The 57671-nt window shown below is 40.2% G+C and carries 43 protein-coding genes, 3 tRNA genes, 14 pseudogenes and 3 riboswitches (2 of these 63 running past the window's edge); of the genes and pseudogenes, 24 read left to right on the top strand and 36 right to left on the bottom strand.

All coding sequences use genetic code 11. The annotated features are described in order from the left end of the window. Nucleotides 1-195: pseudogene (locus G4D76_RS08390) on the top strand (ABC transporter ATP-binding protein); it begins 898 nt to the left of the window's first position. A 39-nt stretch (nt 196-234) separates the two neighbouring features. Here the strand turns inward: G4D76_RS08390 and G4D76_RS08380 are convergent. From G4D76_RS08380 to G4D76_RS08370, 3 genes are all read right to left on the bottom strand, one after another. After that, the gene (locus G4D76_RS08380) at nt 235-657 is read right to left on the bottom strand and encodes a universal stress protein (RefSeq protein ID WP_213809640.1); all 423 of its coding nucleotides are present in this window, start codon (nt 655-657) and stop codon (nt 235-237) included. A gap of 118 nt (nt 658-775) precedes the next feature. After that, nucleotides 776-970, bottom strand: coding sequence for a TetR-like C-terminal domain-containing protein (locus G4D76_RS08375; RefSeq protein ID WP_213809639.1), 195 nt, complete (start codon nt 968-970; stop codon nt 776-778). Then, entirely contained in the window at nt 967-1365 is a 399-nt protein-coding gene (locus tag G4D76_RS08370; RefSeq protein ID WP_213809638.1) for a TetR/AcrR family transcriptional regulator, read from the bottom strand. Before G4D76_RS08370 ends, G4D76_RS08375 begins: the two co-directional genes overlap by 4 nt. A 182-nt stretch (nt 1366-1547) precedes the next feature. Here G4D76_RS08370 and G4D76_RS08365 point away from each other — a divergent pair, with 182 nt between their 5' ends. The 11 genes and pseudogenes from G4D76_RS08365 (at nt 1548) to G4D76_RS08315 (ending at nt 12640) form a co-directional block, all read left to right on the top strand. Next, complete coding sequence (locus G4D76_RS08365) at nt 1548-3164, top strand: YhgE/Pip domain-containing protein (RefSeq protein ID WP_213809637.1); 1617 nt, start codon at nt 1548-1550, stop codon at nt 3162-3164. A gap of 237 nt (nt 3165-3401) precedes the next feature. Beyond that, complete coding sequence (locus G4D76_RS08360) at nt 3402-5006, top strand: BCCT family transporter (protein WP_371814673.1); 1605 nt, start codon at nt 3402-3404, stop codon at nt 5004-5006. Between the two features lie 154 nt (nt 5007-5160). Further along, complete coding sequence (locus G4D76_RS08355) at nt 5161-6564, top strand: LytS/YhcK type 5TM receptor domain-containing protein (protein ID WP_250129860.1); 1404 nt, start codon at nt 5161-5163, stop codon at nt 6562-6564. After that, a complete protein-coding gene (locus G4D76_RS14985) occupies nt 6516-6767 on the top strand; it encodes a sensor histidine kinase (protein ID WP_250129859.1) in 252 nt (83 codons plus the stop codon). Before G4D76_RS08355 ends, G4D76_RS14985 begins: the two co-directional genes overlap by 49 nt. A 24-nt stretch (nt 6768-6791) precedes the next feature. Continuing rightward, the gene (locus G4D76_RS08350; protein ID WP_026859316.1) at nt 6792-7511 is read left to right on the top strand and encodes a LytR/AlgR family response regulator transcription factor; all 720 of its coding nucleotides are present in this window, start codon (nt 6792-6794) and stop codon (nt 7509-7511) included. A gap of 132 nt (nt 7512-7643) precedes the next feature. Next, nucleotides 7644-9104, top strand: a pseudogene (locus tag G4D76_RS08345) (carbon starvation protein A). Between the two features lie 112 nt (nt 9105-9216). Then, a complete protein-coding gene (locus G4D76_RS08340) occupies nt 9217-9663 on the top strand; it encodes a hypothetical protein (protein ID WP_213809636.1) in 447 nt (148 codons plus the stop codon). A gap of 238 nt (nt 9664-9901) precedes the next feature. Next, a complete protein-coding gene (locus tag G4D76_RS08335; protein WP_213809635.1) occupies nt 9902-10075 on the top strand; it encodes a hypothetical protein in 174 nt (57 codons plus the stop codon). Between the two features lie 355 nt (nt 10076-10430). Then, a complete protein-coding gene (locus G4D76_RS08330; RefSeq protein WP_213809634.1) occupies nt 10431-11126 on the top strand; it encodes an aggregation-promoting factor C-terminal-like domain-containing protein in 696 nt (231 codons plus the stop codon). A gap of 158 nt (nt 11127-11284) precedes the next feature. Continuing rightward, nucleotides 11285-12239: pseudogene (locus G4D76_RS15975) on the top strand (2-hydroxyacid dehydrogenase). Nucleotides 12240-12289: 50 nt separating this feature from the next. After that, nucleotides 12290-12393: riboswitch (SAM riboswitch) on the top strand. A gap of 70 nt (nt 12394-12463) precedes the next feature. Next, nucleotides 12464-12640 carry a hypothetical protein gene (locus G4D76_RS08315; protein ID WP_213809632.1) on the top strand — a complete coding sequence of 59 codons (177 nt, stop codon included), beginning with the start codon at nt 12464-12466 and terminating at the stop codon, nt 12638-12640. Between the two features lie 109 nt (nt 12641-12749). On the opposite strand, the gene G4D76_RS08310 is transcribed toward G4D76_RS08315, so the two are convergent. After that, nucleotides 12750-13397, bottom strand: a complete 648-nt coding sequence (locus G4D76_RS08310) for an HD domain-containing protein (RefSeq protein ID WP_213809631.1) — start codon at nt 13395-13397, stop codon at nt 12750-12752. A 131-nt stretch (nt 13398-13528) separates the two neighbouring features. Here G4D76_RS08310 and G4D76_RS08305 point away from each other — a divergent pair. Further along, nucleotides 13529-13612 (top strand) — tRNA-Leu (locus G4D76_RS08305). 140 nt (nt 13613-13752) lie between these two features. On the opposite strand, the gene G4D76_RS08300 is transcribed toward G4D76_RS08305, so the two are convergent. Next, a complete protein-coding gene (locus G4D76_RS08300) occupies nt 13753-14337 on the bottom strand; it encodes a TetR-like C-terminal domain-containing protein (RefSeq protein WP_213809630.1) in 585 nt (194 codons plus the stop codon). A gap of 136 nt (nt 14338-14473) precedes the next feature. On the opposite strand from G4D76_RS08300, the pseudogene G4D76_RS08295 reads away from it, so the two are divergent. The 3 genes and pseudogenes from G4D76_RS08295 to G4D76_RS14975 all read left to right on the top strand — a co-directional run bounded on the left by G4D76_RS08295 (nt 14474) and on the right by G4D76_RS14975 (nt 16609). Then, nucleotides 14474-15226: pseudogene (locus G4D76_RS08295) on the top strand (glucose 1-dehydrogenase). A gap of 172 nt (nt 15227-15398) precedes the next feature. Next, entirely contained in the window at nt 15399-16274 is an 876-nt protein-coding gene (locus G4D76_RS08290) for an NADH:flavin oxidoreductase/NADH oxidase family protein (RefSeq protein WP_250129858.1), read from the top strand. A 26-nt stretch (nt 16275-16300) separates the two neighbouring features. Beyond that, on the top strand, nt 16301-16609 hold the full coding sequence (locus tag G4D76_RS14975) for a hypothetical protein (RefSeq protein WP_250129857.1): 309 nt from the start codon (nt 16301-16303) through the stop codon (nt 16607-16609). A 164-nt stretch (nt 16610-16773) separates the two neighbouring features. On the opposite strand, the gene G4D76_RS08285 is transcribed toward G4D76_RS14975, so the two are convergent. Together G4D76_RS08285 and G4D76_RS08280 are read right to left on the bottom strand one after the other, a co-directional pair. Next, complete coding sequence (locus G4D76_RS08285; protein ID WP_250129856.1) at nt 16774-17679, bottom strand: LLM class flavin-dependent oxidoreductase; 906 nt, start codon at nt 17677-17679, stop codon at nt 16774-16776. A 311-nt stretch (nt 17680-17990) separates the two neighbouring features. Then, nucleotides 17991-18215: a hypothetical protein gene (locus G4D76_RS08280; protein WP_026859302.1), complete on the bottom strand. Its 225-nt coding sequence runs from the start codon at nt 18213-18215 to the stop codon at nt 17991-17993. Between the two features lie 297 nt (nt 18216-18512). Between G4D76_RS08280 and G4D76_RS08275 the strand changes: the two genes are divergently transcribed. Beyond that, complete coding sequence (locus G4D76_RS08275) at nt 18513-19193, top strand: TVP38/TMEM64 family protein (protein ID WP_026859301.1); 681 nt, start codon at nt 18513-18515, stop codon at nt 19191-19193. An 87-nt stretch (nt 19194-19280) separates the two neighbouring features. Here G4D76_RS08275 and G4D76_RS08270 read toward each other — a convergent pair whose 3' ends face one another. From G4D76_RS08270 to G4D76_RS08250, 5 genes are all read right to left on the bottom strand, one after another. Beyond that, nucleotides 19281-21155, bottom strand: coding sequence for a heavy metal translocating P-type ATPase (locus tag G4D76_RS08270; RefSeq protein WP_213809629.1), 1875 nt, complete (start codon nt 21153-21155; stop codon nt 19281-19283). 940 nt (nt 21156-22095) lie between these two features. Continuing rightward, the gene (locus G4D76_RS08265) at nt 22096-23100 is read right to left on the bottom strand and encodes a HesA/MoeB/ThiF family protein (RefSeq protein ID WP_213809628.1); all 1005 of its coding nucleotides are present in this window, start codon (nt 23098-23100) and stop codon (nt 22096-22098) included. Then, the gene (locus G4D76_RS08260; RefSeq protein ID WP_026859298.1) at nt 23100-23867 is read right to left on the bottom strand and encodes a thiazole synthase; all 768 of its coding nucleotides are present in this window, start codon (nt 23865-23867) and stop codon (nt 23100-23102) included. Before G4D76_RS08260 ends, G4D76_RS08265 begins: the two co-directional genes overlap by 1 nt. A 1-nt stretch (nt 23868) precedes the next feature. Then, on the bottom strand, nt 23869-24069 hold the full coding sequence (gene thiS / locus G4D76_RS08255; RefSeq protein ID WP_026859297.1) for a sulfur carrier protein ThiS: 201 nt from the start codon (nt 24067-24069) through the stop codon (nt 23869-23871). Nucleotides 24070-24164: 95 nt separating this feature from the next. Beyond that, nucleotides 24165-24755 carry a thiamine phosphate synthase gene (locus G4D76_RS08250; protein ID WP_026859296.1) on the bottom strand — a complete coding sequence of 197 codons (591 nt, stop codon included), beginning with the start codon at nt 24753-24755 and terminating at the stop codon, nt 24165-24167. 72 nt (nt 24756-24827) lie between these two features. After that, nucleotides 24828-24937: riboswitch (TPP riboswitch) on the bottom strand. Between the two features lie 232 nt (nt 24938-25169). After that, nucleotides 25170-25272, top strand: a riboswitch (TPP riboswitch). Between the two features lie 105 nt (nt 25273-25377). Between G4D76_RS08250 and G4D76_RS08245 the strand changes: the two genes are divergently transcribed. From G4D76_RS08245 to G4D76_RS08235, 3 genes and pseudogenes are all read left to right on the top strand, one after another. Next, nucleotides 25378-26127, top strand: coding sequence for a 3-oxoacyl-ACP reductase (locus G4D76_RS08245; RefSeq protein WP_026859295.1), 750 nt, complete (start codon nt 25378-25380; stop codon nt 26125-26127). 12 nt (nt 26128-26139) lie between these two features. Further along, a pseudogene (locus tag G4D76_RS08240) lies at nt 26140-27448 on the top strand (NtaA/DmoA family FMN-dependent monooxygenase). A 139-nt stretch (nt 27449-27587) separates the two neighbouring features. Next, entirely contained in the window at nt 27588-27857 is a 270-nt protein-coding gene (locus G4D76_RS08235; RefSeq protein ID WP_213809627.1) for a hypothetical protein, read from the top strand. Between the two features lie 290 nt (nt 27858-28147). Here G4D76_RS08235 and G4D76_RS16845 read toward each other — a convergent pair whose 3' ends face one another. Continuing rightward, nucleotides 28148-28390, bottom strand: a complete 243-nt coding sequence (locus G4D76_RS16845) for an NAD(P)-dependent oxidoreductase (protein WP_371814672.1) — start codon at nt 28388-28390, stop codon at nt 28148-28150. 173 nt (nt 28391-28563) lie between these two features. Here G4D76_RS16845 and G4D76_RS14970 point away from each other — a divergent pair, with 173 nt between their 5' ends. Both G4D76_RS14970 and G4D76_RS08225 read left to right on the top strand, forming a co-directional pair. After that, nucleotides 28564-28800 (top strand): hypothetical protein, encoded by a 237-nt coding sequence (locus tag G4D76_RS14970; protein WP_250129854.1) that lies wholly within the window; start codon nt 28564-28566, stop codon nt 28798-28800. 93 nt (nt 28801-28893) lie between these two features. Beyond that, complete coding sequence (locus G4D76_RS08225) at nt 28894-30366, top strand: M3 family oligoendopeptidase (protein WP_371814671.1); 1473 nt, start codon at nt 28894-28896, stop codon at nt 30364-30366. Nucleotides 30367-30511: 145 nt separating this feature from the next. Here the strand turns inward: G4D76_RS08225 and rlmH are convergent, their stop codons facing one another. The 20 genes and pseudogenes from rlmH to hutP all read right to left on the bottom strand — a co-directional run bounded on the left by rlmH (nt 30512) and on the right by hutP (nt 51414). Then, on the bottom strand, nt 30512-30991 hold the full coding sequence (rlmH, locus tag G4D76_RS08220; protein ID WP_213809626.1) for a 23S rRNA (pseudouridine(1915)-N(3))-methyltransferase RlmH: 480 nt from the start codon (nt 30989-30991) through the stop codon (nt 30512-30514). A gap of 315 nt (nt 30992-31306) precedes the next feature. Beyond that, on the bottom strand, nt 31307-32095 hold the full coding sequence (locus tag G4D76_RS08215; protein WP_250129852.1) for an MBL fold metallo-hydrolase: 789 nt from the start codon (nt 32093-32095) through the stop codon (nt 31307-31309). Between the two features lie 5 nt (nt 32096-32100). Beyond that, on the bottom strand, nt 32101-32838 hold the full coding sequence (gene yycI / locus G4D76_RS08210; RefSeq protein WP_026859560.1) for a two-component system regulatory protein YycI: 738 nt from the start codon (nt 32836-32838) through the stop codon (nt 32101-32103). Then, nucleotides 32838-33392 carry a two-component system activity regulator YycH gene (yycH, locus tag G4D76_RS15965; RefSeq protein WP_256440442.1) on the bottom strand — a complete coding sequence of 185 codons (555 nt, stop codon included), beginning with the start codon at nt 33390-33392 and terminating at the stop codon, nt 32838-32840. Before yycH (G4D76_RS15965) ends, yycI begins: the two co-directional genes overlap by 1 nt. Before the next feature lie 32 nt (nt 33393-33424). Continuing rightward, the gene (yycH, locus tag G4D76_RS15960) at nt 33425-34153 is read right to left on the bottom strand and encodes a two-component system activity regulator YycH (protein ID WP_256440441.1); all 729 of its coding nucleotides are present in this window, start codon (nt 34151-34153) and stop codon (nt 33425-33427) included. Continuing rightward, nucleotides 34146-35996: a cell wall metabolism sensor histidine kinase WalK gene (walK, locus tag G4D76_RS08200; protein WP_026859562.1), complete on the bottom strand. Its 1851-nt coding sequence runs from the start codon at nt 35994-35996 to the stop codon at nt 34146-34148. Before walK ends, yycH (G4D76_RS15960) begins: the two co-directional genes overlap by 8 nt. Further along, nucleotides 35997-36696: pseudogene (gene yycF, locus G4D76_RS08195) on the bottom strand (response regulator YycF). Nucleotides 36697-36816: 120 nt separating this feature from the next. Continuing rightward, nucleotides 36817-36889 (bottom strand) — tRNA-Asp (locus G4D76_RS08190). 34 nt (nt 36890-36923) lie between these two features. Further along, nucleotides 36924-36995, bottom strand: a tRNA-Glu gene (locus G4D76_RS08185). Nucleotides 36996-37207: 212 nt separating this feature from the next. Continuing rightward, nucleotides 37208-38498, bottom strand: a pseudogene (locus G4D76_RS08180) (adenylosuccinate synthase). A gap of 117 nt (nt 38499-38615) precedes the next feature. Next, a pseudogene (gene dnaB / locus G4D76_RS08175) lies at nt 38616-40002 on the bottom strand (replicative DNA helicase). 24 nt (nt 40003-40026) lie between these two features. Beyond that, the gene (gene rplI, locus G4D76_RS08170) at nt 40027-40473 is read right to left on the bottom strand and encodes a 50S ribosomal protein L9 (RefSeq protein ID WP_026859393.1); all 447 of its coding nucleotides are present in this window, start codon (nt 40471-40473) and stop codon (nt 40027-40029) included. Then, a pseudogene (locus G4D76_RS08165) lies at nt 40470-42442 on the bottom strand (DHH family phosphoesterase). The gene rplI and the pseudogene G4D76_RS08165 overlap by 4 nt, the downstream one beginning before the upstream one ends. Before the next feature lie 2 nt (nt 42443-42444). Continuing rightward, a pseudogene (locus tag G4D76_RS08155) lies at nt 42445-43300 on the bottom strand (DUF2232 domain-containing protein). A 137-nt stretch (nt 43301-43437) separates the two neighbouring features. Then, complete coding sequence (serS, locus tag G4D76_RS08150) at nt 43438-44715, bottom strand: serine--tRNA ligase (protein WP_213809623.1); 1278 nt, start codon at nt 44713-44715, stop codon at nt 43438-43440. Between the two features lie 306 nt (nt 44716-45021). Next, nucleotides 45022-46253 (bottom strand): annotated as a pseudogene (gene hutI, locus G4D76_RS08145) (imidazolonepropionase). Beyond that, nucleotides 46253-47907, bottom strand: a pseudogene (gene hutU, locus G4D76_RS08140) (urocanate hydratase). The pseudogenes hutI and hutU overlap by 1 nt, the downstream one beginning before the upstream one ends. A 4-nt stretch (nt 47908-47911) precedes the next feature. After that, nucleotides 47912-49231, bottom strand: coding sequence for a YjiH family protein (locus tag G4D76_RS08135; protein ID WP_371814451.1), 1320 nt, complete (start codon nt 49229-49231; stop codon nt 47912-47914). 156 nt (nt 49232-49387) lie between these two features. Next, nucleotides 49388-50875 (bottom strand): annotated as a pseudogene (gene hutH, locus G4D76_RS08130) (histidine ammonia-lyase). Nucleotides 50876-50970: 95 nt separating this feature from the next. Then, nucleotides 50971-51414: a histidine utilization transcription antiterminator HutP gene (gene hutP / locus G4D76_RS08125; RefSeq protein ID WP_281170645.1), complete on the bottom strand. Its 444-nt coding sequence runs from the start codon at nt 51412-51414 to the stop codon at nt 50971-50973. 195 nt (nt 51415-51609) lie between these two features. On the opposite strand from hutP, the gene G4D76_RS08120 reads away from it, so the two are divergent. Together G4D76_RS08120 and G4D76_RS08115 are read left to right on the top strand one after the other, a co-directional pair. Beyond that, nucleotides 51610-52002 carry a DUF2975 domain-containing protein gene (locus G4D76_RS08120; protein ID WP_371814670.1) on the top strand — a complete coding sequence of 131 codons (393 nt, stop codon included), beginning with the start codon at nt 51610-51612 and terminating at the stop codon, nt 52000-52002. 36 nt (nt 52003-52038) lie between these two features. Then, the gene (locus G4D76_RS08115; RefSeq protein ID WP_213809621.1) at nt 52039-52245 is read left to right on the top strand and encodes a helix-turn-helix domain-containing protein; all 207 of its coding nucleotides are present in this window, start codon (nt 52039-52041) and stop codon (nt 52243-52245) included. A gap of 129 nt (nt 52246-52374) precedes the next feature. Here the strand turns inward: G4D76_RS08115 and gyrA are convergent, their stop codons facing one another. The 3 genes and pseudogenes from gyrA to recF form a co-directional block, all read right to left on the bottom strand. Continuing rightward, entirely contained in the window at nt 52375-54951 is a 2577-nt protein-coding gene (gene gyrA / locus G4D76_RS08110) for a DNA gyrase subunit A (protein WP_213809620.1), read from the bottom strand. A 17-nt stretch (nt 54952-54968) separates the two neighbouring features. After that, nucleotides 54969-56883: pseudogene (gyrB, locus tag G4D76_RS08105) on the bottom strand (DNA topoisomerase (ATP-hydrolyzing) subunit B). 14 nt (nt 56884-56897) lie between these two features. Next, nucleotides 56898-57671: the 3' portion of a DNA replication/repair protein RecF gene (gene recF / locus G4D76_RS08100; protein WP_026859406.1), read on the bottom strand. Its footprint extends 330 nt past the window's final position; 774 of the gene's 1104 nt are visible here — the last part of the coding sequence; its start codon lies beyond the right edge, outside the window; it ends in the stop codon at nt 56898-56900.

Here is a 57671-nt window from a genome sequence, read left to right as displayed (position 1 = left end):
GATTTAAAAGTCCAGGTGAATGAATTGCTCGGTTCAGAATTTATGATTTACTCAGAACTGGAAGGAGAAGAAATCGTCGCAAGAGTCGACGCTCACAATCCAAATAAACCTGGCGATATAATGACTTTTGCATTTGATATGGATAAAGTTCATTTTTTTGATGCGGATACCGGGAAAAGAATTACAGACAATTAAAAAGTACCTGCTTACACTTTAGTAAGCAGGCATGCTGTGTTATTTTATAATCATTACAGGTAGATTCACACGTTTTGCTATTTTATGTGTGACATGCCCAAGCACGTGCTTGATTTCCATTTTAGAACGTCTGTTACTCATGACCACTATTTCGTAATCGTTGTTCTTAATTTCTGTTAACAGCTCATTAATCACACGACCTACCTCAAAACGCAGTTCATACTCTAGCCCGCGTTTCTCAAGCGCATCTGTAAATGGTTTCAGTTCTTTTGTTTTGTCTTCTGTTATCGCATTGAAACGTTTCCCGTTAAATTTCACATCACTCGACATCTCATTTTCAGTGATGACATTAAAAATAGTAATGACAGCACCTTCACTGTTCTCTGTCATTTTAGCCAGCTGGTCAGGTACATTTTCGAATGAGTTTCCAAAATCGTATGGCAGCAATATCTTTTTATACATACTTACACATCCTTAAATTTTTATCATACTTATATAAAGTTAATGCTTTAATGATAATATTCCCTCTGTAAAAACATTTACACATTTTAGCTTCTGAAAAAGTATTCAAGTAAGCATATCAGATCCCGACAGTTTTGAATATACCATTTATCGTAAACGTTTCGATAAACATTGCCATCTCTTCAATCGACTCTTCACAGCCGCCTTTGAGCCATTTTAAAAGTATTCCAATATGTGCATTGGTGATGTAAGTAATCAGATAATCTGTAAATATTTCAGAGTCTAATTCAACACCAAATTCCCTGCTTTTCACTTTATAAAAATCAAACATGTGCTGTGAAAAATATTTGCAAGTTCTGCACTGCCAAGACTGTTGGCAATAACGAGCACGCGTCTGCGGTTATCTTTAAGATACTGGAACATCTTCAAAATAGTATTGTTAAGATCGTTCTCATCCACATCTTTAAAGCTGGTGCCGGTAATATTTTTGTAGAGCAGCTGTTCAATATCCGTCATCATCGAATTTTGATAACTCTCTATCAGTTCGTATTTATCTTTATAATAAGTATAAAATGTTCCCCGGTTAATCATAGCTTCTGAACTGATATCCTGAATGGTAATACTCTCGAACGGTTTTCTCTCAAGCAGAGTAATGATGGCACTGTCAATTGCATGTAATGTTTTTTGTACTCTTAAATCTTTTTTCAAAAATAAACAACCTTTCAATACAATGTGTTGCTTATCCTACAGACATGGATATATCAACCATTGAAGTATACTTTAAACAACTTATAATGGGTTATTGTACATTATGTACGATAACTTTAACACAAAAAAAACATGAAGGATGATTAAATGTTACAGGATTTTAAATTTATATTTAGAAACCGTTGTTATTAGTTTCTCTCGCGGTTATTTCATTACTGCCGGTTATATATGCGCTTACTTTTCTTGGTGCAATGTGGAACCCGTACGACCGTACAGGCGATATGCAATTCCATATAGTTAATGAAGACACGGGTAATGAGGATATTGAACTGGGTAAAGAAATCGAAGATGAGCTGAAAAATAACGACCAGCTGGATTGGCAATTTTCTAATCTGGATGAAGCCGAAGAAGCAATTAAGAGCGGAGAGTCATACGGCTATCTGGAAATTCCTGCAGATGCATCTGATAATGCTATGACATTCTTAACCGATTCACCGGAAAATGTAAATCTTACTTTAAAAACAAATCCCGGTTATAATTTCATCGGCTCAATAATGTCAGAACAGGTTGGTTCGGTTTTAGTTGAAACAGTACAAGAAGAAATTACAGAAACCTATACCAAAACGCTGATCAGCGAACTCGGCAGCCTTTCCGATCAGAGTGATGAGGCACAATCTGCCATCGCCGAGCTGAAAGATGGTGCAGTCGAGCTGAATGATGGACTCGGACAGCTGCAGGACAGCTCAACGCAGTTAAGTGAAGGTGCCGGCAGTCTCGAAAGCGGTGCTGCACAGGTTAACGAAGGCGCAGGCACACTATACAATGGTGAACAGCAGTTTACTGGCCAGATGGCTCAGCTGGCACCAATGCTTGGAAACTATGCCCAGCCTGTCCAGGGCGCGCAGTCAGAACTTGAAAGCGGAGCAGGTCAATTAAATGAAGCGAGCACACAGCTTGCAGGAGGCGCTTCTGAATTGAATGCCGGTATTATGCAGATGAACGACGGCATTGGCGAGCTGAAAGCAGGTTCCAAGGAAATGGCAGAAGCTCTGACAGAAGTAGATACGAGATTTAACGAATTGCTCGAGGAAATAGAAAAACAGAATATTGTATTCAGTGATGAAGGGGCAGAAGCAATTGCAAGCCCTGTTAATCTGGAAATTGAATCCATGGTAAATACACAAAACTATGCACAAAGTTTTGCACCGTTAATTATTGCGGTCAGTTTATTTATCGGCAGCATTACATTTAATGTTGTTTATCCAATGAATAAAATATTTGAAGATAAGAAACACGTGTTCAGCCAATGGGTCAGTCGCGGATTGTTATTTTTATCACATTCTGTAATAATTACTACCCTGCTGTACATTGCGATTGTATGGATTATGCAAATTGATATAGCCAGCCATTGGAAATTCTATGGTGCAATGCTGACCTGGTCGCTCATATCCATTACTATGATAGGATTACTAGTGATGATATTCGGAAACTTCGGCAAGTTCCTCGGTATCGTACTGCTTATTGTACAATTATCATCAAGCGGCGGAACATTTCCGATTGAAACCGCGAATAACTTCTATCAGACTCTTTATGAATTCCTGCCGATGGCATTCGTCGTTACAGGATTTAAAGATGCGATATTCGGACAGGCGTTTAATATGGAATTCCACACAATAATATATATACTGCTGGCAATAACCGCAGTTGCATACCTGCTCATATTATTAGTATTGCAGCTGAAAGATAAATTCCCTAAATACGAAGAAAAAGCGAATAAAATGGCTGGTTTTGAAAACTAGAAGAGACTGGAACATAAGTCTTCAAAAAATATTATGCTTCATACAGAATAGATCAAAATTTAAATTAAGATTTCGCTTTTTTAAAAAACCGCATCGCATACGATGCGGTTTTTCATATTCAAATTGCACTCTATGTGTAAGTTTGGTATTATCAATAGGTTATTTATTTCGCAGATATTAAAAACCCATAATTTAAGACAGTATTTATAAAATAATAAGGAGCATATTAAATGAAGGATTCTTCAAATCCAAGCACTAAAAAACTATCGAAAGTATTTATATTCGGTACTAATCGTTGGAATACTAGTTATTATCGGTGCAATTGCCCCCGAAAAATTCGGTTCCGTTGCAGGTTCGATTTCAAACTGGGTCAGTAATTATTTTGGCTGGTATTATATGATAATTACTTCCGCCACGTTATTCTTTTGTATATTTCTCATTTTCAGTCCAATTGGTAAATTAAAGTTAGGTAAACCGCATCACGAACCTGAATTCAGTACACGTTCATGGCTGACGATGCTGTTTAGTGCAGGTATGGGAATCGGGGTTGTATTTTACAGTACCTCTGAACCGATCGCACATTACTTCATGCCCGCAACCGCAGAACCCGAATCGCAAGAAGCAATGCTCGAAGCGATTAGAGCAACAATTTTCCACTGGGGTGTACACGCTTGGGGAATGTATGGTGCTGTCGCTTTAGCTCTCGCATATTTCCAATTCAGAAAAGGTGAATCCGGTCTCCTGTCAAAAACTTTACGTCCTATACTTGGAAATAAAGTTGACGGTCCTATCGGTATACTCATCGATGTTCTGACTGTTTTCGCAACAGTAATCGGTGTTGCCGTTTCACTCGGTATTGGAACAACTCAAATTAACGGCGGTCTGAATTACTTATTCGGAGTACCGATTAATGTCGGTGTACAGGGACTTATTATTACTGTTGTTACTATCCTTTTCCTTGCCAGCGCATGGAGTGGTTTAAGCAAAGGAATAAGGTATTTGAGTAATCTGAATATGATACTCGCAACAATATTACTGTTAGTCGTACTGATACTTGGTCCGACAATGCTGATATTAAATATGCTTCCGACTGCTGCCGGGGAGTATATCAATACATTTGTAGCAAGAACACTTGACGCAGCCCCATTAAACAGCGATAAAAACAGCTGGCTGCAATCATGGACAATCTTTTACTGGGCATGGTGGCTCAGCTGGAGTCCGTTTGTAGGTATTTTCATCGCACGTGTATCAAAAGGCCGTACAGTTCGTGAATTCGTACTGGCACTGCTCACAGTACCAACAACTATTGGGATTATCTGGTTTACCGTATTTGGTGTTACCGGTATTGAGATTGCAAGCAAAGTATCAGAAGTTGTCTCTCATGCTCCGGAAACTCAGCTGTTCGCTATATTTAATGAAATGCCGCTCAGCGTACCACTGTCTATTTTAGCAATACTGCTGATATCTTCATTCTTTATTACATCAGCAGACTCAGCAACATTTGTACTCGGTATGCAGACATCGCACGGTTCTCTCCGTCCATCTGCTGCTATAAAAATCGTGTGGGGTATCAGTTTGTCAGCAATCGCTTTTGTACTCCTGCTTTCAGGAGGAGAGACAGGTTTGGAAGCTCTCCAGTCTGCCTCGATTATTGCTGCACTGCCGTTCAGCTTTGTTATTATTATGATGATGATTTCATTTTATAAAGATGCAAACGAAGAAAGAAAATATCTCGGTCTTACGATTACTCCAAACTCAAAACGTATGCAGGAGTATATTCAAAAAGAAGAAAAAGAATATCAGGAACAAAAAAATGCAGGTGTCGATGAAAGAGACTTGTAATTAAATAGGAACGCCCTGGATACTGAATAATTCAGCGTCCAGGGTGTCTTTTTGACTGTTTTAATTTATTTATTGTTGTCTCACATCTTTAAGTTTACGCTCTTTTTATATTGCTATACTTAATCAACACTATTACGGAAATGTGGAGATACAGATGTTCGAACTTTTGCTGATTATGCTGGAAAGACTTGGATTAATTGTAATGCTGGCCTTTATCGCAACACGTATGCGTTTTTTTCGAGATATGCTTTCACCGTCGGAACTAACAAGAAAACATGAATATACTGCAATTTTATTTTTTGGTGTTTTTGGTATTATCGGCACTTATTCCGGTATCACTTTTCAGGCAGAACCGTTTCTGCTGCAGCGACTGACCACTAACATTTATACCGAGGCAATTGCCAACTTCCGTGTAATCGGTGTTGTACTCGCCGGATTATTCGGCGGTTATAAAGTCGGTTCAGCTGCAGGAGTGATTGCCGGCGGACACCGTATGCTGCTGGGCGGTTTTACCGGCTTTGCATGTGGTATTGCAACCATCGCTGCAGGTATTTTTGCTGCCTGGTTCCGTGCAAAAAATCCAGGAATAATATCGAAACCCTTCCATGTATTTTTAATTGGAGCTGCCGCAGAAATGATGCAGACGGGACTTATTGTACTGTTAGCCCGTCCTTTCACAGAAGCACTCGCACTGGTCCAGCACATTGCCCTGCCGATGATACTGGCAAACGGCATCGGCTGTGCGTTATTCCTCTTAATTATTCAAAGTGTTGCGAAAGAAAAAGAAAAAGCCGCAGCGATGCAGGCACAGAAAGTGCTTCGTATTGCAGAACAGACACTCGTACATTTAAAGTCAGGTTTAACGCCGCATTCTGCAACAAACGTATGTTCAATTCTTTATAAAGAACTCAATCTCAAAGGAACAGAAGTCAAGAGTGCAGACCTTACACTTTCACGCATCGGGGAGAACAGCGATTTTCTCGTAACGGAATCATTAAACAGCCGGGACAAAGTAATCGGCACAGTAAATTTTTATTTCCATTCTCAGATAACATCTCTTGAAAAAGAAACATTGACCGGTCTTGCAAATCTTCTGAGCAGTCAGCTTGAATTGGGAGAGGCCGATAAACTGTATAAGTTTGCAAAAGATGCTGAAATCAATGCTCTCCAGGCTCAAATAAATCCGCATTTTCTTTTTAATACATTAAACACTGTAATTTCACTGGTTCGTATTAACCCTGAGAAAGCGAGAACTGCACTCCGCGCTTTGTCCAAATTTATACGGCAGAATCTGCAATCTACAACTGTATCGACTAATACACTGGCAGATGAAATTGAACATATAAAATCTTATTTATCGATTGAACAAATCCGTTTCGAAGACAGAATTAATGTTTCATACCATATAGATGACAGCTGCCTGCAGAGTAAATTACCGGCTTTGACACTTCAGCCTATTGTTGAGAATGCTGTGAAACATGGATTCAGCGGAAAAAAAGTCAGTGCCGTTTGCATATTACAGTCGAAGACAGCAATGATAATGTATTCTTATATATAGAAGATAATGGTTCAGGTATAAACGAAGAGAGACTGAAGACATTAGCATCAAACATAGAAGAGAGCACCGACGGGAACGGAATTGCACTATATAACATCAATAAAAGACTCGAGATGACGTTTGGTAGCGATTACGGTCTTCAGTTTAAGTCACAGCCTGATTCTGGTATGTCGGTATATTTTAAAATACCTAAAGTCCTCTAATCTATTTGAAAGGAATCGTTAATAATGAATCAAACGATAAAAACACTCGTTGCAGATGATGAAAAGTATAGCCGCGAAGAGTTAATATATTTGCTTAAAGAACATCCATCCATAAAGATCTCAGGGGAAGCTGTGACTGGGCGTGAAGCATTATCAAAAATAATTGCTGACGAACCCGAACTGCTGCTGCTCGATATCGATATGCCGGAAATGACGGGCACAGAGCTAGCTGTAATATTGAAAAAATTGAAGAGTCCGCCGCTGATTATATTTACGACTGCGTATTCGGAATATGCTGTTGAAGCATTTAAAGTACAGGCTGTTGGATATTTACTAAAGCCCATTGACGAAGAGGAGCTCTCAGAAACTCTCACACATGTTACTCAATTGCTTGAATCGAGACGTGAGCCGGCAGCAGGTAAACTTGCAGTCGGTGTCGATGAATCAATTACTTACTTAGATCCTGCTGATGTGTTATTTGCTTCAAGAGAAAATAATACAACGACAATTGTCTCAGCTAAAGATACATTTAAAAGCAGAATGACATTAAAGGAACTCGAATCACGTCTTATTCTGCATTCATTTTTCCGCGTTCATAAAAGTTACCTCGTTAATACTAAAGCAATTACAGAAATGACTCCATGGTTTAACGGCGCCTATCAGCTTACACTGAACGGTACAGATGTTCAAATACCGGTCAGCCGCAACTATGTTAAGACACTTCGTTCACGTATAGAATTATAATAACGGCCTGTTGAGGCCGTTATTTTGCATTTGAAGCTGCTATTTCTACACGATAGCTAAATCTCCCCAAAATTGTTTGTATATTTTGTAAACTAAAATTATGAAAGCGCATTCAAACTTAGGGGGAGCAATATGATTACATTTTTAGGGACAGTCGCCCTCTTAATAATAGGATATTTTACATATGGAAAATTTGTCGAGAAAGTTTTCCAGCCAAAAGAACACAGAGCAACACCGGCTTATACACAACATGATGGTGTCGATTATTTACCAATGCATAAAAATAAAAATGCATTGATTCAATTAATAAGTATTGCCGGTGTCGGACCGATTTTTGGACCGATAATGGGAGCACTTTACGGTCCTGTTGCATTTATTTGGATTGTACTCGGCTGTATTTTTGCCGGCGGTGTTCATGATTACTTAACTGGAATGATTTCCGTCCGTAATAATGGTGCGCATCTGCCGGAACTTGCAGGGAAATTTTTAGGAAAAGCAATGAAACATGTTGTTAATGCTTTTTCAATATTATTACTGCTTCTAGTTGGTACGGTGTTTGTCGCTTCACCTGCAGATCTGCTGTACGACCTCGTAGGCGGAGCAGTTCCAGTTATAGTGTTTGTCGTATTAATTTTTATCTATTATCTGCTGGCAACAATACTGCCAATCAATAAAATCATCGGGACTATCTACCCTTACATAGGCGGTTTACTGTTATTCAGCACCATTGGTATAGGAGTTGCTCTCGTGTGGCATCAGGCACCTGTTCCAGAATTATCATTCACAAATACTCACCCTGAAGGTGCCGCGATATTCCCGCTGCTGTTCTTAACGATTTCGTGCGGCGCATTATCAGGATTCCATGCGACTCAGTCACCAATCATTTCAAGAACAACACAGAATGAAAATCAAGGCCGCAGAATTTTTTACGGCATGATGACGCTGAAGTATTATTGCAATGATCTGGGTGCAGCAGCAATGAGTCTTTCGATGGCCCAATCACATTAAATGAGTTAATTACTACTATAGGTACAGGCGGAATCGTCAATGAAATCTCAACGATGATGCTTGGTCCAATTGTTGGAACACTTGCAGTTTTGGGTGTAATTGTTCTTCCAATCACTTCCGGAGACACTGCTTTTAGAAGTGCCAGAATGATTATTGCAGACTATATCCGTGTGCCTCAAAAGAAAATAATGAGCAGAATATGGATTGCTGCACCGATATTTATCGTGTCGATTATCCTGACAAATATGGACTTTACGTTGTTATGGCGTTACTTTAACTGGGCTAACCAGTCAACAGCGATGATTGCATTGTGGATCGGTGCAATGTATCTGTTCATCGGCAGACGTAATTACTGGATTGCAGTATTCCCAGCGATATTTATGACGATGACAGTATCAACATATTGTTAACGCACCCATCGGTTTAAATATGCCAATGAATATTTCATTAATTATCAGTGCAATTGTAACTATATTAATTACAATATTATTCTTTAATGCAGCCAAGAAACGCCGCAGTGAAAATATTCCACTGGAAACAGATGTTTCAGATTGGGATGCAAAACAATACGCTTATGCAGAATAATAGGTAAGCTGTGCCTCAAGCGTTGAGTTTACAAGCTCACCGTTTGGGGCATGTTTTATAGTAAAGAGTGATTTAACAGAAACGTCCTATTATATGAAGGGAGGCGAATATAATGAAGAAGTGGATGATACTGTTATTGATGACAATTCTGGTCATTTTAGCCGCGTGCGGAAACAGTGAAGAAGCAGAAGAACCTAAAAATAATACATCTGAAGAAACTGAGCGCGAACCTGCTGAAGAAGACCGCCCAGATGAGAGTGAACCCGCTGAGGATACATCTGAAGAGGAAAATGAATCATCAGAAGAAGATTCAGAAGCACCAGAAGAGAACAGTACAGAAAACTCTGCAGATAATGAAGGAACTACAAAAAGTACGGATGAAACAAACGGCAGTTCAGAGAATGAAATAAACTATACTGCTGCCGAACATTGTATTATGACTCAACTGACGGAGTGCGATAACGTCCCTGAAGCAGAGCAGTTCCAAGCTTACAATGACCTTGTAGGGACGGTACACTACTTCAGGCTCCGGGCAGCGGCTGTCTCGCATGCGCAGTAAAGTATTCATTTGAAGCTAAGTACGGTGAGTCCGCGCCACTTACTTATTCAATCCTTCCACGTTCAGATCAAATGCCGGTAGATATTACCAATACATCAGAATTTGTTCAGCAGTATCTATTTGCACTGCCAGCCTACTTTATAATCATGATGAAGAAGCACTCAGCTTCTATCTGCCGGAATCACCAGGCTACAATGCACTTTTTGCAAATAAAGCCTCAGGAAACTACGGTAACCACATGACTTATTCTGTTTTTATAGATTCTGAAGTGGAGAATCTTGACGGCAGTATAAATGTCTATGCGACAAGAACTTACTCACATATAAATACCCATGGTGTTTTCGAAGTATATGCCCGCTATCATGTAATAGAACAGGACGGCAGATTCTATCGACAGATTATGAAGAATTAGAAAACACCCGCATAGAATGCTTTATCTAGAGACCCGGTCAGCTGAATGCTGGCCGGTCTTTTACCATGGACAAATATCTGTTATATATTACGAATAGCATCTTAATATTACGTAGATATGTCTATTTCATCGTAATAATTAGAAATAATACAATCAGATGTCATTGTTACAGTTCTGCTTTTAATTGTAACGTTCTTATTATTAGACTGTAACACACGTAAAAAAGTTCTATGTTATATTTACTCTTGTCTTAGGAAAACGAGACTTAAATTAAGTTTATGTTTACCCTTAATCAAATTTAAAAAAACAAGAAATGCATTCATTGCATAATATTTTTTTGGAGGAATTACAAATTATGAAGAAAACGATATTAGCTACTACATTAGCATTAGGTTTAGGCGTAACAGGAATTACAGCAGGACAAGATGCGGAAGCTTCATCATATGATCTTAACAAGAAGCACTTGCTCAAACAGCACAAAAATCCTGAGGCGTTAAACGCATCTGCATTACACGAAGGTCAGTATGACTACAACTTCAATCATAAAGAATTCAACTACGACTTCAACTCTGACGGCACTAATTATGCTTGGGCATACCAAAGCAATGGTAATGCACAAGCTGAAGTACCAGCTCAAGAACAAGCAGCTGCTCCATCAGTGAAAGAAGAAACTCAAAACGTTGAACAAAACAATTACACTTACACTGAAGAAGTACAACAGCCTGTACAAAACGCAAGCTGCAGCTCCTGCAGTACAAGAGTTGAACAGCCTTCAGCACCAGCTCCACAATCAACTGGCGGATCAACTAAGTCACAATTCTTAGCTGCTGGCGGAACTGAAGCTATGTGGAACTCAATTGTATTACCAGAATCAAGCGGTAATCCAAATGCAGTAAGCCCGAATGGCTACCAAGGATTAGGCCAGACTAAAGAATCATGGGGTACTGGTTCTGTAGCAGATCAGACTTCAGGTATGCTTAACTACGCTGAAGAGCGTTACGGTTCAATCGACGCGGCAATTCAATTCCGTGAAGCAAACAACTGGTGGTAAGATCCACCCTCATATAATTAACTCCGAAATGCCCGGTATTTCCCAGGCAATTCGGAGTTTTTTTGTTTCTTCTATACTCTCCTTATCCATAAAAGTTTAAATCTTTTTATTTAGGCTATATGAGTTAGAAATACATATATAAGAAAGCAGGTTCAACTATGCCAAAAATCTATAGCGCAGTAAAACTTCCCGAAACTGCAGTAAAAATCATTAAAGATCAAAATATCGAATTGGATATGCACGATGAATTAACTACTCCAAAAACAGAAGTAATTATTGATAGAGTTAAAGGTGCAGATGGTTTAATTACCGGCGTTAACGTACAGACACCCGCTGAAGTAATCCAGGCGAATACTGATTTGAAGGTCATTGCGAACGTCGGCTCAGGTTTTAATAATATCGATGTTGATGAAGCGAATAAGCATAATATTGCTGTAACGAACACTCCAGTGCATGAATCTGTGGCATCAACGGCAGAACTTGCAGTAACATTAATGCTGGCACTCTCACGCCGTGTACTTCCAGGACACGAAATGGCTGTTAAAAATGAATTTAACGGCTGGCAGGTAATGGGTTACCTCGGTGGTAATCAAGCTGTCGATAAAACATTAGCTATCGTCGGCTTCGGCCAGATAGGACAGTATATTGGTAAAATTGCTCAAGCGTTTAATATGAAGATTTTATATGTTGATCATGAAGAGAAAGATACTGATATCAATGCTGAAAAAGTAACTCTTGAAGAAGCATTAAAAGAAGCGGACTATGTAATTACACAAAAACTACAATAAAACATCACATCATTTATTCGGTAAAAAAGAATTTGAACAGATGAAAGATACTGCCTACTTTATTAATACCGCACGCGGCGGTGTTGTTGACGAAGCAGCACTTGTCGACGCGTTAAAAAATAAGCAGATTCAAGCAGCAGCACTCGATGTACATGAAGAAGAACCGCATATTAATGAAGAACTGGCACAATTGGATAACGTGATTCTGACACCTCATATTGGCAATGACACATATGAAGCGAGAAATAAAATGGCGGAAGTAGCTGCAGATCAGGCAGTTAAAGCTCTTAAAAATAAACAATTAGACTATCAGATAAACAAATAAGATGAAATAATACAATGTTTATCATATAATAACCATTAAATAAAATAGTTCTCTTATTAAGAGTGAGTGGAGGGATTTGGCCCTGTGAAACTCCGGCAACAGCTGTAAAGCGATGTGCTAAGTCCAACAGTTTACTTAAACTGGATGATAAGAAGTCGGGTAAAGCTCTTCTTAATTCAGAGAAGAGCTATTTTATTTGAAAAAATTAAAAAGGTGGTAATTACATGAAAACCGTACACGAACTATTTTCGGAACTGGATTACTGGGAAGAGTATACACCGAACAGCACGATGAGCAGAATTGAAAAAGTAAATCACATCAGCAGAGTAAAACGTGAAATCGCAAACCGCATCAATATCGAAGAATACAGAGGTTATATAGAGTCTAAAGAAACAAACTAAGCAGCAAAGATCACCCCTTACTGAAATTCAGATTAGGAGTATCTTCAATTAAAAAAAGGTAAAGAAAAAGCGTGATACTTCAATGTATCATGCTTTTTATAAATTCTCTTTAAAGCTCTCCGTTCCATTCTTTAAAGAACGTATCGAGAAAATGCTTCATAAATGACTCTCGCTCTTCAGCTATTTTAATTGCTGCCGGTGTATTCATCTCAACTTTTAACAACAGCAGCTTCTCATAAAAGTGATTAATCGAAGTAGACTCTCCGTTACGGTACTCTTCAAAACTCATTTTGTCTCTGACAGGAATCTTTGGATCATACATCGCCTGACCTTTAGCACCGCCGTATTGGAAAGTTCTCGCAATGCCAATTGCACCCAGAGCATCCAATCGATCAGCATCCTGTACTATTTGAGCTTCGATGTATGACAGTTTCTTGCCTGTCCCGCCTTTAAATGACATTGTTGTAATAATATCGATAATCGTCTCGATAGTATCATTAGCAACTTTGTTTTCTTGAAGGAGTTTTCTAATACGTTCCAGTGCCATGTTAACATTAGACGTCACCTTATCATCCGCAATATCATGGAGCAGTGCCGCTGCAGTCACAGTAAAAGAATCCGCCTTTTCATACTTTAATATTTCTTTGGAAATATCTGTCACTCTCTGTATGTGGTACCAGTCATGGCCGCTTTTTTCGTTCATCAGCTCAGCTTTGACCCATTCTTCAATATTTTGAATTGCTTTTTCTTCAGTCATGAAAGTATTCCTCCGTCAGTTATGATAATAATACTTTCATTATACTTTGATTCATGTAAATTTAACAAAAATGATATAAAATTATTGACATAAAGAGGGAATTTATATTATTGTTAATTAATATATATTAAGCGGATATGGCGGAACTGGCAGACGCGCTAGAATCAGGCTCTAGTGTCCTAATCGACGTGGGGGTTCGACTCCCTTTATCCGCATTGTTTAAAGACCATTCATTGAATGGTCTTTTTTTACATCTATTGCGTTCTAACTCGAAAGCATTTTTAAAGCTATCTTAACCGCTAAATCATCATCGACGTATCCCGTAAGAAAAAAATGATAGCCTTTGCAGATACATTTATAATGAGTGATAATTTAATTTCTTTTTATTCATATGCAAGATTTTTACCAACTGATCGTTCAAATAATCTGCATTGTAGGAAAAACCATTTTTATACCAGTTGATAATCATTCCGATAATGGCATTGGAATGGTAGGATGCAAACATTTCATGATTAAAATCTCCCTGCTGCTGACTTTCGAAATCTTCAAGAAACAATTTATCGATTTCATCAAACAGCATATAATAATACATCAACGGTACTTTTCTTGAAAAAATAATTTCGTAGAACGGTTTAAATTTTTCAATATGATGAAAGATACGAATTGTTGAAGAGTCTAATTTATCCACATTCAAAATCGCTACCTTACGGTAAGGCTCTTTATAAGAATTAGCCAAATCTAAAGTTATCTCTTTAAAATACTCCTCAAATACATCTTCAATTTGCCCGTAGTGCAAATAAAAAGTACCACGGTTAATTTTAGCTTTTTTACAAATTTCTGTTATAGAAATTTCATCGAGATCTTTATCATTTAATAACTGCAGCAATGCCTGATGCAAGGCGTCTTTAGTCTTCACAATACGTAAATCATTTTTCGACATTTTCTCACCTCTTATTGAACAATATTATGTATCCGTTCATTAATGAACAGTTATCTAATTTTTGGTTATTGAAAGCGTTTACCTTCATTATTATAATAGATAATAGACAGTTGTACAATATAAGGAGGCTACAAAAATGAGATTACAAGACAAAGTTGCAATCGTAACAGGGGCAGCATCAGGGATGGGTAAAGCAATCGCAGAAGCTTACGCAAGAGAAGGTGCCAAAGTTGTCGTATCTGATTTAAACATAGAAGGTGCAGAGGAAGTTGCAGCAAACCTTAAAGCTAATGGTGCAGAAGCTTTCGCAATTAAAACGAATGTTTCTGTAGAAGAAGAAGTTGAACAGTTATTCGAAGAAACGAAGAAAAACTTCGGTAAACTGGATATCTTAGTTAACAATGCAGGAATTATGGACGGCATGGAACCTGTCGGAGAAATTTCAAACGAGAGATGGGAAATGTTATTCGCTGTAAACGACAGCAGTAATGAACAATGCTTTGGCAGTCCACCTGTTCTTAGAACAGGGACACGGTACAATCGTTAATAATATTTCAGCAGGCGGACTATACGGCGGCCGTGCAGGTGCAGCATATACAGCATCAAAACACGCAGTTGTCGGTTTAACAAAAACACTGCGTTCATGTATGCAGATAAAAATATCCGCACAAACGGTATTGCACCAGGGGCAGTTAAGACAAATATTGCTTCATCTATGAAGAATATGAGTGAATTTGGAGCTGGTCGTCAAAGTCAGGGAATGTCACTTAACCCGAGAGCAGGGGAACCTGAAGAAATTGCTGAAGCAGCAGTTTTCCTTGGATCAGACGAAGCAAGCTTCGTAAATGGACAAGTTCTTGCTGTAGACGGCGGATGGACTGCGTACTAAGTTTATTAAATGAATAGGTAAGGCTAAAAAAGAGATTAATATAAATTTAATCTCTTTTTACTGTTCCAGAAACTTTATTATTTACATAAAAACTTAAACAGCATGAATGGTCAATTTAACGGGTATAAACAGAAAAGTACTGCAGACTAGGTGCCGTAAAGGAGAAGTTTATATGTCGACAGCTAAATTATTTGAACCATTAACACTGAGAAACGGCGTGGTAATTAAAAACAGAATCTATAAAGGGGCAATGAGCGAAGGCATGGCGGATAAGTCCCACCGCCCGACACGTGAATTAATTCATGCCTATAAACGCTGGGCTGACGGTGGCACAGGTCTATCCATTACCGGTAATGTGATGGTAGACAGACGCTATCTTGGTGAACCCGGTAATATTGTTGTTGAAGACGACAGAGATTTATTACTTTTAAAGAATTGGGCTGAGGCAGGCAAACGGAATCACAGCCATATCTGGATGCAGATTAATCATCCGGGGAAACAAAGTCCAAAATCAGTTTCCAGACAGCCTGTCGCCCCGAGCGCGATTCCCATCAGCGGAAGTGCAGGCAGCGCGTTTAATCCACCTCGGGCAATGACTTCAGAAGAAGTCACAGATACTGTAAACCGCTTTGTTAAAACTGCTGTCGCTGCTAAAAAAGCAGGATTTACAGGCGTTCAGATTCACGGCGCTCACGGTTATTTAGTGAGCCAGTTCTTATCATCCCGGGATAATAAGAGAAATGATGACTATGGCGGTTCTCTCGCAAACCGCATGCGGTTTCTAACAGAAATTTACACCGGTATGCGCGTGGCTCTCGGTGACAGCTTCCCGATCAGCCTGAAGATTAACTCGACCGATTTTGATGATGAAGGATTTTCCTTTGATGATTCCATTGCTGTCATTAAGAAAATGGATGAACTTGGTATTGACCACATCGAAATCTCGGGCGGAGATTATGAAAAACCGAAAATGATGGGTAACGGCGAAGTCTACTTCCTGGATTATGCAGAAAAATCAGTCAGGCAGTCACTACTGCGGTTGGGGTAACCGGAGGATTCCGCAAAAAAGAAAGCATGATTCATGCACTGAACGACACTGATGTATCGATGATTGGCATCGCAAGAGCTCTCGTCTTAAATCCGGAGCTCCCAAATCAGCTGAAATCGGAGACCTATAAAGATATAACAATTCCAAGACTGACAACTAAAGTGAAAGTACTGGATAAAATGATCGGCGGATTTATAGGGATTGCCTACTACGAACAGCAGATCAGAAGGCTCGGACATAACAAGTCGCCAAAAGTTCACCGTAATGCATGGGGTCCCTTATTTGACATGGCAAAAATACATGGTCCCTATGCATTTATAAAAAGAAGAAGATAATCAGGATTTTTTCTTAAACCGGAAACTGAATGTCATTTATAATTTTTAATACTTGCAAGAAATCGCTCTACATTATGATTAACGTGCCTAACAACAAAGCATATTTAAAGACCTTCTAACCAGTTAATGTGGTAGGAAGGTCTTTTTGTATCGTTTTTATTTCTTTAGAACCACAAATCCGCCAGCAGTTCCATCGATTGTTTCCTTTTTTCAGGGTCGTAAGTGTAAGTCACAATAATCAGCTCATCAACGCCTGTTTCTTCCGCAAATTTTTCCAGTTTCTTACGGACTGTTTCAGGTGAACCAACAGCTTTGAGACTGAACATTGAATCCATCATTTTTCTTTGTTCTTCCGACCCTAATTCTTCAGGCTCAACAGGTGGCTGGAGTTTACGCTGCTGACCGGTCTGCATATCTGCCATCATTTGTGTCGTTGTTGTCCAGATTTTTTCTGCTTCCTCATCTGTCGGTGCTACAACAACATTAATCCCTGCCATGACATAAGGTTCATCAATCTGGGAAGTCGGCGAATCTGTCGTAAATGCCGAACGGTACATATCAATCTTTTGTTTGTAATCGTCCGGTGTAAAGTGCGTCGCAATTGAATAAGGCAATCCCAGCTGTCCGGCAATAGATGCACCGTTCATACTTGAACCCAATACCCAGATTGGAATATTCGTTCCTGTGCCTACTGTAGACGTCACTGGAACACTGTGACCGAGTCCTTCTTCGCTGAACCAGCCGATGAGATCATAAGAGTTTGCAAAATTTTGTGCATCACTGCTGTTACGTGTAATCAGCTGAGATGTTCTTTGGTCGGTACCTGGTGCGCGACCCAGTCCGAGATCAATTCTATCAGGATAGAGCTGTGCAATCGTGCCGAAATTTTCAGCGACCTGCAGCGGTGAATGGTTCGGCAGCATGATACCGCCTGAGCCGATGCGGATATTTTTTGTCCGCGCTGCGGCCATCGCAATCAGCTGAGATGTCGCAGCTGATGCAAGACTTTTTATTATGATGCTCAGCGAACCAAAGTCTCTTGAATCCGAGTTTATCAATAAGTTCAGCATTGTCTAGGGACGCTTCGATTGCTTCCCTAACTGTCTGATTTTCCGAAATGCCCACAAGTTCAAGGACATTTAATGGTATATGTTTTGTCATTTAAATTAGTTCTCCTTTACGTATCTTATTAAGTCTTAATGTAATATATTCCATTACAATGAGATACTCTAATCATAAAACATCATATGATATAAAGATAATTAACTGTTTCAATTGCTTAAATAAATGAGAAGATTTCAACCTGATTAAGATATTTATTCTTTTAATACAAAAGGCGTGCATCCCTTAAGGAATACACGCCTTTCTGCGTCTCATTTGACTAGATTAATATAACATTATTGAATTCCGCTTTAGTTACTGGTGGGAGATAACGATCAGAACTTATTTGCTCTTCAATTAAAGGCTGTACTTCTGAAGTTCCCCCCTGATTCTCTTCAAGATTATTTGCGGCCATAATAATAAATACAATGAGTAAGGCTATACTGATCAGCATCAAAATGAAAAGTATAATTACAGTCATTTTAGATTTGTTGTTTTCTTTCATAAAAATATCTCCTAGTTTGCTTTGACCTGATTATATCACTCAGTGAATCACCCGGAGGGACTCCATTGTTATTTGTCGAAATTTATTCATAAAATTTCTAGACAAATATAGGTAATTTGGATGACATACTCTCATTAAATATTGTTTGTATCATAAATCTTAGTAAGTGAAAATTTACATTTCCAAATTTATGAAATAAATCTATTCCCTTTTACTAATGACACAGTTAAAGTTAAGGAGAGCCTATAATCCCGAACAACGGAATTTTAATAAAGTAGCCAGGAATGAGGAAATACAATGAGTTTAGAAAAAGATTCTGCAGATGCTTTTTCTCCCCGTTCAATAATTTCCCTATTAGCTTTAGTAGTATTCATAGGCATATTGATATGGTTGGGGTTTAATGTAAATGTTCCAGAACCTGAAGTTTTAAGAGAGATTATTCAAGGTTACGGCTGGGCAGGCTGGTTGATTTTTATCGGTATTACAGCCTTAATTGCCATTACACCGATTCCTGTCACCATACCAGCTTTAGTCGCAGGTTCTCTATACGGTGTTATAGCTGGCAGCTTGTTCTCCTTCACAGGTATATTGATTGGCTCGTGGATTGGGTATTGGTTAGCCAGATTTACCGGTCAAGACCTGACATTTAAACTCCTTGGCCGTCATGGACCAACGGTTGAAAAGTATTTGAGTAACGCAGGCTTCTTAGCCATGTGTACAGCGAGACTAATGCCAGGCTTACCATATTGGCCAGTCAATTACGGTGCAGGTGCCTTAGGTGTCAGTCAGTCCGCCTTTTTGTCAGCAACCTTTATCGCTTCCATACCGGGACAAATCTCACTCGTTGCACTTGGCGCTTTCGCTGTTAATCAGTCGCTCTTTAACGGAATCATCCTGGTTGTTGCTTGGATTACGGTACTCGCATCCACCTTTATCTCCTACCGTTATTGGCGAAATACCCGCAGCGAAAATAATTAATTAAGGTCGAAATCAGTAGTAGTGAAAAACCCCTAAGTTACTACCTATCTGAGACAGTAACTTAGGGGTTTTTGCTATTTTATATAATTAGTTTGTTTCATATGCTATTTCTGTAGTCTTTGATACATTTTTATCTTTACCTGATCGAAGCAGACGCAGTCCATTTAGTATGACTAGTATTGTAGAGCCTTCATGAAATAAAACGGCGGTTGGTAAATTGAGTAAACCAAAAATATTTAAAGTGACTAGTATTAAAATAACACTGATTGAAAACGTAATATTTCCAAGAATAATCCTATTTAATCTGCGGCTTAATTTAAAACTATAGAATAGTTTTTGCAGATTATTTTTTACAATTACGACATCGGAAGATTCCATTGCAACTGAAGAACCACTCCCCATCGCTATGCCTATATTTGCATTTGCAAGGGCAGGTGCATCGTTAATTCCATCACCAATCATTCCTACAATATGTTCTTTGTTTTGACTTTCATTCACATGTCTAACTTTATCTTCTGGGAGACTTGAAGCGTAGAATGTTGAAATTCCGACTTCATCCGCAACTTTCTTCCCGACAGTTTCATTATCACCAGTTAGAAGGATAACTTCCACTCCTGCTTTTTGAAAACTATCGACAGCTTGAACAGATTCACTGCGCACCTGATCAGCAAGAGAAAAGTATCCAATAATATTCTGGTTTTTTCCAACGAAAATATTTGTATTGCCGTCTATCATTTTAGCAGTGTAATCAAAAGGGTCTTTGAAATCTTTAAATGCGTCCGGTTTCCCGACGATAATGTCGCCTTTTTTCATACCTGAACCGACAATTTCTTCAACTGGCTCTGTCTGGTCAACACTCTCAAGATTCAAAGACGCAAATTTTTTAACAATCGCTTCAGCAATCGGATGACTTGAATGTTGCTCAATCGAAACGACTTCTTTTAAAATTTCTTCAGCAGCTACATAGTCAATGACTTTAAAATCTCCATATGTGAGGGTCCCGGTTTTATCACTAAATAGAATATCCATTGTACTCAGAGTCTCCATAGCAGCACCGCCTTTAAACAGAATGCCATTTCGAGCACCATTGCTTATCGCACTCAAAGTCGCAGGTGTTGCAGATGCAACGAGCGCACATGGGCTAGCTACTGTCAGCATCACCATTCCTCTATAAAATGATTCACTAAATGATAAGTCGACAAATGTATAGAGTATTACGATAAAAATTGGAACACCGATTAATACAGAAATAACATATTTTGATTCAATACGATCGATAATTTTTGATACTTTAGAAGGTCTATTTTGAGCCTCTTCTACCATACGTATAATATTTGAAAATACAGTTTCATCACTTGTTTTACTTACCTTTAGATTAAAAGAGTTTCCTTCATTTATCGTTCCTGCGAAAACTTCTGAATTACTTTCTTTCACAACAGGAACCGATTCCCCGGTTAGAGCAGATTCGTTCACAAAAGACTTACGATCAATATGTCCATCGATAGGAATTTGTTCTCCTTTCGAGACTAAAACGATATTACCTTTAATCAATTCCTCAGTAGGGATTTCTGTAACTTCACCATTATTAACCAAGCGTGCCGTTGAAGGAATATGTGACATTAATTCCGATATTGCTGTTGTAGATTTTTTCGTCGCATAATTTTCCAGAACTTCAGCACCCGCAAAAATAAGTAAGAGTAATGCACCTTCCGACTCATAATTAATAATTACAGCACCAATCGCAGCTAATATCATTAACAAGTCAACATTCGGAGACTTTTCTTTGATCGTTTCAGTCACTGCATTTTTTGCAGCAAAGAATCCCAAGAAGAAAATCGCGATATAGAATGAAATACTGTTGTCGATATTTGTAAATAAATTGAGCGAAAAACCAATAAGTATAAACAGAATACCTAATACCAGAAATTGACCGGCACGATTGCTAAACAGATATTTAAACATACACACGACCTCTTTCACATTACTTAATATATTTCCAGCAAGCACTCTAATTATTATTGTTTGTAAGTCCATTATACAACAATATAAATTTAAAAACACTTCTTAATTATAATGATTATAATTAAGAAGGATTAATAGGTGTTATTATTGCTTTTAGGAATCCGAACGTTATATTACTGATTCTCAATATCTAAAAGAGTTAGATTCACCGGGACAAACTGTGAACAAAGAGACGGTAGATTCATTGGTCAAGAAATTGATGACTTCCGAAGGACAGATAATGGAATAAGATTTTAAGAGAGAATATTGTATTGAATGGCTTTTAACTTTTATACGAGTACCATCAGGAAAATATGTATTTACAACGCTAAGATTATTACTTACGATAACTCTCAAGTTTTCACATATGTGTATTGTGTCTTAACACAAAGTCTTTGTATTATAATAAATAGATAGATAACTTTGAACAAAATTTATAAACGTTGGTATTTCAATGTTTATAGGGTTTTTCTATTTTACATATATGATTTAAATATAATTTATAACTCAAAAATCGTTATAATTTGAGTTAAGTATAGTGGTAAGATTATGACGTTAAAAGGAATACAATATTTACCACCAGAAGTATCTAAAGTATACGTAAACTACGCTCTTCTACACATCCTAAGATAAGTGAGCACATTCAAGCAGCATAGTCTTTTGCATGCTATCCTGCTTCTCTTTTACTTATTCTATTTATGATAACTCCCAGCTTATCACTTTATGATGCGGTTTTCTCTTAACGTTCCACCGAAATTTGTAATAAATAATTCCTTCTGATTACCGTATCTTCACCTAATTCAACACCCTATAGAAATAACTGATGCCTTTTTAATTCTTTGTCTAGTATTTATAAAACAACATAAAAACTCATCTATTTGAGATAGTTCACACTATATTTTTATACAGGATATTCACTCAGTTTCTCAATCATTTCATGATATAAAGCATTTGCTTCTTCTTTTCGAGAGATGCCATGAACATTCATTCTGCCATCTTTAAATAAGGTCAGCTTATATTTTTTATAAGTCAATAACTTAACAAATGCACTTGCCCTGATAGTTTTACCGGGCAGCTCCTGATTGAAAACCGATTCGTCGAACCTGAGTGTATATACACTTCCGCAATTAGATTGTACAGTGGCCAGCATATTTTTATTCAACTGTTCATATACCCGATTCTTACAGACCACACAGTCTTCATTCTTTAATTCATCTATATTTATCGTTTGAAAGCCGATTTTAAAAGTATCTACAGTAATGAGCTGCTTGGAAAAACCTTTTCCTGATAAATAACGAATGACTTCAGAAACTTCCATACTGGCAATGAGGGAAATCACAGGAGGAAGTACACCGTTGATTGCACAGCTTTCCCCTGTGGATGGCAGAGTTTCCATCAAACACTTTAAACAAGGTCCTTTAAAATCAATCCCATACACACTTCCCTTACTGCCTACAGCGGCACCATATACCCAGGGGATATCAAGCTTATGACAGGCTTCATTAATCAGAAAGCGAATTTCAAAATGGTCCATACTGTCAATTACAATATCCGGCTGATACTTTCTTAAGATTGCGGAGATGTTACTGGAATTTAATTCTGCATTGATCGGTACAATCTCAACATTACGGTTTATCTGACACAATTTTTCTTTGGCAGCATTAACTTTCAGCGTCATATCTTCTGCATCTTTTTCAGTATATAAAGCCTGACGATGCAGGTTGGTCATTTCAACAATATCCATATCGATGATGATGAGTTTACCTGCACCCATACGCACAAGCATTTCAGAAACGTGTGTTCCAAGTGCACCGGCGCCCATCACCATCAGTGTGGCTGAAATCAGATTTTTTTGACTATTCTCTCCAAATTCATTAAACTTCATTTGTCTGTCGTATCTCTCCATTAAAGAAACTCCAGTCCTTCAGCGGGACTTGAGGCCTGTGCAGAATACCTAACCGGAATACGTCCTGCATCATAACCCAGTACCCCTGCATCAATTGAAAGCTTCATCGCTTCTGCCATTTTAACCGGGTCTTTGGCATTCGATACAGCGGTGTTTAATAATACCGCATCTGCACCTAGCTCCATAGCATAGCACGCATCTTTGGGTGAACCGATTCCTGCATCCACAATAACAGGGATGCTGGATTGTTCTACAATATATCTTAAATTCAATGGATTATTAATACCGCGTCCCGTACCTATAGGAGAAGCGAGCGGCATAATCGCATGAACACCGAGTCTTTCGAGTCTTTTTGCAAGCACGACATCGTTTGAAATATATGGACAGACTGTATAACCTTTGTCCAGCAGTATTTGACACGCTTCGTATGTCGCAATTGGGTCAGGCAGTAATGTCTTATCATCACCAATAATCTCAACTTTAATCATGTCACAGACACCCGCATGTTTTGCGATTTCTGCGATGCGTATAGTTTCTTCCACTGTTTTCGCCCCTGCTGTATTCGGAAATGTCGTGTATTTTCTTAAATCAATATTTGCCAGCGGGTTGGGCAGGTCTTTATCAAATAAGTTCATACGTCTGACAGCGAAAGTCAGCACTTCTGTACCTGACGCTTCAATTGCTGCGGCCTGTATTTTCTCATCTGAGAACTTTCCAGTACCTAAAAATAGTCTTGAGTTAAATTTTAAATCCCCAATTTCTAACATATTATCCGCCTCCTACAAATTCTAATAATTCAAGTCGATCATTATTTTTCACTGCTTGTTGTTTAAATACACTTTTTTTAATCAATTCCCCATTGTGTTCCACTACAATACGATTATCATCTACATCCAGGTGGTCCAGCAGGGTAGCTATGGTAATATCCTTTTCAAAATAATGGAGTTCTCCGTTAACGGTGCACTGCATATTGTTTCATCCTTTCAAATGATAGATTTTTAAGTACTGCGACAGCTGGGAAATGTATTAACCACATTATAATGTCTAAGCAATGTAGCATTTGCTTACATAAAATTTAATATTTGCCATTCTTCTTTTAATCTGGTGATTTGATTGGGTGATGCATCCATAAGTGCAGAAATTGCCGAGATACCACTGAAACCTGCCGGTAATTGATTGATAGTTGTTGAATTGATACCTCCAAGTGCAACGACAGGAATATCATAAGACAGTGCATCACGTACTTCTTGATGTGTACGCGGCGGCAAAGATTTCTTTGAACTCGATTCAAATATATGGCCGTATAATACAAAGTCGAGATGATTGTCCTGTGCTTTCTTGACAGATTCAGGTAAATGAGCAGACATGCTGACTGAAATATCCGGATGTTCTTTTTTATACGTTAATGCAGTTGGATCGTTTTCTCTAAAGTGGATGGCAGTTAAACGAAAAGATTCCAGCAATTTAGTCGAAGTATGAATGATGATTTTTTCTTTGGGAAAACCTGAATGAATAAGCTGACAAAGGAACGATGATAACTCGTTGTCGGACATGGGTGTACGAAGTAAAAGATAATCGATACAGGATGAAATCGTATTGAAATGAATAATATCCTTGGAAATTAATATCTTAAAATGTGTAATTGCAATAAGCATTATGTCACCCCTTAACATAAAAAAAAGCGCTGCTTTTCTATATAGAAAAACAGCGCAAGTATGTATCAACATATATTACTTTCGCCACTTTCCTACGCCAGTATGAACTGTATCAGGTTCCCGGAATCCCAAAGTCTACACTTTAATCTCAGCCTTTTTCAAAGACACTTCCAGTGGTCTTAACTATTTAATTTTCCAATCAATAACCTCAAGTTACTCTAAAAAGTTAAATATTGCAAATAAAATTAGATTTTAATTATGCTGATAACTACCTTTTAACATTCACTCAATCATATAAAAACTAGAAAGCAGTACAGTTACAGAATTGAATTTGAATTGCGTTTGTTCCAATTCAAATAATTTGTGGTTTACTTGACGTATCTTTGTAAAGTACTACAATGATGTTAAATAGAAGATTCGCACTAGGGGTGTTTATATAAACTGAGATGAGGGAAACCTCAGACCCTTTGAACCTGATCTAGTTAAAACTAGCGTAGGAAAGTGTTACATCGATACAGTTGTATATCTATGTCTTTGTGGACATATAATTTACTCTCGATACGTAACTTTCCTATGAAGGTTGCGTATTTTTTTATTTTAAAAAATTATAGGAGTGATTTATTTGACAAGAACAGTTTTAGTAACGGGAAGCGGAAGAGGACTTGGTAGCTATATCGTAAAAGCACTGAGTGAAAAAGGCTTTAATGTCATAATTAACTACAACAAAAGTAAGGAAGAAGCAGAGAAGTTACAAAAAGAAATTGGCGCACAAGCGATTGCGATTCAAGCGGACATTACAGACCGTGAAGCAGTTGAACAATTAGTAAAAAAAGGAACTGAACATTTCGGCCAGATTGATGTTGTTGTAAACAATGCACTCGTTAACTTTAAATTTGATCCAACCGCTCAAAAAGCATTTAAAGATTTGACTTATAAAGATTACGAGCAACAGTTAGACGGGACACTAAAAGCTGCATTCAACGTATCACAAAGTGTAATACCACAGTTTTTAGAACGTAAAGACGGTGCAATTATTAGTATTGGAACGAATCTATATCAAAATCCTGTAGTACCATATCACGAGTACACCACTGCAAAAGCTGCTTTAATTGGGTTCACCAGAAACGTTGCAGCAGAACTTGGACAGTATGGTATCCGTGCAAATGTTGTTTCTGGCGGTTTACTGAAAACAACAGACGCAAGTGCAGTCACAACACCAGAAGTATTTGATTTAATCGCACAGTCCACACCATTGAGAAAAGTAACAACACCACAAGACGTTGCTAATATGGTTGTTTATCTTTGTTCTGAGGCAGCAGATGGGATTACAGGGCAAAACATCACGGTAGACGGCGGACTTACTATGAACTAGGCGGTATATATTATGAATAATTCTAAACAGTTAAATATAGGGATTTTAATGTATGGTGTGGGTCATCATCAGGCAGCATGGTTAGAAGATGATTCGAGTATCAATGAATTCACGACAATTGAATATTATGAAAATCTGGCAAAAATTGCAGAACGCGGAAAATTTGATGCCGTATTTTTCGCAGATTCACAAGCCTTCCCCGCAGATAGTGCAACAGAATTACCAGCGAGTTATTTTGACCCAGTTGTTGCATTAACTGCTATGAGTAAGGTCACAGATAACGTTGGACTTGTTTCAACTATTTCAGGTACATTTAATAACCCATTTACCACAGCAAGACAGTTACTCACACTGCAACACATAACAAAAGGACGCATGGGATGGAATCTAGTGACATCAATGACCGACCGCGAAGCACAAAACCACAGTATATCTAAATTACCTGAGCGAGCCGTTCGTTATAAGAAAGCGGATGAATTTGCTGAAGTCATGAATAAATTATTTGAATCGTGGTCAATTGAAAGCTACAATCCAGAGAAAGAAAATAACACAATTACTAAAAATAAAAATATTCAGCCATTCAATCACAATGGTGAAAACTTCCAAGTTAAAGGGCCGCTAACTTTACCTTTAAGAAAAGAGGGTAAACCAGTTGCTATGCAAGCTGGGGCTTCAAAAGAAGGTGTTGCACTTGCTGCGAAATATGCTGATGCCGTCTATTCAGTTTCTTGGAACTTAAGACAAGCAAATATTTATCGTGAAAAATTAAATCAAGCCATAAAAGAAAGCCGTCGTCCAAACAACTATATCAAAGTATTTCCAGGACTAGTGACTTACGTGGGTAAAACAAGAGAAGAAGCGCAAGAAAAGAAAGCAAAATTAGACAATCTACTTCCAATTGATACTGCACTTAATCAGCTCGAATTCTTTATTCAGCAAGATACAAAATCATGGAAACTCGACGAAAAAGTACCAAAATTGCCACCCACCGTCGAAGAATTCAAAGGACCTGTTGGACGTTATCAAACTGTTTTAGAAATTATAGAAGACAGAAATCCTACAGTCAGAGAATTACTCGGTTATCTTAACGCTGGAGGTGGACATTTAACCCTCATTGGCACACCTGAAGAAATTGTCGACGAATTAGAAAGATGGATGAATGAAGGTCGCAGATGGATTTAACTTGATGCCTCCAACACTCCCAGGAAGTCTTGAAGACTTTGTCGACTTAGTCATTCCGGAAATGCAAAAACGCGGCATTTTTAGAAGAGATTATAACGGTGAAACGTTTAGAGAAATGCTGGAACTCGATAAATATTAAGCTGTATGATTCCTAGGTGCACCTCAATTTTACGTTGTGTTTTTATATTGTGGCTGGGACATAAATATCTCCAGAAAAAATAATAACTTTTGAGAACGTATGTCCCCGAGCCCCAAGAGCGAAGGTTATAAAGGCTGAATTGCTTATTGATAACCCGGTAAAAGAGGATGAAGTCAAAACTCACAAAAAAACATTAACAGCTGAGACTCAGGTTTTCGCTTATATAAATCATTTTGCGGCAGACAGAGAAAATTTAATTATTCATTCCAATGTCAAAAAAGAAATCAGGGTTCAGAAAGTGAATAATTATATAGTATATTTGTTAATAGGTATAGCTTTCGGCCTTTTAGAAGTTTATTTTGTTAAAAACAAACAGATGAATAAATGGATTTACCAAGCATTATTTTGATAGCTTCTACAGCTCTATCTATACCATTTAGTGTCACTCACTTTGGTGCTAGTTTAATCCTATTTCAAGTTGTAGTACTTATGGGATTATATATAGAGGATTTGATAAATAAAAATAGAGAAAGTGATAAGATGAAATTTAAAGACTTATAATTCGAGAAATTTCATTGTATCTTGATACTTAACTCACCGTTCTAACAATTTAGGGCGGTGAGTTTATAACAAGTTTTCTTGTCATAATCAAATCTAGTTCCTGAATCACTTATGATACACTTCTAGTTATCCTCCAAACTAGTGAATGAACAAATTATACAGGTTGAATTTATATAAAGTAAGTTTGTCTATATTATATTCGACTATAGACGTAAAACATTTTCCAATATATAGCGTTAAGACTACATTCTCCATGCCAATTAAATTACGATTCATCTTTGACTCTTCATGGACATCAATCGCAGAACTTTTAATTTTCCTCTTTCTAAGCACTTCAACAAGAGTCATCTCATCTACAATCCTAACTCTTGCTGTGTTAATTAAAATCGCTTTTTCTCATTAGTTTAAATTCTACAAATATTGCTCTTATTTTTATCGTTAGCATAGGTGCATGCTCGGACTATTATGTATATCAGCGTGATTAATGTTTCTCTACATTCATTTCCTGTATGATAAAAATAAATACAGTTTTAATTTAGAGAGGAAGGTAATTGATGAACTACAAAGAAAAATGGGATATGGAGAGTATATTTCCTGGTGGAAGTGGCTCTGAAGCTTTCCAAAAACGATTATCAGAAGTAAGAGATAGTATTACAGCTTTTTCTCACGAACTCGATAATTGGGAGCTGGACGAACATTCAAATGATTTTACGTCACTGAAAGGAATCTTACAACACTATGAAAAATTTCAAACGCGCTTGGTGAGATGGGGAGTTTTGCGAATGGTTTAGTATCTGCAGATGTTACCGATCAAAAAGCAATGCAGAATTTAAATGCGATTGCGAACTTACGTAAAGACCTCTCATCACAGAATATTATTTTAAATAAAAATCAGTGCACTGACTGAAGTTCAATTTAGCAAGCTGTTAGAGGAAGATTTCTTTAAACCGATGCATTTCCCGTTAGAAGAAATACGACAAAAAGAAAAAGATTTACTATCAACTCAAGAAGAAACAATCATCAATCATTTGTCACTAGACGGCTTACAGGGCTGGAATAATATGTACAATCAACTCGTCGCTTCTATTCAAATTCCAGTAACTGAAGATAATGAAACCGTTTATTATTCAGCCGGTCAATTTGAAAACAAGATGGAGTCAGAAGAAAATCCAAAACATCGTGAAAAACTTTTAAAAACTTGGGAAGAAACATGGAAGAAAAAAGCTGATTTATTCTCTACAACGCTAAATCATTTATCAGGATTCCGTTTAAACGACTATGAACTTCACGACTATAAAGATTATATGAAAGTACCACTAGACTACAACCGTATGGAAGAAGAAACACTTGATACGATGTGGGATACTATTACAAAAAATAAAGCACCTTTCAAAAAGTACTTTGAACGAAAGGCGCAACTAATTGGTGTTGATCAATTAGGATGGCTCGATGTTACAGCAAGTGTTGACGTAGGTGATTACACTAACAAGCGGTATACTTACAATGAAGCAGCAACGTTTATTATCGATAACTTTAAATCATTCAGTCCAAAAATGGCAGAGATGGCACATCGAGCTTTTGAAGAGCAGTGGATTGAAGCGGAAGATCGTCCAGGAAAACGTCCAGGTGGATACTGTTCAAATCTTCCTGAATCTAAACAGTCACGTATTTTTATGACGTTTGCCGGTAGCACAAGCAACGTGTCAACACTCGCACATGAACTCGGACACGCATTCCATAGTTATGTCCTGCGTGATTTACCACTATTTAACCAACGTTACGCAATGAACGTTGCAGAAACAGCTTCTACATTTGCAGAACTTGTCGTTTCAAACGCAACGATTGAAAATGCAAGATCCAATGCAGAAAAAATCAACTTACTAGATGAAAAAATTGCTAGAAGTGCGACTTTTATGATGAATATCCATGCACGCTATATCTTTGAACGCAATTTATATAATGAACGCCAACAGGGAACTGTAGACAGCAACAGACTGCAAGAACTGATGGAAGAAGCACAAAAAGAAGCCTATCAAGATGCACTTCGTTCATACCATCCAATGTTCTGGGCAACAAAGTTACATTTTCATATTACAGGTGTACCATTCTATAACTTCCCCTATACATTTGGATACTTTTTCAGCTTAGGTATATACAACCGTTTCTTAGAAGACGAAACGTTACTTGAAGATGACTATATTGCACTTCTTCGCGATACTGCGAGCATGACTACAGAAGACCTTGCTGAAAAGCACTTAAATGTTGACCTGAGAAAACCAGACTTCTGGCAAGAAGCACTGGATTCAGTGCATAAAGATATTGAAGAATTTTTAGAACTAACAGAATCACATGTTTAATTTATAAATGATAAGCCCATCTATAAGCTGACACCATGAATTTAAAAAAATAATTTTAGATGACTTCTAAGGTTTGAGTTCGGTAGAATACCGAGCTCAAACCTTATATATATCATGATAATATTATTAAATAGTTATATTTTATCTATTTATGATAATTTTCATTTCTCAATATCTTATTCACTCTGAACAGCTGCTCCAGCATCATCACTTTCATCATCTGGTGCGGGTAGGTGAGAGTGCCAAAGCTGATTTCCTGGTTGCTGCGTTTTTTCACTGCATCACCGATGCCGTTGCTGCCGCCGATCACAAATACAACATCGCTTTTCCCAATATTCATCCAGCGCTGATATTCCTGTGCCAGTTTTTCACTTGTATACTGCTTGCCGTTTATTTCCAGCGTTACGACATGCTGCGTGTCTTTTATTTTTGCTAATATCTTCTCTGCTTCTTTATCTTTAATCTGCTCCAGATCTTTCGGACCCGCATTATTCGGTTCTTTCTCATCGGCTACTTCTATCAGCTCGATTTTTGCATATTTACTAATTCTTTTCTGATACTCTTTTACTGCATCAAGCCAGTATTTTTCTTTTAATTTTCCTACTGTAATCATTGTCAGTTTCATCTGTTTCACCTTCACTTTTAACGTCTTTTCCTCAATTATACAGAACTGTGGACAAATTCGTATATTTACTGCAATTTTATTAGTTATACACGTGTTATCCACAGGCTGTTGATAACTTTCCCACCTTAAACTGCGTGATTCCGCTCTTTTTTTAGACTGATTCATGCATATTTTATGTATTTTCCCACATTCCACACACTTATCCACGTTTTTATCCCAGTTATACACAACTTATCACCAAACCTGTGGATAACTTGTTAAAAGGGACAAAAATAGACCAAATTGCGCAGTTTTTCTCACAATTTGGTCTTCTTATTAAAGCTGATAAATTTCTGTCGGCACTGCCTTATCTGTATCGCATATCATTATATCGTTGTGCGTATCTATGTCGTACTGATTCAGTATCTGTTCAACACTCATACGTGCCAGTTCTTTAATGTTATTATCGAGACTTAAGTGTCCTAAATAGATTCGTTTTGTATTGCTTGTTATAACGTCCTTCATCGCGTGTGCAGCATCTTCATTTGACACGTGACCGACGTCTGACAGTATTCGCTGCTTAGTATTCCACGGATATCTGCCCATGCGGAGCATGTCCACATCGTGATTTGATTCAAACAGGAAGACATCACTTTCTTTAATTATGCCTTTCATTGTGTCAGAAACATAGCCTGTGTCTGTAATCAGTGATATTTTCTTATTGTTCTGTGAGAACGTGTAAAATTGCGGATCAATCGCATCATGCGACACGTTAAATGACTGGACATTCAAGCCTGCTATTTCTTTTTCTTCAAGCGGGTTGAAGTGAAATTTCTGTGCTGTTTTAATATTGATATCTTTACGCTCAATAGCATCCCAAGTCTTCGCATTGGCATAAATAGGTATATCGTATTTCTTTGCAATCACTTTTAAGCCTTTAATATGGTCTATATGTTCATGTGTAATGAAAATCGCATTTATGTCCTGGAGTGATTTACCTATTTGATTGAGCGTTTCATCAGTTTTCTTACATGACAGCCCGACGTCTACAAGTACACTTCCTTTTTCTGTTTCAATGAATGTACTGTTGCCTGTTGAGCCGCTTGCTAATACGCTCATCTTCATTCCGTTCACTCTCTTTCAATAATATCTTCTGTCTGACTCAGTGCATCGACGTAAATTATACGTTCAATATCCTCATCAGTAATTTCAAATTGCCATTTCGGACGCATCATAACCTGATTGTCTTCTTCCAGTATGATATAGTAGCCGAGCGTTGCACTTTCTATGACTGCATTATCAGTAATATTTTCCTGCAGATAAAGTTCTTCCACAATTACTTTAGGATGACGCACGTTCTGTTCGACAGAATAGTCGCTTTCCTCGATATTTTCCACGTAGCCCTGAGTCATGCTTGCTGATTCTTCACTGAAGTACAGGCGTGCTGCTTCGTGGCTGAATATCGGATATCCTTCATAATACTGGTTAAATGCTATCGTGTCCGGTTCGCTCATTACTTTATCATAATGGTATTCTTCGCCTCTGTAAATTGAATTGTCTTTGTATGTCTTTAAGCCTTCCGGTGCGAATGTCACCGACTCATCAAGAGGCAGAGTCAGCGCCGTATCTTTCTCCGACATATCATCTTCATGCTCCAGCTCTGCCGGATCGCCGAGTATAATTTTCATCTCGACGTTTTCAAATCCGTCGAGTGCACTCGTATCAATATTTGTCTCAGACAGCACATTCGTCGTGTCTGCGAGCTCTCTGACTTCATCATTTGATTCATTATACAAAATATAAATAAGGACTAAATTCATCAGCAGGAAGGCAGCTATAAAAAGGGATTTCGTTAATTTCCAATCCATCAGGACAGCCCTCCTTCATTGAATTTCATCCACGCACCGTCGTACTTAACGTACCATTGCGGTGTATAATCGATAAACTCCAGATCCGTTTCTTCATCATCATATGTCATATCATAGCCGAGTACGATTTTAGATACTTTCTGCAAATCAAATTTATCGTGCAGTGCAATCTGATAACGGACATTTTCAATATCTAAAAGTTCAACTTCTTCTTCATCTGATACTTTCGCGTTGGTCCGTATCAGCGGACGGGAATATTCGTATACTGAATTTGCTCCGTACTTCACAGTAATCGCTGTACTTAATCTTTCACTGAACACGACACGCCCGTTTAAAGTAGAGCGGAACGTTGCTGCATTTTCACCTGATTCATAATCAAAGAGCACATTATTCTGTGACAATCCGTTATGCGAGTTCAGGAAATAGTAAATATCCTGAATCGTCTGATGGTTATTGCCGCTTGAGGATGAGGATTCATTTAAATTTGTATAACTGTACTCATACGTATCAGTGTTGTACGTCGAAATATGATTTTCATCTTCATAAATCGACACATCACCTGAGGATGGACTTTCTTCCGGTGAATCTAAAATAATATACGGTTCATAACGTCGGTATTAATCTGTGTAATCATAAAACGTTCCGTATTAATCGTCCCCGGTGATGACGGTCCGTAAATTGCCGTCTTATTATTCGCTGTCTGCTGATTAGTAATAATCGGGGTGTAGGATTCAAAAATATCACTGTAAGATTCAACATGACCTTTTAAGAAGTCGGCAGCAATGTCAGTTTCGACGACTGCAACTCTCGAACGGCTTTCATCCACTAAGTTGAAGACAACATTTCCTTCTTTCATATCAACTACAATCCGGTCGAAGGTAAAGTCGGGGAGTGTCGAATCATGCGACAACCCAAGCATCTGGAATAAAGATTTTGAAGGTACATCGGAATAGTAATCGATAAGAAGAAACTCTTCATCATTACTTTCTTCTCCTCTAACATCGAGGCGGTTCAAGCTGTTGTAGACGTTCATACTCTTAATATTGGAACCTTCGAGATGTTCACGGACACCGATTAATGCTCTCGGATCCGTCGTACCCCGCGTGTTGTTCTCTCCCTGTATCCACACCAGCTGATACGTACTCATAACTTGTTCAAATGATACGCGTTCGCCCTGCCCGATATTAGTCGTTCCTTCGATTGTCGTATCAATCTGGGAAAATTCCGGTTCATAGCTCCAGACGAGATAAGTCAGCACCGCACTCGAAGCGACAATAACGATTAACAGGATGGACTTAATCCACTCTCTATACATCCCACTCATCCTCCTCTATCACTTCACAAGGCAAGTTGATAAAGATTGTTGTCCCTTCATTTTCTACGCTGTTTGCCCAGATTTTACCGTTATGCGCTTCGATAATTTCTTTTGAAATTGCAAGTCCCAGTCCTGTACCGCCCATTTTACGTGCACGGCCTTTATCTACGCGGTAAAAACGGTCAAAAATACGGTCAACTTTGTTATTTGGTATGCCGAGACCATAATCTTTTATACGTATTGTCATACGGTTATACAAAGTGTTCTGTTTCAAATGAATATCCACGCGTTTCGGTTCCCCGTGCTGATATTTAATCGCATTGGAGAGCACGTTATCCAGCACCTGACCCATTTTATCTACCGAAATATCAGTAAACAGGGGAGCGTCCGGAATATGACGTGTAAAAACAACATCTTCTTTATGTGTCATTTCAAAACGGTCGATAACACGGTTAATGAAGAGCTTGAAATCCACTACTTCTTTCTGGATTTCTTCTGCATCATTATCCATACGGGATAATTGCAGCAGATCTTCAACGAGACGGCCCATACGGTCGGTCTCGGCGCGTGTTACACTCAAGAATTTCGGCGCAATTTCTTCGTCCTGCCATGCACCTTCCTGTAATGCTTCTATATAACTTCGCATAGAAGTCAGCGGTGTTCTGAGCTCATGCGATACGTTCGCAACGAATTCACGACGCTCTGCATCGATACGTTCCTGTTCTGTAACGTCATGCAGTACAGCGATATAACCGTTGATAAATCCGGTATCTGTAACGATTGTCGAGAAGTTGACGCGGAGCGTTGCCGAGTCATCTGCCGAATCGATAAATATTAAATGACTGTCGTTAGCTTCCTGAATAATGTCTTCAAGATTCAGTTCTTCGCCGAGACGCAGCAGTTCCAGCATATTTTTGCCATGCAGTTCATCCGACTGTACACCTAAGTTCAGCATACCGACTGCCATCTCATTAACGATGCGAATACGGCCTTTTCTGTCGGTGGCGATAATACCGTCCGACATATGGGTAATCACAGAGTCGAGACGTTTTTTCTCACTCTCAGTGTTCGCCTGGGCTTCCTGTACTCTTTTTGAGAGAACGTTAAAGCTGCCGGCAAGCTGACCAATCTCATCATCGCTGTATATCTGTACGCGTGATGTATAGTCGCCTTCCGACATCAGGAGTGCCTGGTTTCTCATATCTGTAATCGGTTTTGTAATTGTACGCGCGACAAAGATACCGAGAATACTCGTAATGACTAATGAAAACAGTGTCGCGATAATAAATGTATTGTTAATCGCTTCAAGCTGCATGTATATACTCTCAACATTCGACTCAACGTAAATAACACCGGCGACTTCATCATTGACTACGACCGGCTGGTTTAAAATCCATACACGCTGATTGTCTTTATCGACGTTGACGAAAATTTCATCATTTGCAATGCCTGACTGGAGAGCATCCTGTGACATCGGTTCATTAATACGGGAACCGACGAGAGACTCGTTGGAAATTCTGCTCGTTCCAACAAGAATATTATCCGCATTTATATAGCGGATTTCTTCAATTTCAGGACGATTGCCGTAATCAGTCAGCAGACTTTGAATATCCGCCCGCATCTGATCACGGTCATCTCCGTTTTCCTGAAAAATCTCTTTAATACGCGTATCAATCAGAGTGACCTGGGAATCGATATTATTTTTAAAGTTTCCCGTCAAATCCCGCTCCAGACTGTTTGTAAAATACAGTCCGATAATCTGCATTCCAATAATAATCAGCAGCATGTATATCATTACTAATTTAAACTGAAGCGATTGCAGGTTTTTTAAAAACTGCTTCATTTAGTCATCACCTTTAATATAATACCCGACGCCGCGGCGTGTCATGATGTATTCCGGATGACTTGGATCGTCTTCGATTTTCTCTCTTAAACGGCGCACTGTAACATCCACCGTACGTACATCTCCGAAGTAGTCATAACCCCATACTGTCTCCAGCAAGTGCTCGCGTGTCATTACCTGAGACTTAAATTTGGCAAGATATAAAAACAGCTCAAATTCGCGATGTGTCAAATCTATATCTTTCCCGAATTTTTTAATCGCATAAGAGTCGGGGATAACAGTAATATCCCGATATATATATTTTTATCTTCCGGTTCATCTTCTTTAGAACTGACAGCATTATTGCGTCGTAAATTAACTTTCACACGTGCGATTAATTCGCGCGTAGAGAAAGGTTTTGTTACATAATCATCCGCACCGAGCTCAAGACCCAGCACTTTATCTATTTCGGAATCTTTGGCAGTAAGCATAATAATCGGCATATCGTTTTTTTACGAACTTCGCGGCAAACTTCCATGCCATCGATACCCGGCAGCATGATATCCAAAAGAACAAGATCCGGTACTATATCCAAAATCAGTTCCAGTGCATCATTGCCATCGTAAGCGCAGTGAACTTCATATCCTTCTTTTTGCAAATTAAATTCAAGTATATCTGCAATTGGTTTTTCATCATCAACAACAACTATTTTCTTGGCCATTAAGATATCCCTCATTTCACGTGTACGTTATTTAGTACGTAAACTTATCCATCTTTAAATGTATCACTTTTCAGACAAATAAAAAAGTCTGCCAGCATAAATGCTAGAGACTTTATTAGACGGTCCCGACGGGAATCGAACCCGCGATCTCCTCCGTGACAGGGAGGCATGTTAACCGCTACACCACGGGACCATTTTATATAGAGTTTTTTTAATCAAAAGAAAAGTGACCCGTACGGGACTCGAACCCGTGTTACCGCCGTGAAAGGGCGGTGTCTTAACCGCTTGACCAACGGGCCATGGTAAATATTATGCGAATTGCACAAGATTTATTATACCATGATTGTGAATTTGAATACAACACCTATTTTGGACTATTTTGTCTTATGTGCAGAAAAATAGTGGGAGCAACGGGATTTGCTCGGGAATGACGGCGTTTCATTGCGGAGCAAACCGCGATTAAGCATGAAAAAAAACACCGGACATCATTATGTCCGGTGCCGCAATAATATTACTTCTCGTTCCAGAAGTTTTTTAGTAAGTTTGTCTGGTTTCTGTCCGGGCCAACTGAGAATATAGATGCTTTCACACCGCATAGTCTCTCAATTTCACGCAGGTAGTTATATGCGTTTTCCGGAAGTTCTTCCAATGTCTTAACACCGGTAATGTCTTCTGACCAGCCCGGCATTTCTTTGTAAATAGGTTTCGCGCGCTGTAAGTCTTCAAGTGTTGCAGGGTACTCTGTAATTTCAACACCGTCGAGTTCATAAGCAGTACAGATTTTCACTGTTTTAAGTCCGCTCATTACGTCGATTGAGTTCAGCGACAGATCTGTAATACCGCTGACGCGTCTTGAGTGGCGGACAACAACTGAGTCGAACCAGCCGATACGGCGCGGACGTCCTGTTGTCGTTCCGTATTCACGGCCGATTTCACGGATGTGATGACCATCTTCGTCAAATAGTTCAGTAGGGAATGGGCCGTCTCCAACGCGTGATGTATATGCTTTACATACACCGACAACGTTTTTAACGTGTGATGGACCGACACCGCAGCCGACAGTAACGTTTCCTGCTACCGGGTTGCTTGATGTAACGAACGGGTATGTTCCGTGGTCAACGTCGAGCATAACACCCTGTGCGCCTTCAAACAGCACGTTCTTGCCTTCTGTGAAAGCGTCGTCGAGCAGTTTGGCAGTATCACATACGTAAGGTGCTAAACGCTCTGCAGCTTCTTTATACGGTGCGTAGATTTCATCGAATGTGAATCCTTCGTGATCGTATAATGCTTTAAGCATATGATTTTTCAGTTTCAGGTTCTCTTCTAAACGGCGTTTGAATACTTCGTCGTCTACTAAGTCAGCCATACGGATACCGATGCGCTGAACTTTATCTACGTACGATGGACCGATACCGCGTTTAGTCGTACCGATTTTATTGTCGCCGCGTGCTTTCTTCAAGTACATCCTGCGTAATGTGATAAGGCAGAATAACCTGGGCACGGTTTGAAATGCGTAAGTTATCAACGCCGATGCCGCGTTCAAGCAGTCCGTCGAGTTCTTTAATTAGAGATAATGGGTCAACTACGACGCCGTTCCCGATTAAAGAAAGTTTATCTTCGTAAAAAATACCTGATGGTACGAGGTGAAGTTTATAAGTCTCTCCGCCAAATTGAATCGTATGACCCGCGTTGTTTCCACCTGAAAATCGTGCAATAACATGTGCATCTTCCGAGAGGAAGTCTGTAATCTTACCTTTACCTTCGTCTCCCCATTGTGTTCCAACAACTACTGTTCCAGACATATGATTGCCCCCAAATGATTGATTAATTTTACCGTTACCAATGTTACCAATAATTCTTACAAAAATCAATTAAAGTCCGAACGTTTTTCAATGTAATATTGAAAAACATTCGGACTTCTAAGCCGGCGGTATATAATTATCGTCAAAATCACGTGTATCCTGGTCAAAAAAGCTGCTGTAGGATTTATTGAAGATTAATTTACAGTTCCTGTCGGACCGTTACGGTGTTTAGCTAAAATAATCTCAATTTCATCCTGGACACTCTGTGCGCCTTCTTCTTCATCTTCACCATCACCGCGGTTGTAATAGTCATCGCGGTACAGGAATGCAACGATATCGGCATCCTGCTCAATCGAACCTGATTCACGCAAGTCACTCATCATTGGACGTTTGTCCTGACGTGTCTCAACACTACGTGACAGCTGACTCAATGCGATTACCGGACACTGCATTTCACGGGCAAGTCCTTTCAGCATACGGGAAATTTCCGAAACTTCCTGCTGACGGTTTTCACCCTGGCGGCTGCCTGAACCCTGAATCAGCTGCAGGTAGTCGATAATCACCATGTCGAGTCCGTGTTCCTGTTTTAAGCGCAGACATTTCGCACGGATTTCATTCACTCGAATACCTGCCGAGTCATCGATAAAAATCTTCGAATTGGCAAGCGTACCAATCGCTGTCGTAAAGTTATCCCAGTCCTGATGATCGAGCGCTCCCTGACGGAGTTTTGTCGCATCGATCATTCCCTGGCTGGAAATCATTCTGCTGACGAGCTGGTCAGCACCCATCTCTAGTGAGAATACCGCAACAGTATACCCCTCCGGAGATGTACCAACGTGCCCTGCAATATTTAAAGCAAACGCCGTTTTACCCATGGAAGGGCGGGCGGCTAAAATAATTAAGTCGTTGCGTCCGAAACCCGAAGTCATAAAATCGAGATCCCGGTAGCCTGTCGGAATACCGGTAATGCCCGTATTATTTCCTGCGAGTGATTCGATTTGTTCGTAACTTCGTGCACAACTTCTTTCATCGATTTGAAACCATCGCTGCGGCGGCCTTCAGACACACCCATAATACGCGATTCAGCTTCTGCGAGCAGCTCGTTAATATCGACTTCGTTCTGGAAGCCGTCGCTCGCAATTTCATCTGCCACGCTGATCAGTTTACGGCGGAGTGACTGGCGCGCAATAATATCAGCATAAAACTGCCAGTTGCGGCTCGTCGGTGTGACGTTCGATAATTCACCCAGATAACGCGGATTCACCGTATTATTCAGTTCATCCATACTCCGCAGTTTATCGGTAATCGTCACAACGTCTAGCTCGGCATTTTGTTCGGATAAGAGCATCATCGCACGGAAAATCTGCTGATGCTCCGGCCGGTAAAAGTCTTCCGGAGCTATAATTTCAGTGACATTTAAAAAAATGGAGGAATCGATAAAGATTGCCCCAAGCACCGATTGTTCTGCATCATTATCATGCGGCATTTGGCGATTCATTTCCATTATCGATTCCTCCTGTTATTCATATTACTGTTCAACAACGTGTACTTTTAACTCTGCTTCCACTTCGTTGTGCAATTTAATTGTTACTTTGTGATAACCTAAGCTCTTGAAAGTGTCTGGCATATTCAGTTTGCGTTTATCAAGTTTGATATCGTGCTGTTTCTGATATGCTTCAATGACCTGTTTAGAACTTACAGAACCGAACAGACGGCCGTCTTCACCGGCTTTAGTTTTAATTTCTACTTCTTTACCTTCAAGTTCAGCTTTTAAATCTTTAGCTGCCTGAAGATCATCAGCTTCCTGCTGACGGACTTCTTCTTTTTGAGCGTCCAGTTTCTTCAAGTTTACAGCATTAGCTTCTTCAGCAAGACCTTTTTTGAACAGGAAGTTATGAGCATAACCTGAAGCGACTTCTTTAACTTCACCTTGTTTACCTTTATTCTTAACGTCTTTTAAAAATATTACTTTCATTCTTCTTCACTCCTGTTATTTAGAAATGTATCGATTGCTTCTGTTAATTCCGCGTAAGCCTCATCGATGGATTTGCCTTCCATGCGCGTCGCAGCATTTGTTAAATGTCCGCCGCCGTTCAGCTGTTCCATAATGATCTGCACGTTCACTTTACCTAGCGAACGGGCGGAAATTCCTATTGTCTCATCTTCTCTTAATGCCATCACGAAAGATGCCTGAACACCTTCGATCTGTAAGAGCTGATCCGCTGCCTGTGCAACTGTCACAGGGTGGTACGTCATCGTTTCATCCGCTTTAACGATCGCAATGCCGGTATCGCGTATTTCCGCAGATTTAATTAAATCACTGCGCGCGATAAACGTATCGATATCATTTTAGGAACGTCTGAGCCAGCACCGGATCGGCGCCGTTACTGCGTAAATAACTCGCTGCGTCGAACGTTCTTGAACCCGTGCGGAGCGTGTAGTTTCTAGTATCGACAATAATACCCGTCAGCATAATCGTCGCTTCAATGCGGGACAATTTATTCTGTTTGTTCTGGTATTCCAGCAGTTCCGCCACGAGCTCACTGGCGCTCGATGCATAAGGCTCCATGTAGACAAGCAGGGGATTTGAGATCATTTCATCCGCACGTCTATGGTGATCGATGACCACTTTCCGCGTTGCCTTATTAAGAAGATCTTCATCCAGCACCATCGACGGACGGTGTGTATCAACGATAACAATCGTCGTCTTCGGCGTCATTTTATCCCATGCTTCTTCGCTGCTGATAAACGTCTCGTAAAGATCTTCCTTTGACTCAACTTCTTTCATTAAGCGAGACAGCGTATCGTCTATATCTTCATCGTTTAACACAATATGCGCTTCAATCCCGTTCGAGCTGGCGATTTTAGCAACACCGATTGATGAACCAATCGAGTCAACATCAGGGTTTTTATGCCCCATAATAATGACGTTGTCACCTTCAAGAAGAATATCCCGGAGTGCGTGCGCCATAACACGTGCTTTAACGCGCGTACGTTTTTCCATCGGGTCGGTTTTACCGCCGTAGAATCTCGCACTGCCGTTAATCGTCTTAATCGCAACCTGATCACCCCCGCGGCCGAGAGCAAGATCCAGACTCGACTGCGCCAGTTCTCCCACTTCGATAAAGTCCGCAGACCCTTCGCCGATACCCATGCTTAAAGTTATCTGAGCACCATGTTCAGCTGAGTTTTCACGAATGTGATCGAGCAGTATAAACTTGGTTTTTTCAATAACAGCTAAACTTTTCGCTGACATAACCATCATAAAACGATCATTTGAAAAGCGTCGCAGGTAGATATTGTGTTCCGTTGCCCAGTCGTTAATCGTATTCGTCAGACTGTTGTTTAAATCACTCTTCAGCGCTTCAGTCATGTTCTGTGTCATATCATCGTAGTTATCGAGGAACAGAATTCCGATTACCGGGTCTTTATCTTCTAATTGTTTTTCCATCTTTTTCTCGTCGGTAATATCGACAAGCAGAAGGGCATTATTCTCTTCATAAAAATGAATCCGGTAGTTTTTTTGGTTGTACGACGTATCCATCTTCTGAATATTATTCGCTTTCAGCGTCGTCATAATATTCGGGAATACTCGGTTGATCGGTTCATGGTGAAAGTTTTCCGGAATTTCTTGTGACATAAATTTATTCAGCCATGAAATTTCTTCATCGTCATTTAATAAAAACTCCGAGAGGGAGATCATCAATAACATACTGCCTGGCACCTGCCATGTTTTTCGACAGTTCAATCACCCTGTTTTCACTGAGGACAAGCCAGCGGTAGAGGTACAGATAAACCAATGCCAGAATGACAATGCTCACAATAATGCTCACAATGCCAAAGACAGTATGGTTAAGTACAATAGCAATGCTAAGTATAGAAATATGGAATGCCAGCACAATAAATGGGATAAGCATCAATTTTTTATCTAAAACTTTAAACATCGCTATTTCCTCCTCAATTCCATAATTAATCGAATTCTAAAGATCATTTCGAACAGTCCGATAAGCACAGTAATTGGTCTGAACAGCACAAGCGGAATTAATATTATAATTGCCAGCACTTTGTTTAATTTCTTACTGAGCATAAAATAGTACGCGAAGGCGAGCCCGTGTATGAACAATGCCCATTCCAGAATGAGCGAGATATTGCTGTACAGTGTAATTGTACTTTCTTCCCAGTTGCCGCTGAACAGCATAATTATAAATATCAGTATATAGATATAACAGCATTCTCGGCATAATCCATTTGTCGAAACTGCGGTAATTCCACATTTGTGTATTATCCTGCGGCATTAATCTTACAATCAGTATGATGTACAATGCGAGGAAGAAACTGCCGATTATTAAAAAAGCGGGCAGGTTCTGGAAGTATAAATCCATCGCCTGGAGCACTGTATCTGCATCCATGACGTCAGGCGTTAATTCACTGACAGTATTGAGCTGTTCAGCGTACCAGTTTCTGAATGTCGCATATATTTCCGATAAAGGTCTTAAGAAACCAAGCATTTGCATCACTATAACGGTGGCCATCGTACTTAAACCAATAGCGAATGTCGTATAAAACAGCGTCAGTTCCTGAGAAATTTTTTTATCCAGCGTGTGTGCAAGAATGCTGGTAATAATGTATAGAATTATAAAACTGCCCGTAGCGAGCGGTGATAAAAACAGCATGGCCGGAATAAGAAAACTAAAGAATAAAATCCAGTAGTTTGCTGTCGACTGCTGCTTAATTTTTAACAATAAGTATATTGCAAATGGCATCACGACAGGACCGAAAATTATGGTGATCTCCGTGAGCATAATATAAGCTACAACAGCGAGCAGTGTAAGGGTAAGCGTACCCGTTGGTATTTTTTTATTCAATGTTACACTCCTCTTTAATACTTTTAAAAATGAATGCCCCTATTAATATTGAATAGGAGCATCCGGTATTTATATTATAACCTTTCAAGCTTCTCCTGACCACCCATATATGGCTGGAGCACTTCAGGAATAGTCACTGAGCCGTCTTCGTTCTGGTAATTCTCAAGGAGGGCCGCCATCGTTCTTCCGACAGCAAGACCGCTTCCGTTTAACGTGTGCAGCAACTCAGGTTTTGAGTCTTTTTCACGTTTAAATTTAATGTTTCCCCGGCGTGCCTGGAAATCTGTCATATTAGAAATTGAACTGATTTCTTTGTAGTCATCGTAGCTCGGCAGCCATACTTCAACGTCGTAAGTTTTAGATGAACCGAAACCGATATCACCGGTACAAAGCAGCACTGTACGATGCGGAATATCGAGCAGATTTAAAATGTTCTCAGCGTGCTGAGTCATTTCTTCAAGCGCTGTCCATGAATCTTCAGGGCGTTCCAGACGGACCATTTCAACTTTGTTGAACTGGTGCAGACGGATTAAACCGCGTGTATCCCTGCCGGCAGAGCCTGCTTCACTTCTGAAACATGCTGTCTGCGCTGTAAATTTCACCGGTACTTCTTCAGCTTTTAACGTTTCGTCTTTATGGAAGTTCGTTAAAGTCACTTCAGATGTTGGAATTGTATACATTTCTTCGTCTTCAATTTTGAATAAGTCTTCACCGAATTTCGGCAGCTGGCCCGTTGCGTACATCGCTTCAGCGCGGACGATCTGCGGCGTCATCATTTCACGGTAGCCGTTCTTATTGTGCACATCGAGCATGAAGTTCATCAGTGCACGCTCTAAACGTGCACCGTCTCCTATGTGATACACAAAGCGCGCACCCGATACTTTGGCAGCACGGTCAAAGTCTGCAAGCTCAAGGTCTTCTAAAATGTCCCAGTGCGGTTTTGGTTCATAGTCAAATGAACGGGGTTCACCGGTACGGCGGATTTCCACGTTTTCACTATCATCTTTACCTTCAGGCACATCGTCGTGAATTAAATTAGGCAGACGGCTCATCTTGTCGTGGTAGTCACTTTGAATCGTATTGAGTCTTTCATCGATTTCTTTAATGCGTTCACCAACGTCACGCATTTCTTTAATAACGTCTTCAGCATCTTCTTTATTTTTCTTCTTCACAGCAATTTCCTGTGATACTTTGTTGCGTCGGCTTTTCAGCTCTTCAGTTTCAACAATCAGCGCACGTCTTTCTTTATCCAATTGTAAAATATCATCGATTAACACAGGTTCCAGTCCGCGTTTTGCTACTTTCTCTTTCACCGTTTCAGTGTCATTGCGCAGTACTTTAATGTCTAACATGTGCATACCTCCAGGTTTTTTTATTTAATGCTTAAATTTAGGGAAAATTAAAAGACCACGTCCCCGTGAAAGGGACGTGGTCTACGCGTTGCCACCCTAATTAGCATCATTTACTGATACTATCTCTAACTTTTTAACGGCCTTTGCCGGCTACTTTATTTAACGAAAGACAGAAATTCGCATATCTCGCGATCATTTTCACCAGCCATGACCTCTCTATTAAGCGGAAGATATGTTACTGCTTCTTTCAAAGTAGTAAATATTAACTTGGTGCTATTTTATAACGCTGTACTTAAAAAGGCAAGTTTATAAAGTTAAACCCGGACGCTCAAAAATCAGTTTGCCGTCGGCAATTACTTTGTAGGCATGATTTACACCGTAATGGTACGGAATGTACTCGTGGTTCGGCGCATCCCAGACAACGATATTTGCAGCGTCTCCTTCGTTAAGCGTACCGCGATCAGCATCAATTGCATGTGCGGCGTTAACTGTTACTGCATTCCATATTTCATTGGGTGTCATTTTAAGTTTTAAAGCAGCGATTGCCATAATCATCTGCAGGTTGTCAGTTACACAGCTGCCCGGGTTGTAATCCGTTGCCAATGATACTGCACCACCCTGATCGATCATGCCGCGTGCATCTGCGAATTCATTTTTACCAAGGTAAAATGTCGTTCCGGGCAGAAGCACTGCGACTGTGTTGGAGTCCGCCAGCTGAGTCTTCCCTGTTTCGCTTGCTGCAACTAAGTGGTCTGCACTGATTGCATCCTGTTCAATCGCAAGCTCCAGCCCGCCGAGCGGATAATTTCATCTGCATGAATTTTTACCCGGAAGCCTTTTTCACGTGCCGCTTCCATATACTTTCTCGACTGGTCGACAGAGAATACACCTGTTTCTGTAAAGATATCAGCGAAATCTGCATAGTCTTTTACTTCATCAAGCAGATCTGTCATCTCCTGTAAGAACTCTTCAGCTTCTCTGCCTTTAGGAATAGCATGCGGTCCTAAGAACGTGTGGCGCATAAGCACCGGGAATTTCTCTTCCAGCGCTTTTGATACTTTAAGCTGTTTTAATTCGTTCTCACGGTCGAGTCCGTAGCCGCTTTTGCTTTCAACAGTTAACACGCCGTGCTGAATCATACGTGTCATGTTAACTGATGCTTTGTTTAATAGTTCATCAAACGACGATTTGCGTGTTTGTTCAACTGTATTTAAAATACCGCCGCCCTGTTCAAGTATCGTTAAATAGTCGACACCCTGGCGTTTCAGTGACATTTCATGCTCGCGTGAACCGCCGTGCACGATATGCGTGTGGGGCTCAACGAGAGCAGGGGAAACGATTTTGCCTTCAGCGTTGATTGTTTCTGCCGCTTCATACTCATCTGTTTTCCCTCCGGCATAAACAACTTTACCGTCTTTAATTACAATAATGGCATCGTCGACGATATTTAACTCGTCCATCTCTTTGCCTTTTAGAGGCCCATCGGTTTTTTTCGGTAAAATTAATGACTTTATATTTGTGATTATTACATCATTCATTATTTATTCTCCTTTAACATTGGTATATTCACACCGCGTTCTTTCGCTGTGTTAATTGCGATATCGTATCCTGCATCTGCGTGTCTTGCGACCCCCATACCCGGATCAGTTGTCAGTACACGGCCCAGTCTCTTCTCTGCGCGTTCAGTACCGTCTGCTACGACAACCATACCGGCATGGAGTGAGTAACCCATACCAACACCGCCGCCGTGGTGCACGCTGATCCATGAACCGCCTGCAGCCGTGTTAACGAGCGCGTTTAGAATGGCCCAGTCGCCGACTGCATCACTGCCGTCTTTCATGCTTTCAGTTTCACGGTTTGGACTCGCTACAGAACCTGAATCCAGGTGGTCGCGTCCAATAACGATCGGCGCCGAGATTTCTCCTGTTCTAACGAGCTCATTGAGTGCAAGACCCATCTTCCGACGTTCGCCGTAGCCAAGCCAGGCAATACGTGCCGGCAGACCCTGAAAGGCAATTTTTTCTCCGCCATATCGAGCCAGCGTAATAATTTCTCGTTCTCAGGGAATAACTCACGCATTTTCTTATCAGCAACCGCAATATCGTTCGGGTCTCCGCTTAAGGCAACGAAGCGGAATGGTCCTTTACCTTCACAGAACAGCGGACGGATATATGCCGGTACGAATCCTGGAAAGTCGAATGCATTTTCAACGCCTGTATCAAACGCAACCTGGCGGATGTTGTTACCGTAGTCAAAGACCACTGCACCATTTTTCTGGAACTGGAGCATTGCTTCGACGTGTTTCGCCATTGAGGCACTGGACAGCTTCACGTACTCTTCAGGATTCTCTTCACGCAGTTTTTTTGCCTCTTCAAGCGAGTAGCCTTCAGGCACGTAGCCGTTTAACGGATCGTGTGCAGATGTCTCAGTCACAACATCAATTTCAAAACCTCGGTTTAAAATCTCATGGTGTACTTCAGCAGCATTGCCGATTAAGCCAATCGATAAAGGTTTCCCTGCATCGCGTGCTTCTGCTGCAAGTTTTAGCGCCTCATCAAGTGAATCTGTTTTAACATCAAGGTAACGAGTTTCAATACGTTTATCGATTCTTGTTTCGTCGACATCGACACAAAGTGCAACCCCTTCGTTCATCGTTACTGATAACGGCTGAGCGCCGCCCATGCCGCCGAGACCGGCAGTTAAAGTAATCGTGCCGCGCAGTGTGCCGTCGTAGTTCTGGTTCGCAAGCTCAGCAAATGTTTCATACGTGCCTTGAACGATACCCTGTGAACCGATGTATATCCATGAACCGGCGGTCATCTGACCGTACATCATCAGACCTTTTTTATCGAGTTCATTGAAGTGCTCCCAAGTTGCCCATTTCGGTACAAGTACAGAGTTCGACATGAGCACTCTCGGTGCTTCTTCATGTGTTTTGAACACTGCGACCGGCTTACCTGACTGAATCAGCATCGTTTCATCCGATTCTAAGTTACGGAGCGTATTTTCAATTGCTTCAAACGACTCCCAGTTACGCGCCGCTTTACCGATACCGCCGTATACGACTAAATCATCCGGACGTTCTGCAACTTCAGGATCCAGGTTGTTATACAGCATGCGGAGCGCTGCTTCTTGTTCCCATCCTTTACATTCGATATTCAAACCTGTTTTAGCAGTAATTTTTCTAGACATATTGTCATCCCCTTAAAATATTAATAATGCGATTGGTATTACGATTAACAATGACAGCACTGTGCGGATAAACCACACGAATATCAATTTCCATACTTTTAAATTTAAACTTGTACTTAACACTGCAGGTATCAGGCCTGATAAAAACGACAGCTGAGACCGAAGTCACACCGACGATAAACCGGGTCATAATGTCCGCTTCTGCGACGAGCAGGGAAGGCAGGAACATTTCAACAATGGATATCGTCACCGCTTCGGCAATCAGCGGCACATTCTCGAGCGGGAACATATACAGAATCGGGTAATAAACGTAGGACACCCATGTAATAACGTCCGTATACTCTGCGGCGATTAACCCGATAAGGCCGATTGATAAGACTGACGGCACAACTGAAGCGGTCATCTTCATCGCTTCGATGAAGTTCATCCAGACGTCTTCTCCGAGCGGACGCGAACTGTGCGACTGCTGCTTCGCTTTGTACCATGCATACTGCAGTATATTGCCTTCGTAATTTTCTTCGATGTTGTTGTTTTTATCGTTAAAGTAAATCTTTTGTTCCTTCCGAATCGGCGGCAGGTAAGCCGTGATTGCCGTCACTCCAAAAGTAACGAGCAGAATGACGATAAAAAACAGCACCCAGTAATCCATCAGTTCGAGTGTGCGTGCGACAACAACCATAATCGTTACCGATACGGTGGAAAAGCCCGTCGCTATAATCAGGCCTTCCTTTCGGTTATACAATCCTTCTTTATACGTCCGGTTGGTAATTAAGAGCCCGACCGAATAGCTGCCAACGAGTGCCATTGCATCCATCGCCGAACGTCCTGGTGTTTTAAACAGTGCTCTCATCACCGGTTCCAGCAGCACGCCGATAAAAACCAGGAAACCGTAGCCTAGAATGAGTCCAAGTGCTGCACCGCCGAGCGGTATTAAGAGACTCAAATTAATTGCCAGCGAGTAGAAGAGAAATGGTCCCATATTTTCATCGAGCACAAATGAGGGGCCGATATTAAATACGACCATAATACCGATTAACAAACCGAGTATTTTAAAAGACGTAAACAGTAGGTTAAAAGCACTTTGCTTCCACGTTTTAGTTAAAAACGGAAGCAGCGTGCCGGCAAACACTATCGCCAGCGTGTAATACTGAATATTCTCTCCAAAAACCTTATGAATCACAGTAACGATGTGATCGAGCATAATCGATGTTGTTCCGGACATTGTTACCGGTACGAAAAACAGAAATAATCCAAGTGCACTGAACACGAAGAAACGCCAGATTTTATACCCTTTTTCACGACGCATCTCATCCTCTGAGACCATGACATGACCCCTTTACTGAATTCCTTTTAAAACAGCAGCAGTGCTAACTCAAGCGATTCCTGCTTTGTTTTATAAGCAATTTCTTTAATACATGGCTCAAGCTTATATAATTTCTGAATATTTAACCAAATAATTGACTGAAATTTTTAGATTACTTTAATTAACTTCAGTTAACGCATTTGAAAGATCGTTGATTTCAATGCTGAAATTACGGTCATGGTCGATGAAATCTGCAATCAGACGGTACTCATCGAATTTTTTACGCGTTGCCGGAGATAATTTATCTTTACCTTTAATTTCTGCTGCTGTCATCGCGATAAACAGCTCTGTTGCAACGACGTAGCGTGCGTTGTTAATAATATCTCTCGCATGACGCGCACCGATTGTTCCCATTGAAACGTGGTCTTCCTGATTAGCAGAAGAGGGGATAGAGTCGACACTTGCCGGATGAGCGAGTGTTTTATTTTCAGAAACGAGACTTGCTGCCGCATACTGCAGAATCATTGCACCGGACTGCAGTCCTTCTTCCGGGCTTAAAAATGCCGGCAGATCTCCGTTTAGTGCGGGGTTAACGAGACGCTCGATACGGCGCTCCGTGATATTCGCAATTTCTGCGACACCGATTTTTAACAGATCCATTGCAATCGCAATTGGCTGACCGTGGAAGTTTCCGCCTGAATAGACTTCATCTTCACTGAAAATTAAAGGATTATCGTTTGCCGCATTCATTTCAATTTCCAGTTTGTCTTTAAATATTTCAGCGTCTGCAGTGATGCACCGTGCACCTGCGGAATACATCTGATTGAGTAGCCGTCTTGTACGCGCATTTCCCCCTGACGTGTTGTCAGCTCTGAGCCTTCTAAGTATTCGAGCATTTTTTCAGCGACATAAATCTGCTCCGGATAGCCGCGTGATTCGTGGATCTGATGATTGTAAGCATCTGTAATACCGTTCAGCGACTGATGTGTCAGTGAGGCAATCCATAAGCTGTCGTGCATTAACTTATCCGCTTCAATGTAATTAATCACACCTTGTGCTGTCATCGGCTGCGTTCCGTTAATTAGTGCGAGGCCTTCTTTTGCCTGCAGTGTAATCGGTTCGATGCCGAGCGATTCCAGCACGTCACGTGTTTCTTCTTTCATCCATAAAGAACACTTCGCCTTCGCCGATTAGAGTCAGCGCCATATGAGACAGGGGAGCAAGGTCTCCTGAAGCGCCAAGTGAACCTTGTTCCGGCACAACAGGGATAATGCGTTTGTTAATATACAATTTGAGCTGTTCAACTAAATCTCTTGTCACACCTGAGTGGCCTTTCAGCATCGTGTTCAAACGGAAAACCATCATCAAAAGTGCAACCGGCTCATCGAAAGCCTTGCCGACACCGCAGGCATGAGATCGAATTAGGTTTGTCTGCAGATCTTTCACTTTCTCTTTTGAAATTAAGACATCACAAAACAGGCCGAAACCTGTCGTAATACCGTAAATTGTCTTGCCTTCTGCAATAATATTCTCAACAACTTTTCTTGAAGCATCGACACGTCCATAAGCTTCTTCTGTAATTTCCACCGTACTTTCCGAATTTCCCAGGAAATCTTTCACTTCATCAATCGTTAAACTCTGTCCATCCAAATGTAAAACTGACATAGTATACCTCCTAAATTTACGTACAAAAAAGACACAAAAATCCCTAAGATTTTTATGTCCCTACCAGCTAATGTCTATGACAAGATTATTAAATTTTAAATATGATTAATGCCGAGCCCCAAAGCTTCGTGCTCTTTTCCTTTGATTGGCGCACCAATTGTTCCGTAGAAACAAACCGCCAGCCATTCGCCTTCATCATCACTATCGTATGGATTCCCTCTGACAATCGCGAACCTTAATCCGACAGTACGCATAATTTCCCCGACACTTAAATCACCGCGGGTCACACCCTGGAGTGCTTCTAAAATTGCGTGGTATAAAGAATGAGTTTCACGATAAATATTTCCATCGATGAGTCCGCCGCGCTTCGCAGCAGTTTCAACCGACGAGATGACTTTGCTTAAATCCATTGACCCGACTTTACCTGTCATCACCTTGAACGAATCAAAGTGGGGTAAGATGCCGAGCGCTGTTTTTTCATCAGTCAGTGCAACGAGTGTAGTGAATTTACCAAATTCACGATGTGTACTTTGAGTCATAATATACCTGCCTAATCACTAATAACTGATATCATTATAGCGCTTTCATAAAATAAACACAAGATACTATAATTTAATATTTTATCGATAAACGATATATTTATTGTTTATTAGTAATCTGAATGATAAAATTAATTTATAAAAATTGAAAGCAGGAAAAATTATGATTAAAAAAACTTTGGTGCTGCGTCTTACATTGTTAATTATTGCGGCCATACTTTTACTATTTGGATTTTTAATGGCCGTACAGCTTTTCACATCGGAAGGCAAGGTCTATACTATCGTTATATAGCGATTGCTGTTGTCTGGATCGATATGATTTTAGGCCTGTTTATCGTGTATGCTTTAAATAAGTTATTAAAACTCATCGACACAAACGAAATTTTTTCTGACCGGACCTTAAATATTATGAATCGTATCCAGAAACTGACTCTCACTATCGCTGTCGTAACAATCGGTTTGATGCCGTTCTTCTTTACAATAGGACAGCTGGATGACGCACCTGGACTCGTCTTGTTCGGTGCAGGGATAGTATTTATTCCGTTCTCGATATATTCTCGTTGCTGTGTTAAAAGAAACACTCAGTAAAGCCGTGTCAATAAAACAGGAAAATGAGCTGACAATATGACAAAAATAGTAGTAAACCTTGATGTGGTGCTCGCCAAACGGAAAATGAGCATGACCGAACTCGCGAATGAGGTCGGTGTGACGATGGCGAATTTATCAGTATTGAAAAACAATAAAGCAAAAGCCGTCCGCTTCTCGACATTGGAGAAAATCTGCGAAGTATTGGACTGCCAGCCCGGCGATATACTGGAGTACAGGAAGTAAGACGCTCATTGCGGAGCAAACGATTTTTCTCGGGAATGACAGGGCCTCATTGCCAAGCAAGCGTCCGCAAAACAAAAAAGCACCCAGAATTCTCAGTTTTGAGAGTTTCAGGTGCTTTTTATTAACCATTTATTCTTCTCCTGATTCCGAATCGTCTTCAGTTTCAGGGTTTAAACCTTCTTCGATTTCATCTGTTTCAACTTCAAGGTTATCTTCCGCTTCAAGTGTTTCTTCAGCCATTTCAGAACCGTCTTCTTCCAGTTCTTCTGCGGCAATTTCATTTTTCACTACAGCAACTGTTGCCACGTCCTGCTCTTCGTCCAAGCGAATAAGTCTGACGCCCTGCGTGTTACGGCTTGTAATTGAGATCGCATCGATTGTCAGGCGGATAATTACGCCTTTGTCTGTAACGATCATCATGTCTTCATCACGGTCTACTGACGCGATAAACACCAGCTTACCGTTTTTAGCTGTCAGGTTCGCAGTTTTCACACCGAAGCCGCCGCGTTTAATTGAGCGGTATTCGTCTTCAGGTGTGAGCTTGCCATAACCTTTGTCTGTAACGACAAGGACATGCTGGTCCGGATCAAGGACATCAACGCCTACTACTTCATCGTCGCCTCTAAGCTTGATTCCCCGTACACCTGCTGCTGTACGGCCCATGCTTCTGACCTGGTCTTCTTCAAAGCGTACAAGTGAACCTTCACGTGTACCTAAGATGACTTCTTTCGTGCCATCTGTTAAGCGCACACCGAGGAGTTCATCTTCGCCTCTGAAGCTGATGGCAATTTTACCGTTTTTATTAATCTGCTTAAAGTCATCCAACGGTGTGCGTTTCGCAAGACCATTTTTCGTTGCAAATAATAACTGGTAGCCTTCAGTTTCGTCTTTATCTTTCACGCTGATCATCGTACTGATTTTCTCATCTTTTTCGATTTCAATCAGGTTAACAATCGGCAATCCTTTAGATTGGCGTGACAGTTCAGGAATTTCATATCCCTTAAGACGATAGACGCGTCCTGTATTCGTAAAGAACAGAATATAGTCATGTGTACTCATCGTCACAATCTGGCTGACGAAGTCTTCATCGACCGTATTCATGCCCTGAATACCGCGTCCGCCGCGGTGCTGTGCACGGTATGTCGATGCCGGGAGACGCTTGATATAGCTGTTATGACTCAATGTCACAACAATCTGCTCTCTCGGAATTAAATCTTCATCTTCAATATCGTAAATGCTGCCCAGCGTAATTTCCGTACGGCGTTCGTCCCCGTATCGTTCACGGATATCGATTAATTCTTCTTTGATCACTTCAAGCAGTTTCACATCATTCAGAATACTCTTCAGATATTCAATGTTTTTAATAATTTCATCATGTTCAGCCTGGATTTTACCGCGTTCAAGGCCTGTCAGACGACGTAATCTCATATCGAGAATTGCCTGAGCCTGGCGTTCTGACAAGTTGAATTCACTCATCAGGGCGTTTTTAGCTTCTTCATCTGCATCAGATGCACGGATTGTCTTAATGATTTCATCGATATGATCGAGAGCAATCAGCAAGCCTTCAAGAATATGCACACGGTCCTCAGCACGTTTTAATTCGTACTTCGTACGGCGTGTTACTACAACTTTCTGGTGCTCTAAATAATGATAAAGCACTTCTTTTAAGCCGAGTACTTTCGGTTCTCCGTTTACAAGTGCCAGCATATTAACACCAAATGATGTCTGCAGCGGCGTTTGTTTATACAGGTTATTTAAAATAACATTCGCATTTTTATCTTTGCGAATTTCAATAATGATTCTGACGCCTTCTTTTAGTGACGTTTCATCACGCAGATCTGTAATGCCTTCGATTTTTTTATCGCGCACTAATTCTGCAATCTTCTCAACAAGACGCGCTTTGTTCACCTGGTATGGAATTTCAGAAACAACAATACGTTCTTTGCCGTTCTTCATCATTTCAACTTCACAGCGTGCACGCATAATTACAGAACCATGTCCTGTTTCATATGCTTTTTTAATACCGCTCTTACCGATAATTAAGCCTGAAGTCGGGAAGTCAGGTCCTGTGACATGTTCCATCAGGTCCATCGTTGTGACGTTCGGGTTATCCGCAAGTTCCAGTACCGCATTAATAACTTCTGTTAAGTTATGCGGCGGAATGTTCGTCGCCATACCTACTGCAATACCGCTCGTACCATTGACGAGAAGGTTAGGAAAGCGTGCCGGCAAAACGGATGGTTCCCGTTCGTTTTCATCGTAGTTCGGCTGGAAATCAACTGTGTCTTTGTTAATATCACGCATTAATTCCATCGAAATTTTACTCATTTTCGCTTCAGTGTAACGCATCGCTGCTGCGCCGTCGCCGTCCATGGAACCGAAGTTCCCCTGGCCGTGAACGAGCGGGTAGCGGTAACTGAAGTCCTGAGCCATACGCACCATTGCATCGTAGATTGAAGAATCACCGTGCGGGTGATATTTACCCATAACGTCCCCGACAATACGTGCTGATTTTTTAAACGGCTTGTCAGATGTCATGCCGTTATCGTGCATACCGTATAAAATTCTGCGGTGCACAGGCTTCATGCCGTCTCTGACATCAGGCAATGCACGAGATACGATAACACTCATGGCATAGCTTAAAAACGAGCTGCGCATCGTTTTCGTAATATTTATTTGCTGAAATTGTTCCTCATGGTCCGCCATAAATTAAATCTCCTTTATTAAACGTCAAGATTCTCAACGTATCTCGCATTTTCTTCGATAAAGTTCCGTCGGTATTCAACGACATCGCCCATTAGCATTTCAAATGTCTGATCCGCTTCAATCGCATCATCAAGCTGAACCTGCAGCAGATTTCTCTGTTCAGGGTCCATCGTCGTTTCCCACAGCTGATCTGCGTTCATCTCGCCGAGACCTTTATATCTCGACATAGAAATTTTCGGTGTTTCCGGTAATGTGCTGCGCAGAATATCAAGTGCCTCATCATCGTATACGTAATGTTTTTTCTTGCCCTGCTCTAATTTATAAAGCGGCGGCTGTGCAATATACACGTATCCGCGCTCAATTAACGGTCTCATAAAACGGTAGAAGAACGTTAACAGCAATGTTCTGATGTGAGCACCGTCGACATCAGCATCGGTCATAATAATAATTTTGTGATAGCGTGCTTTTGAAATATCGAATTCTTCGCCGATACCGCTGCCGAGCGCCGTTACCATAGAACGAATCTCATTATTGCCTAAAATTCTGTCGAGACGCGCTTTTTCAACGTTTAAAATTTTACCTCTAAGCGGTAAAATCGCCTGAATTTTCGAGTTGCGTCCTGATTTTGCCGAGCCGCCAGCAGAGTCACCCTCAACAATAAAGAGCTCACTTTTCGCAGGATCTTTACTTGAACAATCTGCCAGTTTCCCCGGTAAACTTGATACTTCAAGTGCAGATTTACGGCGTGTCATTTCACGCGCTTTTTTCGCAGCAACACGTGCGTGCTGAGCAGTAATCCCTTTATCGACAATGACACGTGCAGTTTGAGGGTTTTCCATCAGAAATCTTTCAAAACCTGCTGAGAACAGCTGGTCCGTAATCGTGCGGGCTTCAGAGTTGCCGAGTTTAGTCTTCGTCTGACCTTCAAACTGAGGATCTGTATGCTTTATCGACACTATCGCTGTTAAACCTTCTCTGACATCTTCGCCGGATAAACGTTCTTCCGTAGATTTAATAAGGTTCTGTTTTGTTGCGTAGTTGTTAATGACTTTCGTAAGCGCACGTTTAAAACCGTCTTGTGTTCCGCCTTCATGCGTATAAATATTGTTGGCATAAGTCAGAAGTGTGCATGTATAACCGAGGTTGTACTGCATCGCAATTTCAACTTCGATTTCATCTTTTGAATCATCCATATAAATAATTTCTTCATGAAGTCCTTCTTTCGTCTTGTTTAACTCTTCGACGTAAGATTTAATACCGCCTTCAATGGTATTTAAATTCAACAGGCTCTTCTTCGCGTTCATCGATTAAATTAATTTCGAGTCCTTTATTCAGGAAAGCGAGCTCTTTAATACGTTTTTGCAGAATTTCAATTTCGTATATTGTCGTTTCGGTAAAAATTTCTTCATCTGCTTTAAAACGTATAATCGTTCCTGTTTTATCAGTTGTATCAACCACTTTTAAATCTGCATCAGGTGCACCGCGTGTATAGCTCTGATAATGTACTTCGCCGTTTTTGTGAACGTAAACTTCCAGTGTTGAACTCAGTGCGTTAACGACTGATGATCCGACACCGTGCAGTCCGCCGGAAACTTTATAGCTGCCGCCGTCAAACTTACCTCCGGCGTGCAGTACTGTAAAAATAACCTCGACTGCCGGACGGCCCATTTTTTCCTGTATATCAACAGGAATACCGCGTCCGTTATCCGTTACTTTAATCCAGTTGTCTTTTTCAATAGTGACATTAATTTCTGAAGCATGTCCTGCCAGTGCTTCATCGATACTGTTATCGATAATTTCCCACACGAGGTGATGCAGTCCGCGTGATGATGTCGAGCCGATATACATACCTGGTCTTTTTCTAACCGCTTCAAGACCTTCTAATACCTGTATCTGACTTGCACCATATTGATCCATATTTTGTTCAGCCATGTTTTCACCTTCCGTTATTCATCGATTTTGATTTTGCCATTTTCTATTTCAAAGAGCTGCATATCATCCATAATCTGATGGTTAATATCGCTGATTGAAGTGGTCGTTACAAACGTTTGTACACGGTCCCGGATTGAAGTTAATAAATGCGCCTGTCTCACTTCATCGAGTTCACTGAGTACATCGTCAAGAAGCAGCACCGGATATTCTCCGACTTCTTCTTTTATTAATTCGAGCTCCGCAAGTTTAATCGACAGCGCAGTGGAGCGCTGCTGCCCCTGGGAACCATAGGTCTGAACGTCAAAATCATTAATCGTAAAACCGATATCATCCCGATGCGGACCGACTAGTGAAGTCCCTCGTTCGATTTCTTTATTTAAATTCTCAGCTAACAGAGCGGATATTTCCGCTGTAAGCGCTTCTGAATTATCACTCTTATATTTAATATTGGGGTTATAGACTACATTTAAAATTTCCTTGCCGTTTGAAATATCAGCATGAATTTTTGAAGCATGACGTTCAATCGTTGAGATAAACTGCTCACGCTTTAAAATAATTAAGCTTGCATGATGTGCAAGCTGATCGTTCAGCACCTCGATCATAATCTGATCGACGTTTCTCGATTTTAAATACTGATTTTTCTGGGCGAGGACTTTATTATAGTCGGATAAGTGGTTCAAATATAATTTGGATATTTGACCGCATTCCATATTAATAAATTTTCTTCTGACCTGCGGGGAACCTTTAACGATATTAAGATCCTCCGGCGCAAAAAGTACAGTATTCAA

Source organism: Jeotgalicoccus sp. WY2, from assembly GCF_018437745.1.
Taxonomy (GTDB): domain Bacteria; phylum Bacillota; class Bacilli; order Staphylococcales; family Salinicoccaceae; genus Jeotgalicoccus; species Jeotgalicoccus psychrophilus.
This window is presented reverse-complemented; position numbering and strand designations above follow the sequence as displayed.

Excerpts from the sequence above, each read along its gene's own strand:
- G4D76_RS14975 (WP_250129857.1), top strand. The coding sequence starts at position 16,301 with ATGATTCATGCACTGAACGACACTGATGTATCGATGATTGGCATCGCA.
- thiS (WP_026859297.1), bottom strand. The coding sequence starts at position 24,069 with ATGCAGTGCACCGTTAACGGAGAACTCCATTATTTTGAAAAGGATATT.
- G4D76_RS08350 (WP_026859316.1), top strand. The coding sequence starts at position 6,792 with ATGAATCAAACGATAAAAACACTCGTTGCAGATGATGAAAAGTATAGC.
- G4D76_RS08290 (WP_250129858.1), top strand. The coding sequence starts at position 15,399 with ATGTCGACAGCTAAATTATTTGAACCATTAACACTGAGAAACGGCGTG.
- G4D76_RS08355 (WP_250129860.1), top strand. The coding sequence starts at position 5,161 with ATGTTCGAACTTTTGCTGATTATGCTGGAAAGACTTGGATTAATTGTA.
- serS (WP_213809623.1), bottom strand. The coding sequence starts at position 44,715 with ATGTTAGACATTAAAGTACTGCGCAATGACACTGAAACGGTGAAAGAG.
- G4D76_RS08260 (WP_026859298.1), bottom strand. The coding sequence starts at position 23,867 with ATGTTAGAAATTGGGGATTTAAAATTTAACTCAAGACTATTTTTAGGT.
- hutP (WP_281170645.1), bottom strand. The coding sequence starts at position 51,414 with ATGACTCAAAGTACACATCGTGAATTTGGTAAATTCACTACACTCGTT.
- G4D76_RS08380 (WP_213809640.1), bottom strand. The coding sequence starts at position 657 with ATGTATAAAAAGATATTGCTGCCATACGATTTTGGAAACTCATTCGAA.
- gyrA (WP_213809620.1), bottom strand. The coding sequence starts at position 54,951 with ATGGCGGACCATGAGGAACAATTTCAGCAAATAAATATTACGAAAACG.
- G4D76_RS08285 (WP_250129856.1), bottom strand. The coding sequence starts at position 17,679 with ATGCTGAACTTATTGATAAACTCGGATTCAAGAGACTTTGGTTCGCTG.
- G4D76_RS08330 (WP_213809634.1), top strand. The coding sequence starts at position 10,431 with ATGAAGAAAACGATATTAGCTACTACATTAGCATTAGGTTTAGGCGTA.
- G4D76_RS08275 (WP_026859301.1), top strand. The coding sequence starts at position 18,513 with ATGAGTTTAGAAAAAGATTCTGCAGATGCTTTTTCTCCCCGTTCAATA.
- G4D76_RS08335 (WP_213809635.1), top strand. The coding sequence starts at position 9,902 with ATGACTTATTCTGTTTTTATAGATTCTGAAGTGGAGAATCTTGACGGC.
- G4D76_RS08300 (WP_213809630.1), bottom strand. The coding sequence starts at position 14,337 with ATGTCGAAAAATGATTTACGTATTGTGAAGACTAAAGACGCCTTGCAT.
- G4D76_RS08115 (WP_213809621.1), top strand. The coding sequence starts at position 52,039 with ATGACAAAAATAGTAGTAAACCTTGATGTGGTGCTCGCCAAACGGAAA.
- walK (WP_026859562.1), bottom strand. The coding sequence starts at position 35,996 with ATGAAGCAGTTTTTAAAAAACCTGCAATCGCTTCAGTTTAAATTAGTA.
- yycH (WP_256440441.1), bottom strand. The coding sequence starts at position 34,153 with ATGTATAGAGAGTGGATTAAGTCCATCCTGTTAATCGTTATTGTCGCT.
- G4D76_RS08315 (WP_213809632.1), top strand. The coding sequence starts at position 12,464 with ATGAAAACCGTACACGAACTATTTTCGGAACTGGATTACTGGGAAGAG.
- yycI (WP_026859560.1), bottom strand. The coding sequence starts at position 32,838 with ATGGATTGGAAATTAACGAAATCCCTTTTTATAGCTGCCTTCCTGCTG.
- G4D76_RS14970 (WP_250129854.1), top strand. The coding sequence starts at position 28,564 with ATGAACTACAAAGAAAAATGGGATATGGAGAGTATATTTCCTGGTGGA.
- G4D76_RS08215 (WP_250129852.1), bottom strand. The coding sequence starts at position 32,095 with ATGAAGATGAGCGTATTAGCAAGCGGCTCAACAGGCAACAGTACATTC.
- rplI (WP_026859393.1), bottom strand. The coding sequence starts at position 40,473 with ATGAAAGTAATATTTTTAAAAGACGTTAAGAATAAAGGTAAACAAGGT.
- G4D76_RS08270 (WP_213809629.1), bottom strand. The coding sequence starts at position 21,155 with ATGTTTAAATATCTGTTTAGCAATCGTGCCGGTCAATTTCTGGTATTA.
- G4D76_RS08310 (WP_213809631.1), bottom strand. The coding sequence starts at position 13,397 with ATGACTGAAGAAAAAGCAATTCAAAATATTGAAGAATGGGTCAAAGCT.
- G4D76_RS08250 (WP_026859296.1), bottom strand. The coding sequence starts at position 24,755 with ATGCTTATTGCAATTACACATTTTAAGATATTAATTTCCAAGGATATT.
- G4D76_RS08340 (WP_213809636.1), top strand. The coding sequence starts at position 9,217 with ATGAAGAAGTGGATGATACTGTTATTGATGACAATTCTGGTCATTTTA.
- G4D76_RS08280 (WP_026859302.1), bottom strand. The coding sequence starts at position 18,215 with ATGAAAGAAAACAACAAATCTAAAATGACTGTAATTATACTTTTCATT.
- G4D76_RS08135 (WP_371814451.1), bottom strand. The coding sequence starts at position 49,231 with ATGGTCTCAGAGGATGAGATGCGTCGTGAAAAAGGGTATAAAATCTGG.
- G4D76_RS08265 (WP_213809628.1), bottom strand. The coding sequence starts at position 23,100 with ATGGAGAGATACGACAGACAAATGAAGTTTAATGAATTTGGAGAGAAT.
- rlmH (WP_213809626.1), bottom strand. The coding sequence starts at position 30,991 with ATGAAACTGACAATGATTACAGTAGGAAAATTAAAAGAAAAATACTGG.